A 51,608-nucleotide genomic window follows, 5' to 3' on the forward strand; every position below is an offset into this window, starting at 1 on the left:
TGGGTAATGCGGATCGAGCCACAGCGATGTCGGAGCGGTTGTTCGCCGAGGCCTGCGCGGTGATCCCCGGCGGCGTCAACTCACCGGTCCGGGCTTTCGCAGCGGTGGGGGGCACGCCCCGCTTCATCGCCGAAGGGCAGGGCTGCTGGCTGACCGACGCCGACGGCAACCGCTATGTGGACCTGGTCTGCTCCTGGGGGCCGATGATCCTGGGCCACGCGCACCCCGCGGTGGTCGACGCGGTTCGCGACGCCGTCGGGACCGGCCTGTCGTTCGGGGCACCTACTCGCGGCGAGACCGAGCTGGTGACCGAGATCATCGCCCGGGTACCGGCGGTGGACAAGCTCCGGCTGGTCAACTCCGGCACCGAAGCCACCATGAGCGCGCTGCGGCTGGCTCGCGGCTTCACCGGACGGTCCAAGGTCGTCAAGTTCTCCGGCTGCTATCACGGCCACGTCGACGCGCTGCTCGCCGACGCCGGCTCCGGGGTCGCCACCCTGGCGCTGCCGTCGTCGCCGGGGGTCACCGGCGCCACCGCCGCCGACACGATTGTTTTGCCCTACAACGACGTCGACGCCGTCCGGAAGGCCTTCGCCGAGTTCGGCGACCAGATCGCCGCCGTCATCACCGAGGCCAGCCCCGGCAACATGGGCGTGGTGCCACCGGCGCCCGGCTTCAACGCCGAGCTGCGGACGATCACGAGCGAGCACGGGGCGCTGCTGATCATCGATGAGGTGATGACGGGCTTTCGGGTGAGCAGAAGCGGTTGGTATGGCATTGATCCGGTGGACGCCGACCTGTTCACCTTCGGCAAGGTGATCAGCGGTGGGCTGCCGGCCGCGGCATTCGGTGGCCGCGCCGAGGTGATGGACCGGCTGGCGCCGCTGGGGCCGGTCTACCAGGCCGGCACGCTGTCGGGAAACCCGGTGGCCACCGCCGCCGGTCTGGCCACCCTGCGTGCCGCCGACGACGACGTCTACGCCGCGCTGGATAAGAACGCCGACCGACTGACCGCGATGCTGGCCGAGGCGTTGACCGACGCCGGTGTGCCGCACCAGATTCCGCGGGCCGGGAACATGTTCAGCGTGTTCTTCGCCGACGAGCCGGTCACCGACTTCGCCGCCGCCCGCGCGAGTGCGACCTGGCGCTTCCCGGCGTTTTTCCACACCCTGCTCGAGGCCGGTGTCTACCTGCCCTGCAGTGCCTTCGAGGCGTGGTTCGTCTCGGCCGCGCTGACCGACGAGGCCTTCGAACAGATCGCTGCTGCGCTACCCGCCGCGGCACGTGCCGCCGCCACCACCGGAGAGCCGAAACCCTGATGGCAGAAGAAACCCGCGTCCACCTGATCCGCCACGGCGAGGTCCACAATCCCGACGGGATTCTCTATGGCCGGCTGCCCGGTTTCCGGCTCTCCGACACCGGCCGCGCCCAGGCCGTGGCCGCCGCCGAATTGCTGGCCGGCCGCGACATCGTCGCGGTGATCGCCTCGCCGCTGCAGCGCGCCCAGGAGACCGCCGCCCCGATCGCCGCCCGGCACAACCTGCCGATCGACACCGACCATGACCTGATCGAGTCGACCAATATCTTTGAGGGCAAGCGGGTTTCACCTGGCGACGGCGCCTGGCGCAACCCGCGGTTCTGGTGGCATCTGCGGAACCCGTTCACCCCGTCGTGGGGCGAGCCCTACGACCAGATCGCGGCCCGGATGGCCGCCGCGGTGAGTAATGCCCGCGCTCGCGCCGCCGGCCACGAGGTGGTGTGCGTCAGCCATCAGCTGCCGGTCTGGACCGCGCGCCAGCACCTCACCGGCAACCGGCTCTGGCACGACCCGCGCCGGCGCGAATGCGGCGTGGGTTCGGTGACTACGTTGATCTACGACGGTGACCTTCTCGTCGACGTCGATTACCAGGTTCCGGCCGGCGGCTGACGATGCGGGCAGTGCTGATCGTCGGGGCAGTGCTGGCCGCCCTGATCTCGGGCTGCTCGGTCGGCGACGACGCCGTCACGCACGGCGGAACGTTCGAGTTCGTCTCCCCCGGCGGCAAGACCGACATCTTCTACGACCCACCGGACACCCGCGGCCGGCCCGGCCCGATCTCCGGGCCCGACCTGATGGACCCGTCACGCACCATCGGCGTCGACGACTTCGGTGGCAAGGTCGTCGTCGTCAATGTGTGGGGGCAGTGGTGCGGACCGTGTCGTACTGAAATCAGCCAATTGCAAAAGGTTTACGACGACACCCGCGCCCAGGGTGTCGCTTTCCTGGGCATCGATGTCCGCGACCCCGAGCCGCAGGCGTCCCGCGACTTCATCTCCGACCGCCGCATCACCTATCCGTCGATCTACGACCCGGCGATGCGCACCATGATCGCGTTCGGCGGTCGCTACCCCTCGTCGGTGATCCCGGCGACCATGGTGCTCGACCGCCAGCACCGGGTGGCGGCGGTGTTCCTCCGCGAAGTACTCGCCGAAGACCTGCAGCCCGTCGTGCAGCGGCTGGCTGCCGAGGCGGCGCCGTGAGCGGCTTCACCGCTACCGCCACCACCGGTCCGCTGCTGTTGGCCGTCGCCGTGTCGGCCCTGGCCGGGCTGGTGTCGTTCGCCTCGCCGTGCGTCGTCCCGTTGGTGCCGGGCTACCTGTCCTACCTGGCGGCCGTGGTGGGCGTCGACGAAACTCCAAGGGCCGGTGCGCTCGAGCCCCCGCCGGGCGCGAGGTGGCGCGTCGCGGGGTCGGCGGCGCTGTTCGTCGCCGGGTTCACCGCGGTGTTCCTGCTGGGCTCGGTGGCCGTGCTGGGCATGACCACCACGTTGATCACCAACCAGGTGCTGCTGCAGCGAGTCGGCGGCGCGGTGACGATCCTGATGGGCCTGGTGTTCGTCGGCTTCGTCCCGGCGCTGCAGCGGCAAGTCCGCTTCACCCCGCAGCAGCTGTCCACCGTGTTCGGGGCGCCGCTGCTGGGCGCGGTGTTCGCGCTCGGCTGGACCCCGTGCCTGGGGCCGACCCTGACCGGGGTGATCGCGGTCGCCTCGACCACCGACGGCGCCGGGGTCGCCCGGGGCGTGGTGCTGGTGATCGCCTACTGCCTGGGCCTGGGCATCCCGTTCGTGGCGCTGGCGTTCGGGTCGGCCAGCGCGGTGGCCGGGCTCGGTTGGTTGCGCCGGCACACCCGCGCGATCCAGGTCCTGGGCGGAGTGTTGCTGATCGCGGTCGGGCTCGCCCTGGTCACCGGGGTGTGGGACCACTTCGTGGCCGCGGTCCGCGACGGGCTGGTCTCCGACGTCAGGCTGCCGATCTGATGGCCGCCACCACTTCGCTGCTCGCGTGGATCCGCAACACCTGGCGGGCGCTGACCTCGATGGGCACCGCGCTGGTGCTGCTGGTGCTGCTGGCACTGGCCGCCATCCCCGGGGCACTGCTGCCGCAACGCAGCCTCAACGCCGCCAAGGTCGAGGAGTACCTGGCGCTGCACCCGGTGCTGGGCCCGCTATTGGAACGCGTGCAGGCGTTCGACGTCTTTTCCAGCTTCTGGTTCACCGCCATCTACGTGCTGCTGTGCGTGTCGCTGATCGGCTGCCTGACTCCGCGGACCCTGGAGCACCTGCGCAACCTGCGCGCCACCCCGGTCGCCGCACCGCGCAACCTGTCCCGGCTGCCCAAGCACGCCAGCGCGCAGCTGACCGGTGACGCCGGCGAGCTCGGCGCCCGGATGGCCGCAGAGTTGCGCGGCTGGCGGCGGATCACCCGCTCCTCGGACAGCGTCGCCGGCGGCATTGAGATCTCGGCGGAGAAGGGCTATCTGCGCGAATTCGGCAATCTGATCTTCCATTTCGCGCTACTGGGGCTGCTGGCCGCCGTCGCGCTCGGCCGCATGTTCGGCTACGAGGGCAACGTGATGGTGATCGCCGACGGCGGACCGGGATTCTGCTCGGCGTCGCCGGCCGCGTTCGACTCGTTCCGCGCCGGCGCCACCGTCGACGGGACCAAGCTGCACCCGCTGTGCGTGCGGGTCAACGACTTCACCGCCGACTATCTGGTCTCCGGGCTGGCCACCTCCTTCACCGCGCATATCGACTACCAGGCCGGCGAAGACCTGCGCACCGACCACTGGCGGCCCTACCTGCTGGAGGTCAACCATCCGCTGCGGGTCGGCGGCGTGCGGGCGTACCTGCAGGGCCACGGCTACGCACCCACGTTCACCGTGACTTTCCCGGACGGTCAGATCCGCACTCAGACGGTGCAGTTCCGCCCGGACAACCCGCTGACCCTGTTGTCGTCGGGTGCGGTCCGGATCGACCCCCCGGCCGGGGTCTACCCCGACGCCGCCGAGCGCCGCAAGCACCAGATCGGCATCCAGGGGTTGTTCGCGCCGACCGAACAGCTCGACAACCGGTTGCTGTCGTCGGCGTTCCCCGCGATGAACGACCCGGCGGTCGCGATCGACGTCTACCGCGGCGACACCGGGCTCGACACCGGCCGGCCGCAGAGCCTGTTCACGCTGGATTCCCGGTTGATCGACCAGGGCCGGCTGACCAAGGTGGCGCGGTCCAACCTGAAGGCCGGTGAACAGATCCGCCTCGATGACGGCACCAGGGTGCGCTTCGACGGTGCGGTGCCGTTCGTCAACATCCAGGTGTCGCACGACCCCGCTGAGATCTGGGTGCTGGTGTTCGCGATGACGATGATGGCGGGACTGGTGGTGTCGCTGGTGGTGCGCCGCCGCCGGATCTGGATCCGGATCACGCCCGCGGAACCCGTGCGGCAGGCCGGTACGGTGAACGTCGAGCTAGGCGGGCTGGCTCGCACCGACAACTCCGGCTGGGGTGACGAGTTCGAGCGTCTCAGCGCGCGGCTGTTCGGCAAGGAGATCTAGATGAATACCACGCACATCGACGTCGGGCTGGCGCGCTACTCCGACTGGGCGTTCACCTCGGCGATGGTCGTGCTGGTCATCGCAATGCTGCTACTGGCCGTCGAACTGGCCACCAGCCGGGCCCGCACACCCGCCGAGGCCGAGCTGGTTCCCGCCGGCGGTGTGCGCCCCGACAGCGCCACCCCGGGCGTGGTGCTCGCTGCGCAGCGACGGCCCCTGGGCGAGCGGGTGGGCCGCGCCGGACTGGCCCTGGTCTACCTGGGCATCGCCCTGTTGCTGGCCTGCATCGTGTTCCGCGGTGCCGCCACGCTGCGCCCGCCGTGGGGCAACATGTACGAATTCATCAACCTGACCTGCTTCTCCGGGCTGGTGGCGTCCGCGGTCGCGCTGCGCAGGCCGCAACACCGCAACCTGTGGGTGTTCGTGCTGCTGCCGGTGCTGATCCTGCTGACGGTCTCCGGGCGCTGGCTCTACGCCACGGCCGCGCCGGTCATGCCCGCACTGCAGTCCTACTGGCTGCCGATCCACGTGTCAGTGGTCAGCATCGGCTCCGGGGTGTTCTTGGTGGCCGGGGTGGCCAGCATCCTCTTTCTGATCCGCTCGTCGCGGCTCAGTGACCCCGACGCCCCGGGGGCGCTGGCCCGGATGGTGCGCCGGCTGCCCGATGCGCAAACCCTGGACCGCATCGCCTACCGGACCACGATCTTCGCTTTCCCGGTGTTCGGCTTCGGTGTGATCTTCGGCGCGATCTGGGCCGAGGGCGCCTGGGGCCGCTACTGGGGCTGGGATCCCAAGGAGACGGTGTCGTTCATCGCCTGGGTCGTCTACGCCGCCTACCTGCATGCCAGGTCGACGGCCGGATGGCGCGACTACAAGGCGGCGTGGATCAACGTCGTGGGCTTCGCGGCGATGATCTTCAACCTGTTTTTCGTCAATCTGGTGACCGTCGGCCTGCACTCGTATGCCGGAGTCGGCTAATCCAGCTGACAGATTCCTTTATGACAGCTGCGCTACCCTGCGGTTACCGACGTCCATTGACGTCCTAACCAGTGCGACAGGGGAGATACACGTGTCCGACCATGCACCCGGTGATGTCACTGCGGGCCACGACGTGACGGATCATCCGACCACCCAGTTCCGGCCGTTACAGCACGTCAGCGAGGCTGCTGACCGCCCAGCGGACGCATCGGAGTCCGGGGCCACCGGGTCGTTCAACCAGCGCCCCGAGGGAGGCGAGACCCGCTCCTTCGGTGGCTTCCGCACCGAGCGCCGGTTCTCCGAGCCGGTCGACCCGTGGCCGCCGGCGCCCGCGGACACCCCGCCCCAGCAACAGTCCTGGAACCCCAACCCATCGCCCACCTGGGTCCCCCAGCCCATGGAGAACCCCGCTCCGGTCTACTACAGCGGCAGCCCCGGCGGTGCCGGACAGGCCCCGTATCGTGCCTCCGAGCCCATCGCCCCGTTCTCGGATCTGTCCACCACCTCGCTGCTGCGGCAGGTCAAGCCGCCGCCGACGTCGGGTTGGCGCCGCCTGCTCTACGTGCTGTCCGGCCAGCTGATCAACGTCGGGGAGAGCCCGCGAACCACCCGTTTCAACGACTTGGTGGTGCAGGTGAACCGGCCGCTGCAGGGCTGCCACCGGATCGCGGTGCTGTCGCTGAAGGGCGGTGTCGGCAAGACCACCATCACCGCGACCCTGGGGGCCACGTTCGCCTCCATCCGCGGCGACCGGGTGGTCGCCGTGGACGCCAACCCCGACCGCGGCACGCTGAACCAGAAGGTGCCGATGGAGACGCCGGCCACGGTGCGGCACCTGCTGCGCGACGCCGAAGGCATCCAGCGCTACAGCGATGTCCGCAGCTACACCAACCAGGGCCCCAGCCGCCTGGAGGTGCTCGCCTCCGACAGCGACCCGGCGGTCTCGGAAGCGTTCAGCGCCGAGGACTACGCCAGCACCCTGCAGGTGCTGGAGCGGTTCTACAGCCTGGTCCTCACCGACTGCGGCACCGGTCTGATGCACTCGGCCATGTCAGCGGTGCTCGCGAAGGCCGACACCATGATCGTGGTCAGTTCCGGTTCGGTCGACGGCGCTCGCAGTGCCTCGGCGACGCTGGACTGGCTCGACGCGCACGGCCACGAGGACCTGGTGCGTAACTCGATCGCGGTGATCAACGCGGTGCGGCCACGCTCGGGCAAGGTCGACATGCAGAAGGTGGTCGACCACTTCTCGCGGCGCTGCCGCGCGGTGCGGTTGGTGCCCTTCGACCCGCACCTGGAAGAAGGCGCGGAGATCGATCTGATGCGGCTGAAGCGGGAGACCCGCGAGGCGCTCGTCGAGCTGGCTGCGGTGGTCGCCGAGGCGTTCCCGGGCGACGACCGGTTCAACCAGCACTTCGTGTAGGTCGGGGCCTGATTCAGGGGTGCGGCAGGCCTAGGGCTGGTTGTCGCCGTGGCTGATCCGCCAGAGAAATTCCGGGTCGTCGTCCGGACCGATCACGCGGGTCTTCGGCCGGGCACGGATGGCGCGCAGGCTGAGGTAGAGCAGCGTTCCCAGGGTCAGGACGAGGAGCAGGTAGAGCACTCGCGACACCTCCTGGCGCCGAATATACCGTTAGCGTCGTCCTGGCCGGTCCAGCCCGCCAGTAGGCTTGATCACCGTGGCGACAGGTCGGGCCCCGTTGGGCCGTGCGGTAGTCGATGTGGCGGTGTACACGGCGGCGCGGCTGGCGCTGGTGGTTGTGCTGACGGCGGTGATCTACGGGCTGGGCCGGCTGCTCGGGCTCAGCGATTTTCCGCCGATCATCGCTGCGATGCTGGCCCTGATCGTGGCGCTGCCGTTGGGGATGTGGATCTTCACGCCGCTGCGTAAGCGGGCGACCGAGAGCTTGACCGTGGCCGGCGAGCGACGCCGCCGGGCACGCGAGGAACTGCAGGCCCGACTGCGCGGGGAGTAACCGCCCCCGTTGATGCGATGAAGGGGCGGGGCCTCCGCTCCTCGTGACGTTCCCGGCGGATGCTGGGGGTGTCACTACCAATCACGTGTTGGGAGGCCCCTAATGAGCGAGTATGCCGGAAAACAGTTCGTCGGGATTGACCTGCATCGGCAGCGGTCGGTGATCGTCCGTCAGACCGATACCGGGGAGCAGCTTGCGGCGGTGCGCATCGTCAACGATCCAGTGGCGTTGGCGTTGGAGATCGAGCGGGCGGGGCCTGATCCGGAGGTGGTGCTCGAAGCCACTTACGGCTGGTATTGGGCGGTCGACGTTCTGCAAGCCGCAGGTGTCAGTGTTCATTTGGCGCACCCGCTGGGTGTCAAAGGGTTTCGGTATCGGCGGGTCAAAAACGATGTGCGTGACGCCGCCGATCTGGCGGATCTGCTGCGAATGAATCGGCTGCCGGAGGCTTGGATCGCGCCGCCGGCAACGCGGGAACTGCGTGAACTGGTCCGTTACCGCGCCAAATTGGTGGCCCTGCGCTCGGGGCTTAAAGCGCAGGTGCATGCGGTGTTGGCCAAGGCTGGGGTGTTGATCGTTGCGACGGATCTGTTCGGCGCCACTGCCCGCAAGCGCCTAGAACGCACCCCGCTAGCTGGGGTGTATGCCCAGCGGGTGGCCTCACTGCTGCATCTGATCGACATCCTCGATGCCGAGCAGAGCGCGTTGTCTGACCGAATCGCCACAGAGCTGCACCGCCACGCCGGTTACCGCGCGATCCAAGAGCTGCCGGGTGTGGGACCGATCTTGGCGGCCGTCTTCGTCGCCGAGATCGGCGACGTGCACCGCTTCACCCGCCCGCAGCAGTTGTGTTCCTGGGCAGGGCTGACACCGCGGCACTATGAGTCCGACACCGTGGTGCATCGCGGGCACATCACCAAGCAAGGCTCGAAACTGGTCCGCTGGGCAGCAATCGAGGCAGTGCAACGCCACCAGCCCACGGCCAAGATCGCCGCTGACAAAGAGCGGATCGCCGCCCGGCGAGGCACCAACATCGCCAAGGTCGCCGCGGGCCGCAAGCTACTCACCCTGATCTATTACGGCCTACGCGACGAACACATTCGTGCGCTGGCCAAGGACGCAGCGTGAGTAATCCGGGTGCGGTATACGCGTGGTCGCCGCAGAGTCTGGCCCCCCTCGGGCGTGGCCGTGTCGTTGATTGACCCCGTATACCCGCACGCCGCACCGCTCCATGCCCAGCCAGCCTTGGGCGAAGGGATGACCGGCAACCCGGAACAACCCCCGGGCCTGCCCAGCCTTGATCGGCATCACACTGGAGAGCCGCACCACCCACAACTGCACACCAGGTTTGCCGTTTCGGCTCTGGCCGATTCTGCGCTGAAACAGGTCGCCGTCAAGACCGTTCGTCCTCGCTACGCTGCGGGCGCTGCGTCTTGACCCCGCCCCTCATTCAGCGTTGCCGCCACATATCCCGAAACCCAACAAAACCGCAGCACACCAACACTTGACAGGGCCCCGCCCCTTCAGGGATGACTCTGCGTGTACGGCGGAAAAGTGCGAGTAACCCCCGCCCTCAGCGCAGAGTCAGCGCTAAGGCCTCGGCGATAGCCCACACCAGCATGGTCAGCCCGGTGTCGCGCAGCACCGGGATCAGTGCCGCGCCGCCGAGCCCGGAGCGCACCGGGGCCGCGGCCCGCAGCGCCAGCGGCGTCGCGATCAGCCCGGCCGCACACCACGGGGTGGCTCGCATCAGGGCCAGCGTCAGCACCCCGGCCAGCGCCAGCAGCAGCTGAAACAGCACCCGGGTGCGGGCATCGCCGAGGCGTACCGCCAGGGTCATCTTGCCGGCCGGCTTGTCGGTGGCGATGTCGCGCAGATTGTTGGCCACCAGCACCGCCGACGACAGTGCCCCGACGCCCACCGCCAGCGCGCCGCCGACCCAGTCCACCCGCAGGGCCTGGGTGTACTGGGTGCCCAGCACCGCGACCAGACCGAAGAACACGAACACCGCGATCTCGCCGAAGCCGGCGTAGCCGTACGGTCGCGACCCGCCGGTGTACAGCCAGGCGCCGGCGATGCAGGCCGCCCCCACGATCAGGAGCCATGGCGCGCTGACCAGGGCCAGCGCCAGACCGGCCAGCGCTCCGACCGACAGCGCGGCGATCGCTGCCGTGAGCACCGCGCGCGGGCTCGCCAGCCGGGCGCCCACCAGGCGCACCGGTCCGGTCCGGTCGTCGTCGGTGCCACGGATGCCGTCGGAGTAGTCGTTGGCGTAGTTCACGCCGATGATCAGCGCCACCGCGACGGTCAGCGCCAGCAACGCCTTCCACCACACCGCGGCGCCCAGCCAGGCTGCAGCGCCGGTTCCGGCGATCACCGGAGCGATCGCGTTGGGCAGGGTGCGGGGGCGCGCCCCCTCTATCCACTGTGCGAAGCTGGCCACCGCACGATCCTTGCATGCGGGAGGAGCACGACTTGCTCGGCGTGATCGGCGGTAGCGGTTTCTACTCGTTCTTCGGTGACGATGCGCGCCGCGTCAGCTGTGACACCCCCTACGGGACGCCCAGCGCGGACATCACCATCGGTGCCGTTGGCGGGCACGAAGTGGCGTTTCTGCCGCGCCACGGCGCCGCGCACGAGTATTCGGCCCACACCGTGCCCTATCGGGCCAACATGTGGGCGTTGCGGGCACTGGGGGTGCGACGGATCCTCGCGCCCTGTGCGGTCGGCAGCCTGACTCCGGAGCTGCCCCCCGGCTCGGTGGTGGTGCCCGATCAGCTGGTCGACCGCACCCGGGGGCGCGTCGACACCTACTTCGATGACGGCGGCGTGCACGTCGAGTTCGCCGACCCGTACTGCCCGACGCTGCGGACCGCGGTGACCGGCCTGCCCGACGTCGTCGACGGCGGGACCATGGTGGTGATCCAGGGGCCGCGGTTCTCCACCCGCGCCGAGAGCCAATGGTTCGCCGCGGCGGGATTCCGACTGATCAACATGACCGGATATCCCGAATCCGTGCTGGCCCGTGAACTGGAAATGTGTTATGCCGCAGTAGCTCTGGTCACCGATCTAGACGCCGGTGCCGACGTGGGCAGTGGTGTGAAGGTCGTCGATGTGTTCGCGGAGTTCCAGAAGAACATCGAGCCGTTCAAAAGCCTGGTGCACCAAGCGATCGAGCAGATCGATGAAGAGCGGGCCTGCACGCACTGCTTGCCGCACGCAGGCATTCAGTTGCCGTTCGAGCTGCCCTGACTCAACGGAGTGCGCTCAGAGGTGGGCGACCGCGTAGTCGGCGCCCTGCTCCGTCATTCCGTTGACGCCGTACGACGCGTGCGCGATGGGCGGTCCGCCGGCCGGGGCGCCGTTGCAGATGGTGTCGCCGTCGGCGCAGAGCTCCACGGCCTTGGACGCATACAGTGGGCCGATCCGCACCGGTGGCGCGCCGTTGGGTGCCAGGAACTCCGCCGAGGGCGTGCCGAACAAGACGACCGCGGCAACGTGGTCGGCCACCGACGGCGGCATCGGCTGGGGAAGGTAGGCACGGTACTCGGCGGGGACTTCCTTGGGGATCTCCGACGACGTGGTGTAGCCGGCCAGCGCCGCACCTTGCGAGAAGCCGCCGAGCACGATGCGGGTGTTGGGGCAGTTCGCGGCGGTGTTCTCGATATGGCTGCCGGCGTCTCGGATGCCGTCGACGACGGTGCGGGCGAAGTCGACTCCGCCGCCTAAGTCGCTGCTGGCGGCGTAGTTGACCGGATACACCTCGAAGGAGCGCTCACCCACCTTGGCGCGTAGCGCATCGACGAAAGATTGACCGATGCCACCGACGCCGGGCGGCTCGGCGGTGCCGCGCGCGAAAACCACCTGCACGTCGGGGCAGGGCTGCGCCGCGACGGACGGGGTGCCGGGAGCGACCAGCGCGGCACCGCCCATCACCAGGGCCGCACCCAGGTACCGGGTGATGCGCCGTGCCATCGTTGCGACCAGTGCAGTGCTGTACATGGTGACCTTCATTCGTATCGTCCACCCGACCGGGCTCACGAGCAGAAACGCAGTTTCGGCTACCCGCCGTCGGCGTCCGATAAACGCTCTACGGCGTCTTCGGCTGAATCGTCGGTTCCCCGATAGATCTTCGGTCCACCCGCGGGTGCGACGGCCGGGGAGTCGGCTGATCGGAAGATGCGGGGTGTGCCGGGCTCGCCGGGTATGGGGCGGTCGTCGGTGGGCACCGTCAAGCGTCCGACGACGATCGCCACCACCAGGCCGCACAACGCCAGGCCGCACAGCACTACGTCGAATGTGCTGGTGATCTGCTGCGCCAGTCCGTTGCCGTACACCGGGTTCGCCCAGGCGCTGGCACGCTGGGCTTCCGCGAGTCGCGGAGCCAGACCGACACCCACCACGACGCGGGCGATCGTGAAACCGAACAGGACGGCGCTCACCGACCAGACGGCCGCCGCCGGCAGGGAGCGAGTGCCCAGGTTGAGCCGCAGCCAGATCGCGATCACCGCGGTCACCACGTCGAAGGAGGCCATCGCCGCGCTGTCATACGGCGAATACGGCAGGTCCAGGCCGACCGCGACGCTGAGATCCACGATGCGCATGAGTGCCGACCCCAGACTCCAGATCGCGATGAGCAGCAACGTGTTCCGGGTGGCTCCCAGCCACGTCGCCGCCGATGCGCCGCGTGCCGCCGCCACCGCGAACAGCGCTGCGGCGGCCACCCACACCAGGTAGCCCTCGAAGCCGACCCCCGCGGTGGAGGTGTTCTGCGCGATCCCGTGAAAACCGTCGATGTCGCGGCCCACCGGCAGCACCCACACCAGGAGTCCGGCGAGCAGAGTGGCCCCACCGAGCAGGACAACGCCGAGCTGGGAAGCCTTGTCGCGCTGCAGAACCCACCTTGAGGCGACGAGCACCGTGGCCCACGCCACCGCTCCGTACACCAGGGCGGTCGCAATGATCGCGACCTGCTGCCGGCCGAAGCCGGTCGGGGAGTTCGCGTCCGGCAGGGCGTAGCGCACCCGCCAGTACAGGTTGAACAGCACACTCAACGTGGCACCGGCGATCGATGCGTAGCCGAGGATCTGGACCGTGCGTCGCCACAGTCGTACCGGCCCAGCGAGCACCGGCTGCGCGGCGAGCAGCGCGCCGGCGGCGCCCAGCAAGGCGCCAGGCCCGACGCCGCCGGGCGGTCGCGGGCTTCCGCCGTAGCGGACGGTCTGGACCACGTCGGCGGCCACCACGCCGAGTAGCAACACCAGATACGGCGCGCTGAGCAACAGCCGCAGCCTTCCCGCGACGGCGGGATTGTTGGGCACACGCAAGATCCCCCAGGGACCGACGTAGGTCGCGGCGATCGCTGCCAGCGCGAACACGGTGGCCACGGCCAGCGCGGCGAAGAGGCCGGGCTTGCTGGCCGGGATGCCGGCGCCGAAGTATAGGCTCCACGGCAGCGCCGGCGCCGCGAGCAGCAGTGCCGCGGCGGTCGCGTCGCGGCCGATATTCCAGCTCCTGGTCGACTCGGCGATCACCTGCTCACCATAACCGCGGGCGGGGCATACGCCATTGAACTGCGAAGATCGGTCCGCTCGCTGGTCGATCCGCGCGGCTAAACTGGCTAATCGAGTGGCCGCGGAAGGAGACGCGCAATGGATGTCGCGCTCGGAGTGTCGGTTACCGGTGCGCTCGCCCGCTTGGCGCTCGTCGAATCGGATGCCTACGGCGATGCCGTGCTCGACGAGTCCATGCTCGATCTGACCCGCAACCCAGTCGAAACGCTGACCGAGACGGTGACCGGAACCCACCGCATGTTGGCCGAAGAGGGCCACCGGCTGGCTGCGACGCGGCTGTGCTGGTCGGACTCGGAACTGATGGCGGAGCTGCGCCGGGCCCTTGAGGATGCCGGAGTCGAGAACGTCTCCGAGCAGCCCCAGGCGCGCTCGGCTGTGGCGTTGGCGCGCAACGCCTCGGGCGAGGACGGCGAGACGACGTGGCTGCCTGCGCCGGCCGGTGACGCGACGATGGCTGCGCCTGCGCTGACCAACGCCGGTTCCCCCGACGGAACGTCCACCATGCTCGCCCCGGCGGTTGAGGGCGGACAGGCTGAGGGCGAACAGCCGGAACAACAGCTGGCGTATTCGATGACCGACGATGACTCCGAACTGCTGCCGGTGGAGTACGCCGAAGGCGACTACGAAGGCTACGACGACTACGGCGCCGAGTACGGCGACGACGATGCGGCCGAGGTCGATGAGCGGGAGGCGCCACCGCCGGTGGGGCGTGCGCTTCTGGTCGGCAGCTCGGTCGGCGGGATTCTGGTGGCCGGGTGCGCGGCGTTGGCCGTGGCCGTGACCATCGGCATCCGCCCGACCGCCGCGTCCACACCGTCGCAGCCTCCGGTGGTGGCGCAGCCGCCGCAGGCCCAACCGGTGCCCGGCAACTTCATGCCGGTGCTGCCCGCCCCGAAGCCGGCGCCGTTGCCCGCGCTGCAGGCCCCGGCCCCTAATCCTGTTGTAGCCCCGGCAAACCCGGCTCCGGCCGTCGTTGCCCCTCCGGCGGCCGTTCCGGAACTTCCGGCTGCGCCCGCACCCGCGCCGCCCGCGGTGATTCCGATTCCGATCCCGATCCCGATCAACACCGGGCCCGTTGGTGGCGGCGGCGGTTGGCTGCCCGGGTCGGGTGGAAGTGGTAGCAGCGGTAGCGGTTCTGGACGTGATCACGGTGGCGGCAGTCATTCCGGCGGCGATGACGGTTCGGGTGGCACTGGAACGGGCAGCAATGGCTCCGGCGGTAATGGTTCCGGTGGCACTGGCTCGGGTGGCACTGGCTCCGGCGAGAACGGTTCCGGTGCTGGGCATTCCGGCGGCAGCGGTGCGGGCGAGGGCAGTGCAGGTGGTTCCGGCAACAATCCGGGCGGATCGGGTAGTGGTTCGGGCGGTTCCGGAGAGACCGGTTCGGGTGGTCATTCCGGCGGCACCTCTGGAGGATCCGACGACAGCGGCACGGGTGGCACCGGAGCGGGAAGTGACTCAGGCGGATCAACGTCAGGCGGATCCACGTCGGGCGGATCCGGCAGCGATGCAGGGGGATCCGGCGGTGCAGGCTCGGGTGGTTCCGGGTCGGGCAGCAGTAGTTCGGGCGGCTCGGGCAGCAGTGCGGGTAGTGATTCCGGCGGCTCCGGGAGCAGCGGCTCCGGCGGTGCTTCCTCCGGCTCCGGCGGCAGCTCCAGCGGTTCTGCCGGCAGTTCCGGTGGCGGGTCCAGCTCGTCGGGTTCGAGCGGTGGCTCCGGGGGTAGTTCCGGAAGCGGCTCGAGCGGCGGTTCTGGCGGCGGCTCAAGCGGCGGGTCCGGCGGCGGTTCGAGCGGCGGGTCCGGCGGCTCGGGTGGTGGCTCGGGCGGTGGGTCGAGCGGCGGTGGCTCCGGTGGGGGAGGCGACTGAGTCGCGGCCCCCACAGGTCAGGGCGTGATACGCGCGACCATCGCTTCCACCTGTCTGCGGTCGAGCACAACCGTTGACCCGTCGGGCAATCCGAGGATGCGGTCCGTCGCGATACCGTGCAGTTTGATCCGCTTCACACAGTCGTCGACGGCCTGACTGCGTGCCTTCGCGTCCGGCGCATCGAGTACCTGCATCAGGTTTCTGCGCAAGCTGGCCGCAAAAACCTGGATCATGTCGCCGACACCTTCGGGGTCGAAGGTGTCGAACACGCCTTCGTCGACCCCTTCGCTGATGAGTTTGGTCAGCACGGGTCGGAACAGGTCTTCCCAGGTGTCCACGATCTTGGTGAACAGCCCGCGGTTGTGCGGCGCGAACAGTGCCGTCATCGCCGCGATCTGCTCTGCAGCGCCCATCGCCATCTTGACGTCGTAGCTGGCCGCGAGCCCGCGGTTGAGGCGTTCCAGGGCGCTCGCACCCGGCTGGTCGAAGACCGGACGCAACGCCTCCAACGCCGCCTCAGCGCTGCGCTGCGCCAGCGCGGTGACGAGTGCGTCTTTGGACGGAAAGTAGTGGTAGAAAGCGCCTTTCGGAATGCCCGTCGCAGCGAGAAGCTCGTTGAGGCTGACGTTGTCATAGCCGCGTTCGAGAAAGAGTGCCAGCGCCTGGTCGAGCAGTTCGGCCCGCCGGACATCCCGGGGCTTCACGAGACGGCGCATGGCGGTATTGAATCAGTCGGACTTCTTCAGCCATCCCACGTAGGTCAGGTACGCCCCGCACAGTGCGAGTAGTCCGAAGCCGGCCCGCACCGCACCGAGGGCGCCACTCGATGTGTCGGTGGCAGATTCGGCTCCCCGCACGATCAGCTGCGGTGCAGCGAGCAAGACGAATCCCCGCAGCAGCAGGAACCACCCGAACAGCGAAATGATCACCGCGGCAACACCGCGCCAATATTGGTGAAACGCAATGATGAACAGGCCGCCGCCGAGCAGCAATGCGCCCAGCACCCACGGCCACATCGGGTCGGTCGAGAAACTCGACAGCTGATTGCCGATACTCCCGGCTCTGAACGCGACGATCGCAGTGATCACGGTGATGAACGGTCCCAGGACGCGTGCGAAAGAGCGCGTGCGTTCCGCGGAGGTGGTGGGTGTGTGCATGGTTGCGACCCCTTTCCAGAGCAGCGGTTGACCCCCTTGTAGACCACTGGTCTCCAAATTAGACCAGTGGTCTAATCGGGGGCAATACCGCCGGCAGAAAACCGTTGTGCCAGCGCTTTTCGGTCCAGCTTGCCGATCCCGCGCCGGGGGAGTGCAGGAACGACATGCAACTCGCGTGGCGCAGCCGTGGTGTCCAGCGATTCCGCGACGTGGGCGCGTAGCGCTTCCAGAGTCGGTGGCGTCGCACCGGCGACGACGACCGCGGCGACGACGCGCTGCCCCAGCCGGTCGTCGTCGATCCCGAACACCGCGCAGTCGGCCACCGCGGGATGGGTTGCCAACACCGCCTCCACCGGCCCGGGAAGCACCGTCAGGCCGCCGGTGCTGATCGCGTCGTCGGCGCGACCGAGCACGGTAAGGCTCCCCGAGGAGTCAAGGGCGCCAAGGTCATTGGTCGAAAACCAGCCCGGCTCGGCGAACGGGTCGGGCTCGACGGGATTGCGATAACCCTGCGCCACGGTCGGGCCACCGATCGCGATCCGTCCGTCGCCGCCGATGCGGAGCCGGACACCCGACAATGGCAGCCCGTCATAGACACAACCGCCGGCGGTCTCGCTCATGCCGTAGGTGCGCACCACCCGCACCCCCGCGCCCGTTGCAGCGTCCAGGACCGGTTGCGGCGCCGGTCCGCCGCCCAACAACACCGCGTCCAGCTCGGCCAATGCGGCCGCGGACGCGGGAACCGCCAGAGCCTTGGCCAGTTGGGTGGCGACCAGCGACGTATAGCGCCGGCCGGAACCGAGCGCCGCCACCGCAGCGGGCAACCGCGTGACATCGAAACCCGTTGCGACATCGAGTTGCACGGGGGCCGTGCCGGACAGCAGGCTGCGCACCAGCACTTGGATTCCGGCGATGTGGTGTGCCGGCAGCGCCAGTAGCCAGCTGCCTGGCCCGCCCAACCGGTCGTGCGTGGCGGAGGCACTGGCCGCCAGTGCCGCACCGGTCAGCAGCGCACCCTTGGGCACCCCGGTGGTTCCCGACGTAGTCACCACCAGCGCGATGTCGTCGCCGATGGTATCGCCCACCCGCAGCGCGGTCAGGGCCGCGGAATCGGTGTCGGGGCCTACGGGAGTGAACGCGGCATCATGACCGTCCAGGACGCCCTGTAAGGCGGGCAGGAGCGTGGAGACGGCATCACCGGGTGGGATGGCCAGCGCACGCAGGCGTGCTATGGGTTTCCTCCGTTGGTGGGGGCGTCGTCGAGCAGCCAGCCCTTGGCCGCCAACCGCTCTCGCACCCGTTCGACGTCCTCGGCGGCGGGCAGCTCGTTGGTCAGGCGGGCGATCAGCACCCCGATGTCGATGCGGTCGAATTCGCCGCGGCCGATCAATTCCCGGGCGACGTCTTTGACCTCGTCATTGGTCAGGCGCCGCGACAGCAGTGCCAACAGCGGAACGTAGTCGTTCTGTGGCACACCGTCGGGGTACCCGGCGCGCAGCCAGGCGACGATCGAGGTGAGAAATTTGTTCATACTGCGTCAACTTCCCCGCGCCGACACCGGAAGGAACATGTCAGCTGCAATATTACGTCTATTCAAGGCCGAACACCTCGTCCCAGTTGCCCCAGTCATCCCACTGCCAGCCGATGCGGTGCTCGATGAAGTCACGGGCGATGAACAACACGCCCACCAGTACCGCCGCGAGCAGCAGCCCGAAGACCATCCACCTCAACAGGGTCAATTCCCGGCGGTGTTCCGTCGGTCCCTCGGCTGCGTCGCCCAGGCGTACTCCGATCGCGAACAATGCCGGCAGCGCGGTGCCCACCAGCAGTCCGAAGATCAGGATCTTGGCGGTGGCCACATAGTCGAACCAGGCGTTCAAGGTGTTCACCCACCGACCCCCTCCGTGCCGATCTCGCCAGACGAACCGGGGGTACTGGGTTCCGGCGCAATGACTTCGAGGCCATCGGTCATATGCGCACCCCAATCGGCGGTGACATTGGTGTGGTCGACTGGGACTTTGCGGGACTGCAGCCAGATGAGCGCCGAGACTCCAATCAGCAACACCAGTCCGGTGATGGTGCCGGGGTAGCCGCCGATGCGGTGGATCAGGTGGTAGGTGACCGCGCCGATGGCACCGGCCAGCGGCAGGGTGATCACCCACGCGGTCGCCATCCGGCGGGCAACCCCCCAGCGCACGTTGGCGCCCGGCTTTCCCAGGCCCGAGCCCAACACCGACCCCGTCACCACCTGCGTGGTCGACAGCGAATACCCGAAGTGGCTGGACAGCAAAATGATGGCCGCCGAGGATGATTCGGCGGCCATGCCCTGCGGGGATTCGATCTCGACCAGGCCCTTGCCCAGCGTGCGGATGACCCGCCATCCGCCGAAATAGGTGCCGGCAGCCATCGCCACCGCACACGACACGATCACCCACAGCGGCGGTGTGATGTCGGTCTTGTGGGCAGCGCCGTAAGAGATCAGTGCGAGGAAGATCACGCCCATGGTCTTCTGGGCGTCGTTGGTGCCGTGCGCCAGCGACATCAGGGCGGCAGAGAAGACTTGACCGCGGCGGAAGTCCCGCAGGGTGCGCCCGTGGGAGACTCCCCGGGTCAGCCGGTAGACCAGCCAGGTTCCGACGGTCGCGACCAGCGTCGCGGCGAGCACAGCGATCACCGTCGGCACCAGCACCTTCGAGACCACCCCGGGCCAGCGCACCCCGGCCTTGCCGGCCGCGGCCAGCATGGCCCCCACCACGCCGCCGATCAGGGCGTGCGAGGAACTTGACGGGATACCGAACAGCCAGGTCGCGAGATTCCAGACGATGCCGCCGACCAGACCGGCGAACATGACTTCCAGCGTCACCAGGTTGGTGACCACCAGATCCTTCGCCACGGTGGCCGCCACCTGGGTGGACATGAACGCGCCGACCAGGTTGAGCGTGGCGCAGAGCGTCACCGCAGTCTTGGGCTTGAGCGCACCGCTGGCGATCCCGGTGGCGACAGCGTTGCCGGTGTCATGGAAGCCGTTGGTGAAGTCGAAAGCCAGGGCGGTGATCACGACCGTGATCAACAGGAACAGCTCCAAGGTCACCGTGCGGATTTTTGCAGCCGCACGCCTGCGTTGTCGAACCGGGTTAGGCGGGCTTGGCTCCGAGCAGGTACCAGCCCAGGTGGTGCCCCAGGAAGTCACGGGCGATGAAGAGCACCCCGATGACCGCCACGGCCAGCACTAGCAGGAAGATCGCCCAGCTGAGCGCGACCAGCAGTGGCCGGCGGGCGCCGGTCGCACCCGCAGTGGCGCCGGCGACGGCGGCAGCGCTGTTACCGGCCACGTTGACCCGCACCCCGACCGCGAACAGTGCCGGCAGCAACCCGCCGACCAGCAGTCCGAAAACCAGGATTTTCAGCGTGGCTGCGAGGTTGAACCACTGACTCATGACCGGATGACCTCACGTGGGTTGGGGTCGTCGGTGGAGACGACAGTCAACTTGGCTCCCTCATGGCCGGCGTCGAATGCCGACCTGAGGGCGTTCTCGACCTCGCGGCCCGCTTCTTCGGGCTGCACGCCGGGGGCGTCGAGACCGCCGGTGAGGGTGCCGTCCCATTCGGCGTTGACGTTGTTGTGGTCGATGCGGGCCCGGCGCGACCGCAGCCAGATCGCCAGGACCGCGGTGATCAGCAGGGCTACGCCGATGATGATCCCGGGGTAGCCGCCGATGCCGTGCACCAGGCCGTAGGCGCCCGAGCCGACCCCGCCGGCCATCGGCAGCGTCACCAGCCAGGCGGCCGCCATCCGCCCGGCGACACCCCAGCGCACCTGCGCACCCGGCTTGCCGACGCCGCTGCCCAGCACCGACCCGGTGGCGACCTGGGTGGTCGACAGCGAGTACCCGAAGTGGCTGGACAACAGGATGACTGAGGCAGCGGCTGACTCGGCGGCCATGCCCTGGGGGGATTTGATCTCGACGAGGCCCTTGCCCAGGGTGCGGATGACGCGCCAGCCGCCGGTGTAGGTGCCTGCCGACATGGCCAGCGCACAACTGACGATCACCCACAGCGGGGGCAGCGTCGCCGACGTGCTCACCGCGCCGTAGGACATCAGTGCCAGGAAGATCACGCCCATGGTCTTTTGCGCGTCGTTGGTGCCGTGCGCCAGCGACACCAGCGCCGCCGAGCCGATCTGGCCGTGCCGGAACACCTTCTCGGACTTCTTCTCGTCGACGCCGCGGGTGACCCGGTAGACCAGCCAGGTGCCGACGGAGGCGATCAGGGTGGCGACCACAGTGGCCACCACCGCCGGGACGAGCACCTTGGAGACCACCCCGCTCCAGTTCACCCCGTGCCCGCCGACTGCGGCGATCATCGCTCCCACGATGCCGCCGATCAGGGCGTGCGACGAGCTGGAGGGGATACCGAGCAGCCAGGTGAGCAGGTTCCACACGATGCCGCCGACCAGCCCGGCGAAGACGATCTCCAGGGTCACCAGGTGGGCGTCGACCAGACCTTTGGCGATGGTTGCGGCAACCGCAGTCGACAGGAAGGCCCCGACCAGGTTCAGGCAGGCGGACATGGTGACTGCTGCCTTGGGCTTCAGCGCACCGCTGGCGATCGAGGTCGCCATCGCGTTGCCGGTGTCATGGAATCCGTTGGTGAAGTCGAAGGCCAAAGCCGTGATCACCACAATGATCAGGAGGAGCAGTTCGAGGCTCACTGGAGCATCACGGCACTGATTCTGAGGCCTCGATGGGGCCGTTGTCTAACGATCACCCTCGCGAAACGCCGGTGTACGTCGAGACGTATTGAACTGTTTCCCCTTCGTTAACCTCAGGGCTTCCGGGGGCTGTCCTGGCGGGTATCGCGGCGCAGCGGATGGTCGTCTGGGACCTCTACGAAGATCAACGTCAGGCCGTCGGGATCGGTGACGTGCATCTCACGCAACCCCCACGGCTCGCGGCGCGCGGGCCGGGCGATGGGGACCCCGCGGGACTCCAGTTCGGCCTCGGTGGCGGCGACGTCGCGGACCTGCAGCCACAGCGCCCCGGGGAAGCTCGCGTCCGTGTGTTCGGGGTTGCCGTGCCCGGCGAGTTCGATCAGCGACTGCCCGGCGTAGAAGACCATTCCGGCGCCGTAGTCACGGGCGATCGCCAACCCGATCTCGTCGCGATAGAACCGCAGCGATCGTTGATAATCGGTGGGCCGGAGCAACACCCGGCTGGCCAGAATCTCCATCAGTCCTCGACCGGCTCGATCCGGTTCCGCTTGACGATGGCGGTGGCCCAACCGGCGTTGAGGTTGTCCAGCGCACGAAACGCCAGCGCCAGCCTCGGCGCGATGCGGATCGGGCGGTATCTGGCCGCGTCGATCATCCACGCGCCGGCCTCCTGCGCGGTGAGCCCCGGCTTGCCCTGGAACGCCGCGGTGGGCGCGATCATCGGGGTCTTCACCAGGGGGTAGTACAGCGTGGTGGACTGCACGCCGTAGCGGGCCCACTCACTGTCGATGACCCGGCTGACGGCGCTCAGCGCGGACTTGGAGCCGTTGTAGACACCGAACAGCGGCGAGGAGTCCGTGAACACGCCCCAGGTGGCGACGTTGATGATGTGGCCGTCGCCGCGCTCGCGCATCGCGGGGGCGAACCCGCGGATCAGCCGCAGCGGCGAGTAGTAGTTCAGCTGCATGGTCCGCTCGACGTCGTGCCAGCGATCCAGGGATTCGGCCAGCGGACGGCGGATGGAGCGCCCGGCATTGTTGACCAGGATGTCCACTCCGCCGAACCGCTCGTCGACGTCCTTGACCAGTGCGTCGATCGCCGCCAGGTCAGACAGGTCGCACGCGATGGCGTGCGCGGTGCCACCGGCGGCGGTGATCCGCTGGACCAGTGCGTCGAGGTTTTCCTGGCGGCGGGCCACCGCGATCACGGTGGCGCCCGCCGCCCCGAACTGTTCGGCGCCGGCTTCCCCGATGCCCGACGACGCACCGGTCACCAGCACCCGCTTGCCGGTCAGGTCGACGGTCTTGGCGCCGGGCCGGTGCATCAGCTGCGCGGCGACCGGGGGGCGCATGGTGGCGAGCGTGATCTGGTCGGACAACCGGCGTAGCGGGCTTCTGCTCATGGTTAGCCAGTCTATGCGGGACGCCGGACGCCCCGGGCCTCAGTAGTACCGGGGGAAGGGACTCCAGTCCGGCTCGCGCTTCTCCAGGAACGAGTCTCGGCCCTCGACGGCCTCATCGGTCATGTAAGCCAGCCGGGTCGCCTCGCCGGCGAACAGTTGCTGGCCCACCAGTCCGTCGTCGAGCAGGTTGAAGGCGAACTTCAACATCCGTTGCGCCTGAGGCGATTTGCCGTTGATCTCCTTGGCCCACTGCACGCCGGTGGCTTCCAGGTCGGCGTGGTCGACGACTTCGTTGACCGCACCCATGGCGTGCATCTGCTCGGCGCTGTAGGTCCGGCCCAGGAAGAAGATCTCGCGGGCGAACTTCTGGCCCACCTGCCGGGCCAGGTAGGCGCTGCCGTACCCGCCGTCGAAGCTGCCCACGTCGGCGTCGGTCTGCTTGAACCTGGCGTGCTCGCGGCTGGCCAGGGTCAGGTCGCACACTACGTGCAGACTGTGCCCGCCGCCGGCTGCCCAGCCGTTGACCAGGCAGATCACCGGTTTGGGCATGAACCGGATCAGTCGCTGCACTTCCAGGATGTGCAGCCGCCCGGCCCGGGCGGCGTCGACGGTGTCCGCAGTCTCCCCGGATGCGTACTGGTAGCCGCTGCGGCCGCGGATGCGCTGGTCTCCGCCCGAGCAGAACGCCCAGCCGCCGTCCTTGGGCGCCGGTCCGTTACCGGTGAGCAGCACCACGCCGACATCAGGAGACATCCGGGCATGGTCCAGTGCCTGGTAGAGCTCATCGACGGTGTGCGGTCGAAACGCGTTGCGCACCTCGGGACGGTTGAACGCCACCCGAACTGTCGCGTCGGTGACGTGGCGGTGATAGGTGATGTCGGTCAGGTCGGCGAAGCCGTCGACCGTGCGCCAGATGCTGGGGTTGAAGGGGTTGTCACTCAACGCGTCATTCTCCCTCGTTGTCGGACGTGTGGACGCGAGCCATGCCGTCGCGCTCATCGGAGCAGAACACGCACGGATCATTCCATTCACTGCCGTAGTTAACGTATTGCGCCACCGGTTTAACCACCCGGTGGGCGGTAGCCGGATCGAGTATCGGTTCGTCCATCGCAGGAGGGAAGGGGCTCAGCGAACCGACACTCGAGGCCAACGGAAGCGGATTGGTCGGATCGCCGGTGATATCCACGGCCGGAACGCTGTCGATGAACAGTGTGTACAAATCGTGTTCGGGAAACCCGACGTTCACCCGCAGTACCCACCACTGATCGGATTGCTGTGCGGCGTAAGGGAAGAACTTATACCCGGTTCGTGACCACTGGGGCCGTGCATTCGTGTCGATCGCGGAATCGAGGGAATCGCGCTGCATGTGTTCAGGACTCGGGCTGTTCCAGCTGGCGGGGGTCGTAGTAGCGGCGGGGTGGGGCCTGGACGTGCGATGGAGTGGAATTCCCCGGTGTCTGCGGATCTTTGGTGACAGGCGGAGTGTATCGATACTCGATGGGGATGTCGGAGACCCGCTGTGGAAGATCAACTTTGCCGGGTTTGCTGCTCCACAAGATCGTTGTCGGATCACCTGGGTGCCGAAATGAAGCGGACATGCGATCTTCGTAGAGGCCGAGTTCGTAGTAGTAGGTGACCGCCTCGTCCAACGACAGCCAGGGGCCAGGGTCGATGAGCGACTGTCTGGTGTCACGGCTTAGACCCCATGTGATGTCAGACGGTGGCGCCTTGTATGCCAAGTACATCGTGGGTCCCTCGGTCCAGGCATGGGAGACGCAGTAGGGTTCTGGTCCTCTCAGCTTCCCTGCGCGAATGTAGTGCAACAGACCCTGCAGCACTTCGGTTGCGAACCTGCGCTGCGCTTCGGTGACCTCCTGGATTGACATGTCACGCTCCATCCGGAAACGGGGTGTTCACCGATGCGCGAAGCCTAACTCCAACGCCTCATCGAGCGAGATCTCGCGGCCGATCTGCATTGCGCCGAAGCCGATGTGGACCACGGCTCGTGTGCCGATTCGGCCGAGGGCGCTGGGCTGGAGTTGATCTGTCAAGGGCCGTCTCAACTGATTGTCAGGGCATGGACCTCCCTGTGAGAGCGAGCAGCCGTGTCGGGGCGGGCGCCTCCGGACTCGAGGGTTCGACGTCCGCGAAGTATCCGTGTCCGCGCTGTGTCTGCAGAATCGAGGTTGCGCGATCGAGAATGTAGGTAGCAAGATCGTTGTCGATTGTCGATCTGGCGTCGAGAGTGCTTGCGATATCCCAGGCGTGGACCGCGAGTTCCACAACCCGCATCCGCAGCAGGACTGTGCCACTGACTGTCTGCATCGGGTGATGTGCGCGGATCGAACCAGTTTCGGGTTGCGCGAACAGAGTCCGCAGTTCGGCGGACAGGTTGTCGTGAGCGGCGCGCGGATCGTTACCGACGTTATCGGCTGTGCGGGTCCAGGCGATCTCGTCTGGCAGGCCGCCTCGCAAGTAGTGGGCGTAACGCAGTGCTCCACCGCAAACATGATTGGCGACGTCTTTGACGGTCCAGACTCCGCATCTGCTTGGACGGTCAAGGACGTTAGTGTCGAGTGACTCGAGAACCTGTGAGAACGACTGCGTCGCACGGTCGAGCATGTCGAGGTCGGTCGAGTCCAACATCACAGGAGCCAACACAACTGTCACGCTAGCCGATCCGCCCCGTGGCTTGGCGCGCCCGAATGGTCGAGTGCCTTGCCGGTCCGCTCAAGGTCCGCGATGAGCAGAGGTATTCCCTGGATGATGGCAAGCGTGGACACGTTGGCCGACCGGATCGACCGGCACGCAAAGGTTCTCGAACGGGGGAATCGCTCACCGCTATATGTAGCGTTGATGCATGGCGCTGCCGATGACGCCCGTGCCGGTGGGGTAGTCAACCACATCTTCCCCGTCGGACCGGGCCCATCGGGTTCGGTGTCGGAGCTGCGGCTCATCGCGGCGCTGCATCCAGCGGGGGATTGAGGAAATTGTCTCGGAGCAAGACGAAACGATCGTAATTGCTAACTTTGTACTGGATCGACCGCAGTAGTGGTAGTGCTTTCTCGTCGCGTACGTTGGTTGCGAAGTCGATGCCTGAGCCGACTAGGTCACTGGCCCAGGATATTTCGGTGAGAAACAAAGCGCGTGCCCAGTCCAGATCGGAGAGCGGGGCACCAGCTTCCAGGGCATCTATTAGTCGTTGGACAAGGGCGCGGAACTCGTCGATCGTTGACAAGCCCATTACCGGCGTGAGAAATGGCATGGCGCGCGTCGCAGATCCACGGTACTCATTGAGGCCGTGGACCATCAGTCGTCGCTCGTCGTCGGTCAGGTCGATCGCCACCGGTTCAGGGATGGTCATGATTTCAAGGTAGTGGATTTTCGGCTTGGTCCTCACCCAAGACCGGTGGGTGATCCGCGCGGTCCGGCAGATAGACGGGTCGGGGTCCTGCTGCCGGCGAATCCCACGGGAGTCCTCCGCCAGCGGGAGATCGAAGTGGGCCGAGTCCGCCTGCTTTGGTGCTAGGTGAGGGCGGTGCGGCGGCTGGCATCTAACACACCCGCGGCGGGCTAACCGCTCCCATGCGGGCTGCGGCCTCGGTCTCGTTCGCGGCGTATCCCCGTGCGGCGTCGGCGAGTTTGGCGGCGGTGGTATGCACTCTCGCCGTGTTGGTGCTGGCCGTTACCACCGCGGCGTTTACGGCGGCAACCGCTGCTGCGCTGGCCAGCGGCGAGGACGATGCCGCGCCCGTCGGAGCCATGTTGGCGGCCAGCCTGCCAGCAAGAGACTCACACCAACGAGCCTCGGTCTCTAATGCCGCATCGCTGACCTGCAGTGTCTTGGCGATCTGCGGCGGCTGCATGCCCGAAGCCTCATTCTCGACGCCTGCCTGGCGCACGTCACCGACTCGGCAGGTGACCGCATTCTCCCCATCAGGTGGTTGCGGCGCCCCGGAACGCTTCGCGCAGGCTCGCGGCATAGTCCGGGCCCTGCCCGGGGGCGGTGATCGCATCCAGCCGGGCGACGGCGTCGTCGCTTAGCACGATGTCGGCCACCTTCATGTTCTCCTCCAGGTGGGGAAGAGATCCGGTGCCGGGGATCAGCAAGGTGTTCGCCGAGGTGGTCAGCAGCCAAGCCAGCCCGATCTGGGCGGGGGTGGCGCCGACTTCGGCGGCGACCTCGCGGACGACGGCGTGGTCGGTGACTTTCGGGAAGCCGGGGAACGCCGAGCCGAGCGGGAAGTACGGCACCCAGGCGATGCCTTCGTCGGCGCAGAAGTCGAGCGCGTCCTCCTGGGTGCGATCGAGCAGGCTGTAGGCGTTCTGCACGCAGACGATGCCGGCCGGCAGGGCTCGCTGGAGCGCTTCCAGTCCCACGCTGCTGATGCCGATCGCGGCGATCTTGCCCTCGTCGCGCAACGCGATCATCTCGGCCAGCTGGTCGTCGAGGTCGACGTTCTGATCGCCTTCGGGCGCCGGGGCGGGACCGAGGTCGTAGCGCCGCAGGTTGACCACCGGAACGGTGTCGAGTCCCAGTTGGCGCAGGTCGTTCTCCACGGCGGCGCGGAGCTCGGCGGGCTTCTGGGCGGCGGTCAGCGGCAATGGGCCGACGCCGGTGTAGGCGGCGCCGACCTTGCTGACGATGACCAGCTCGTCGCGGTAGGGCGCCAGTGCTTTGCGGATGCGGTGGTTGACCTCGCCACCGGCGTAGAAGGACGCGGTGTCGATGTGGTTGACGCCCAACTCGACCGCGCGGCGCAGGACCGCGATGGCGTCGTCGGTAGAGATTCTCTCGTCGAGCTGCATGGCGCCGTAGCCGACACGGGCTACGGCCGGTGTGCCGATGCGGCCGAGGCCGCCGGGCTGGAGTTGGTCGGTCATGGTGCTCCTCGTGAGACACTGGTACAGATGCGGAGGACCCTCCGTTTAGGTAGCGTAACAGAAACGGAGGTTCCTCCGCTTTGGCTGGGAGATCCGATGCCCGCCGCAACCGAGAGCGGCTGTTGGCGGCCGCCGCCGCAGCGTTCGGCGGCTCCGACGGGAGTCCGGTTCCGCTGGAATCGATCGCGCGCGACGCCGGTGTCGGCATCGGCACGCTCTACCGGCACTTTCCCAGCCGCGAGGCACTGGTCGAGGCCGTCTATCGCGTTGAACTGGGCGACGTCGCGGCCGTCGCCGAACAGCTGGTCACCCGCCACCCGCCGAAGGTGGCGCTGCGGCGCTGGATGGACCGCTACGCCGGTTTCGTGGCGGCCAAGCGGGGGATGGCCGAGTCGTTGCGTGCCATGGTCGAGTCTGGCGCGATGGAGCCCAACGAGACGCGCGAGCGCATCGTCGGCGCGGTCGATCTGCTGCTGCGGGCCGGCGCGCAGGACGGCAGCTTGCGCGCTGATGTGCGCGCTGACGACGTCGTGTCGAGCCTGATCGGCATCTTCTTGACCAGCGGCTCACCCGAGCAGACCGGGCGGCTGTTGGATCTTTTGGTCGCCGGAGTGGCGGCCACCGGCTGACCCGGTGGTTCAGCGAGGCTCGACGAAGGAGAGGCGAAGCTGGGACCGCCGCTTGACCAAGCTGTCTACCGTGGAGTCGATGACCATCGACGTGTGGATGCAGCACCCGACCCGGCGGTTCCTCGACCACGACATGTTGGCGTCCCTGCGACGCTGGACGGGCGGGGCGATGCCCGACGAGGAGATCCCCATCGAGGCCACCGTGTCGGCGATGGACGCCGCGGGCGTGGATTTCGGACTGCTCAGTGCGTGGCGCGGCCCCAACGGCATGGAACTGGTCTCCAACGAGGAAGTTGCCGGCTGGGTCCGAGCGCATCCGAGCCGGTTCGCCGGTTTGGCCACCGTCGATCTCGATCGCCCGATGGAAGCGGTGCGTGAACTGCGGCGCCGGGTGCGCGACGACGGATTCGTCGGGCTGCGCGTGGTGCCCTGGTTGTGGAATGCACCTCCCACCGATCGTCGCTACTATCCGCTGTTCGCCGAGTGCGTGGAACTCGGCGTCCCGTTCTGCACCCAGGTGGGGCATACCGGCCCGCTGCGGCCGTCGGAAACCGGTCGCCCGATTCCCTACATCGACCAAGTGGCACTGGACTTTCCCGAACTGACGATCGTGTGCGGACACGTCGGCTATCCGTGGACCGAGGAGATGGTCGCGGTGGCCCGCAAGCATGAGAACGTCTACATCGACACCTCGGCCTACACCACCAAGCGGCTTCCCGATGAGCTGATCCGGTTCATGAGGACCCGAACCGGGCAGCGAAAAGTGTTGTTCGGCACCAACTATCCGATGATCATGCACGCCCACGCGCTCGACGGTCTGGACGATCTCGGGCTCGATGACGCGGCCCGCGCGGACTATTTGGGTGGGAATGCCGAGCGGGTGTTCAAGCTGGGTGGCGGTCAGGCGGGCGAGTAGCTCGCAGCCAGTCACCTGCACGGCAGTGCAGGTGACTGGCGGTAATTGCGGTTAACTTGCTAGCTTTTGCTCGGGGCTCCGACGGGAGGTGTGAGCATGGCTTCGGCGCCGACTGATCCCGCCATAATCTCAGTGCAACCAGCCCTGCTTGATACCCACGCCTCGCGGGTGGCCGACGCGACCGATGTGGCGAACACATTCTCGGCCCGGCACGCCGGCTACCTGGGCGAATGCGCCACGGCGTGGGCCGGAAGCTCGGCGGATGCCCTGGCTGAGTTGGTCGCGCACTGGGAGGCGGCCGATGCTGGGTTGCACGGGCGGGTGAGCGCGTTCTCCGAAGCCATGCGTGAGGGCGGTCGTCGCTATACGGCGATGGAGCAGGAGCACGCCAGGACGTTCACCGCGCTCGTTCCCAAAGGAACCGGCGCTTCGTAGCGCATGACGATCACCACCGACGGCATCGAGAAGTGGAATCTCGAAACCCTGGACACGGCATTCGAGATCGCCACGGAACGCTCCATGCGTAAGGCCGACTTCGGCGGGGCATTAGGCGACGCCGGCAACGGGCTCAAGGACTGGGAGGGCCACGGCGGCGATGCCTTCCGCCGCGAGTTGGGCAAACACCGCGCTGACATCACCGATCACCAGACAGAGGCAACCGCGATTGCCAACGCCTTCCATGCCGCACGAGGGGAGGTCGCTGCCTGCAAGGCGGAATGGGCATCCATCAAATCAACTGCGGCAAGCAATAACTGGTCCATCAGTTCCGATGGATGGTTGAGTGGCCAGGTCGCCGACAAGAAGCGTAACGACTTCGATGCCCTGCAAAGTCGGCTGACCAAGCTGATGGCCGACGCCAGCAGGACCGACCAGGATCTGGCCACAGCCATCCGGGCAGTGGTCGGCGACACCAAAGTCAACGCGGACGGTCGCGCGATATTCGGCCCGCCGATGCCGCAACGGGAGGCTGGCGCATCCGGTGGTGCGGCGGCCGGAAGCCTGCCGTGGCTGCTGAATCAGACGCGGCAGGGCGGGGGCTCGGTCCCTCAAGTGCCGTCGAATCTTAAGGACGCAGAGTCCTTCAAAGTCCTGGCCCGGCAGGTGCTGACGAATGACGGCGTACCACCGGATCAGATCGAGGCGCGGATCAACGCGGCCGTGGTCGCCGCCCAGCAGCCGCTGCCGCGCTATATCCCCCCGGAAACGCAGCGGGCCGCGGCACCCGGCTACGGCGACGGACTCGGTGACCGTTGGAGAGCCACCGAACAAGCCGTCAAGAATCTGCTGGGTCAGGGTGGGCCGGGCGCCCCGGGTGTTCGGCAATCCTGGGGCGGAATGGCCAAGGGCGTGGGTAGTGCCTTCATGAACCCCGTCGGTGTCGGCATGGAGGACATCAAACGGGCAATGAACGCGCCCAGTCTGCCCTACTTCCTGGGGGAGAAGACCTTCGATGTCGGCGCCACCGCAGTCGCCGCGCCGTTCGGCGGGGAAGGTGCGATGGTCCGGGCGGGGCTTAGCGAGGCGCTCGAAACCGGGCCGGCATTCTCGCGATATGCGGCCATCGGCCTCGATTCCGCTGCAACTTATGACGCGTGGGCAGAAGCCACGGCCATGGACCTCAACCAGGCTGCTGCGAACGGCGTACCTACAGCCGGGCTCAGTCAGCAAGTTGCCGCCATGTCCACCCACTATGTGGGCGAATTTCCAGACCGAGTGGTTCTGGGCAGGTTCGATGGCCAAGCCGGTGGTTACATCGGCGAGGCCAGAGCCAACGGCGGAATCTACTTCGACACTGGTGATCCAACCTGGACTGCTCTTACCAGTGGACTGGCTGAGGTGCCGGCAAAGCACCTGGCATGGCAGCCGAATGCGGCGTTCCTCCGCCAGCAAATGGAGGAGCGGGTACCACGTTTTGAATACCGCCTACCGGATGGCTTCAGCAGCGTTGACGAACTTGCGCACGTCCGTCGGGAAACCTTCTCGGCGTTCGAGATCAATTACATGGACCAGAACGCAGCGGCGTTCGGATATGAACGTGTCGGAAATTCCTGGATCTACGGAGGTGAATAAGCGACTATGAGCTCCGGCGAAGCGGAACGTCAGATGGCCCCGCTATTGGCGGCCCACGGCTTCCATCTTGACGCGGTTGAGTCTGATCTCGTATACGGTGAGCGCCCAGCATGGGCAGTGTTCTACCGCGCGCCAGATTGTAAACTTCAAGTTTGCTGGTCAGCTCGCGAGGGCGGGGCAGACTTCATGCTGGCACCGTTAGACGCACCGAATGAGTTCGGGCTGGTGAACCAGTCGAAGAAGTGGCGCTTTATGTTGGCCCTTAGTGATACTAACGACGAACTAGGGTTGCCGCCCCTGGCAGGAGGGGACGATGCGCTATGGGCTTGGAGGAAAGCGTTGTTTGACACTCATATCGAAGCAGCGCGTGCTGCGCTATTGTCCCGTGATCGCTAGTGGTTCATGAGTGTGGACGAGCCCTCGGGCGATAAGTCCAGGGAACTGCAGATTGAGATCGATCGGTTGTCGGCGGAGTTCGGCGTCCGCTCCATGCCGATCGGGATGCGGACCAACGACGGGCTCAATATCTTCGTGGATGACGACGGTGCCTATCGCTTTGCTTTCTACGAACGTGGAAAGCTCGGGTTTGACCGGGGGCGCTGGGCTAAGAGGCGAGTCCGGCAACTTGCCGAGATGTTTCGTAACTGGAAGAAGCCGGAGGATATCGTATTACTTCCTGACATCGGTGAACCGTTGTGACCGATTGGGAAGTTAAATCCAGAGAGCTTCAGCCGTACCGAAATCCGATCGGTCAACGAGGAGTTTCCCCTCGGGGTTGCCTTCACCATGGTGGCGGGCACCTCGATCCGCTGCGCAGCTGTGCATCCGACGGTGCTGAGGTGTTCGCCCGCCGACCTAGCGCGCTCTGTCACCGGAGCGGCACCATAGAACGATGCCGCCGCCTCTAGACGACATCCTTGACCGCCTACACGTGGTGGCGCTGCCGATGCGCGTCAAGTTCCGTGGCATCACCGTGCGCGAAGTGGCCCTGATCGACGGCCCGGAAGGCTGGGGAGAGTTCGGCGCGTTCGGCGAATACGCACCGCCCGAGGCGGCGCACTGGTTGGCCGCCGCGCTGGAGAGCGCCTATTGCGAACTGCCGCAACCCCTGCGCGACCGCATTCCGATCAACGCAACCGTGCCCGCCGTCGACGCCGAGCGGGTTCCCGAGGTGCTGGCGCGATTCCCGGGCGCGAAAACCGCCAAAGTCAAAGTCGCCGAGCCCGGCCAGACCCTGGCCGACGACGTCGCCCGCGTCGAAGCCGTCCGCGCGCTCATCCCGACGGTGCGAGTCGATGCCAATGGCGGTTGGACCCTCGATCAGGCCGTGGAGGCGGCAAAGGCGTTGGGCGCATTGGAATACCTGGAGCAACCCTGTGCCACCGTCGCCGAACTCGCGGAGCTGCGCCGCCGCATCGACACGCCGGTGGCCGCCGATGAGAGCATCCGCAAAGCCTCCGACCCCCTCGCTGTCACGAAAGCCGGCGCCGCCGATATCGCGGTGCTGAAAGTCGCACCCCTGGGCGGCATTTCAGCGCTGTTGAAGATCGCTGATCAGATCGGCATCCCGGTGGTGGTCTCCAGTGCGATCGACTCGGCGGTCGGTATCGCAACCGGCCTGCGTGCAGCGGCCGCGCTGCCGGAACTGCAGCACGCCTGCGGGCTGGGCACCGGATCGCTGTTCGTCGACGATATCGCCGAGACACCGGCGCAAAAGGACGGCTACCTGCCGGTACAGCCCGTCGCTCCGGACCCCGCCCGGCTGCAGGCCCTGGCCGCTTCGCCGCAGCGACGCCAGTGGTGGATCGACCGGATCAAAGCCTGCCATCGACTGTTGGGTGACCGCTGAATCGCGCTCGAACGTGCGGTTTAGTGGGCAAACGGCGCCGAATCGCCCGCTAAACCGCACACTCGGCGCGATTCACTGCACCGGCTTGCCGCCTAACCCTCACACGCTGGGCAGCTGCGCATCGATCCCGTTGGCGATCGTGACGGCTTCGTCGCTGACGTAGAGCTTGCACGCCAGCACGTCGATCGCAACGTTGTTGGTCACCCGCAGGGCCCGTTGACAAGACCAGCCTGCGCTGTCGTCCTGGTGCTGGGTCATCCACAGTGTGGAGTCGACGTCGGAGACCGTGTCGAACGTCCAGGACGTGTCGGGGTAGCCGTCCTTGGCGGTCGCGAATGTCCGCTCGCCGCAGGAGTTCCAACTGCGGGCGGTGGCGCCGAAGAAACTCTGTGCGGCATCTCGGGTGGCGAACACCGTTACGGCCTGAATCACGAAGTGGTCTTGTGCGCTCTGGGTGAGGGTTTGGGCGAGGGTCGCTGTCCAGTCCGCGTCGGTGTAGACCTGCTTCTCGACGGGCATCCACGCCGCCAGGCATCCGTGCTCGGGGAATTGGCGTCCGGAATCGAACATCCGCGTACGGGAGTCTTTGACCCGCATACCGTGGGCGCCCATGATGTCGCTGACGGTTGCCGCCTTCAACAGCAGCTCCGGCAGCATCGCGGCTGTCACCGGACGGGGCCCGTCCTGGTCGGCCGGCACCGCCACGCCGCCGGTCACCCGGGAACAGTCCGCCATGACGGTGCTGGCCAGCACCAGCGTACAAGCCAACCCGACGCTCCGTATCCGCATCACCGTCCCCCAGCTGCGCAGTTGCGATCCTGACACCATAAAGCGTCGAGGGGTCGCGTACCTTCACTCTGGTGACCAACCTCGCCTACGACGACCGTAATCAGGATGGGGAGCCGGTTCTGTTCATTGCCGGGCGTGGCGGCGCCGGTCGCGGCTGGCACCTGCACCAGGTGCGCGAATTCCAACTCGCCCGGTACCGCCCGATCACCTTCGACAACCGCGGCATCGGTGCTACCGAGAACGCCTCGGGGTTCACCACCGAAACCATGGTGGCCGACACCGCCCAGCTCATCGAGTCGCTGAACGTGGGCCCGGTCCGCATCGTCGCGGTGTCGATGGGCTCCTTCATCGCCCAGGAACTGATGCTGGCCCGGCCCGAATTGGTGAAATCCGCTGTCCTGATGGCCACTCGCGGCCGCCACGACCGCGCCCGGGACTTCTTCTATCAGGCCGAGGCGAGACTCGCCGAGTCCGGCGTCGAACTTCCTGCCGAATACGAAGCCAAAGTGCGCTTGCTGGAGAGCTTTTCGCCCAAAACGCTCAGCGACGACGTGGCCATCAAGGACTGGATCGCGATGTTCACCATGTGGCCGGTCAAAAACACCCCGGGGCTGCGCTGCCAGCTGGACGTGGCGCCGCTGACCAACCGGTTACCCGCCTACGCCAACATCACCCAGCCGGTGTTGGTGATCGGCTTCGGCGACGACGTCGTCACCCCGGCACACCTGAGCCGCGAGGTAGCCGACGCGATCCCGGGCGCGCGCTACCTGGAGATCCCCGACGCCGGGCACCTCGGTTTCATCGAGAAGCCGGACCAGGTCAACAAGGCGGCCCTGGAGTTCCTTGCCGATGTCGACGGCAAGCCGTTCCGGTGGGCGCCTATGCCCGCGGCGCACGACTAACCTGGTACCAATGACCAACCCCTCGACGGCACAGGCCCGCATCGTCGTCGACGAGCTGATCCGCGGCGGTGTCCGCGACGTGGTGCTGTGCCCGGGATCGCGCAACGCACCGCTGGCGTTCGCGCTGCACGACGCCGACCGGGCCGGCCGGCTGCGCCTGCACGTGCGTATCGACGAACGCACCGCCGGGTACCTGGCGATCGGGCTGGCGGTGGGGGCCGGCGCCCCGGTGTGTGTGGCGATGACGTCGGGCACCGCGGTGGCCAACCTGGGGCCCGCGGTGGTCGAGGCCAACTATGCGCGGGTGCCGCTGATCGTGCTGAGCGCCAACCGTCCTTACGAGCTGCTGGGTACCGGCGCCAACCAGACCATGGAGCAGCTCGGCTACTTCGGCACCCAGGTGCGCGCCGCCATCAGCCTGGGCCTGGCCGAGGACGCCCCCGAGCGGATGGACGCCCTCAACGCCACCTGGCGTTCGGCGGTGTGCCGAGTTTTGGTCGCCGCCACCGGATCTCGGACCGCGAACGCTGGTCCGGTGCAGTTCGACATCCCGCTGCGCGAACCACTGGTGCCCGACGCCGACGACACAGGGTCGCTGCCGCCAGGCCGGCCACACGGGCGTCCCTGGACTCTCACCCCGCCGGTCAGCTTCGACCAGCCCCTGGATATCGACCTGGCCCCGGACACCGTGGTGATCGCCGGGCACGGTGCGGGTCTGCACCCGAACTTGGCGGCACTGCCCACGGTCGCCGAACCCACCGCCCCGACACCGGAAAATCCGCTGCACCCGTTGGCGCTGCCACTGCTGCGCCCGCAGCAGGTGATCATGGCTGGCCGGCCCACCCTGCACCGTCCGGTGTCGAACCTGCTGGCCGACCCCACGGTGCCGGTCTACGCGCTGACCACCGGGCCACGCTGGCCGGACGTGTCGGGGAACTCGCAGGCCACCGGCACCCGAGCCGTCACCTCCGGGGAGCCGGATCCGGCCTGGCTGCGCCGCTGCGCGGAGCTGAACGCCCAGGCCAATGCCGCGGTGCGCGCGCAGCTGGCGGCGCATCCGCTCACCACCGGCCTGCACGTGGCCGCGGCCGTGGCCGACGCGCTGCGCCCCGGGGATCAGTTGGTGCTGGGCGCGTCGAACCCGGTGCGCGACGCCGCGCTGGTCGGGTTGGGCAACGCCAAGGACGCCCGAGGCGTCACCGTTCGATCCAACCGCGGAGTCGCCGGCATCGACGGCACGGTGTCCACCGCGATCGGTGCCGCGCTGGCTCACGAGCAGCAGAACCCCGACGCCCGCACCATTGCGCTGATCGGGGATCTGACGTTCGTCCACGACAGCTCCGGTCTGCTGATCGGGCCCACCGAACCGAGGCCGCAGCAGCTGACGATCGTGGTCTCCAACGACAACGGTGGCGGCATCTTCGAGCTGCTGGAGCAAGGAGACCCACGGTTCGCCGACGTCTCGTCGCGAATCTTCGGCACCCCGCATGACGTCGACATCGCCGCGTTGTGCCGCGCCTATCATGTCGAATTCTCCCAGGTCGAGGCCGACGCGCTGACCGCCGCGCTCGCCGAACCCGCCGGCGGTGTGCGGGTGCTGGAGGTCAAAGCCGACCGCTCCTCGTTGCGGACACTGCACGCCGCGATCAAGGCCGCGTTGTGAAACTGCCCGATTACCGGTCCAACCGGGCCTATCGAACGTTGAAACCGTTGCTGCGCAACTTGGTTCGCGGCAACGGCGCCCTTTCCGGCAATACCTGGCGTGGACGTGCATTGCGGTGGGCGCGCACCGGCGTGGTGATCCTGGTGGCGCTAGTCACCTTGCAGTCGGTGCTGTTGGTGGCGGGGGCGTGGCGGAACGACATCACCATCGAGCGCGACATGGGGGTGGCCGAGGCCGAGGTGCTCAACGCGGGCTTCCGGCGCTCCACCATCGAGTTCGTCACGCCGGAGCGGATCACCTACCGCCCGGAGCTCGGCGTGCTCTACCCCTCCGAATTAGCAACGGGGATGCGGATTTACGTCGAATACGACAAGTCCGATCCGGATCTGGTGCGGGTCCAGCACCGTACCGCGGTGTTGGCGGTCATCCCGGCCGGATCCGTTGCGGTGATCGCCTGGCTGATCGGGATCGCGGCGTTGGCGGGATGCAATGTCGCCGAACGACGGTGGGCTGCCGGCTAGGTCCTGACGCGGCAACCGCCGGCGCACAGCCGCTTGTTAGGCTGCTGCGGATTTCGCGCTGTTCGTTTCGTGCCAAACGACGGCCCTCAACGGTGAGGAGACGTTCAATGATCCGTCGCACGGTGGCCCTTGCAGGCATTTTCGCGTTCGGAGTTGGTATCGCAACCGCTCCCATTGCCGCTGCGGAGCCGTACTACAAGAACTGCTCTGAGGCCCGTGCGGCCGGAGCGGCGCCCATCCACGAGGGCGAGCCCGGTTACCGCAGGGCGCTCGACCGCGACGGCGACGGTATCGCCTGCGAATAAGCAGCGCTAGACAGCGCTGCCCGGCTACCGCTGCTGCACCAGCCGGTCGAGCCAGCCGGCGTCGTCGGTGTCCACCACCGTCTTGGTCGCCACGTCATACACCGTCGGGGTGCCGGGGCTCTCCGGGTTCGCCGACAGCAGCTGCACACGGTTGAAGGCGTTCATCGACGTGGCGTCCACGACCTGTTGCCCGGTGGCGATCCGCTCCACGACGTGGCCGGGCAGGCCGCTTTCACGCGCGGTGGTCGCGATGTCCTCGACGCTGGGAGTGCCGGCTTTGCCGTACAGGTTGTTCACGAACGCCTGGTAAGCCGCCGCTGAGGTGGCCGGATCGGCCGCTGCCATCAGGGCGTTGCCGACGCGCGCGGAGGTGTCGTTTTTGCGGCGGGCATCCAGAAACGTCATCCACCGGTAGGTCACCGCGACGTCGCCGGCGGCCAGGTGCCGGCTCAGGTCGTCGCTGGAGGCGACCTCGAACTTCGCGCACTCGGAGCACTGCGGGTCGCAGAAGATCTCCAGCTGCACCGGGGCGGAGGCCGTTCCGGCCAGCACGCCGAAGTGGTCGGGGCTTAGCGCGGCGCCCGGCACGCCGGGTTCGCCGAAAGCCGGACCCGCCAATGCTCCGCCGAATACCACCAGTGCTGCCAATGTGCCGAGCCAAGACCGCATTCCAGAACCCTATCGAAAGGCGGGTACCGTCGACCGGGTGAGCCGCGCGAGCCTGGACAAAGACCCCCACGCCGTGGCGTCGATGTTCGACGGCGTCGCCCGTCGCTACGACCTGACCAACACGGTGCTGTCGCTGGGGCGAGACCGGTCCTGGCGTAAGGCCACCCGCAAAGCACTCGAGTTGCAGCCGGGGGAGAAGGTGCTCGACCTGGCCGCCGGTACCGCGGTGTCGACGGTCGAACTCGCGAAATCCGGTGCCTGGTGCGTCGCGGCGGATTTCTCGGTGGGAATGCTGGCCGCCGGTGCCGGCCGACCCGTGCCCAAGGTCGCCGGGGACGCCACCAAGCTGCCCTTCCGCGACGAGGTTTTCGACGCGGTCACGATCAGTTTCGGGCTGCGCAATGTCGTCGACCACGCCGCGGGGCTGCGGGAGATGGCCCGGGTGACCCGGCCCGGAGGCCGGCTGGTGGTGTGCGAGTTCTCCACACCGACCGTGCCGGTGTTCGCCACCGCCTACAAGGAGTACCTGATGCGGGCGTTGCCGGCGGTGGCACGCACCGTGTCGTCGAACCCGGAGGCCTACGTCTACCTCGCCGAATCGATCCGCGCCTGGCCGGATCAGGCCGCGCTGGCCGAGCAGATCGGCGCGTCGGGCTGGTCGGATGTGAGCTGGCGCAACCTCACCGGTGGCATCGTCGCGCTGCACTCGGCCCGCAAGCCGCTGAACTGACGGTCAGCTCGGCGGGTCGAACCGGAACACCGCGATCCGGCCCGCGAGCGCCTCGACCTCGTCGGGCGTGCCCTTTTCCACCAGGCCGGCCTGCTTGAGGAAGCGGGCGCCGACGGGCACCTGCACCGGAAACGCCCGCAGCACCGGGCGGGCCGCCTCCGCCGACAGCTCGACGATGCGCACCGGCCGTTCGTGGCGGCCGTGGCGCAGCAGGCCCGCACCGGCGGCACGGGCATTGAGCGCCCAGTCGGCCTTGGGGAAGCCCGCCACCGTGTAGAGCTGCCCGTCGACGGTGAACGGCGTCATCGGGGTGCTGCGCGGCTGCCCGGACTTGCGGCCCGGCACCGTCAACACCATCGGTGGACCCATCGGGATGCCCAGCTTCTGCAGGCCGATCATGACTTTGTTGACTGGCTTCAGCCAGCGCGGCGGCTTCGGATCACTCACGGCGGGCCTCCTTTTCAGCCTAGATGCGCTGAGAGCAGCCAGCCCGCAGCCGACTTGCGGCCGCCCGGTTCGTCGCGCAGCGGCACGCCGCCGAACCCGGGGAAGTCGTCGGGGAAGACCGCGTGCAGCCGGGCCGGCTTGATCTCGTCGACCACCCAGTACTTCGACACCACCTCACGCAGTTCGTCGGCGGTCACCGCGAACGGCGGGCCCTCGGGGATGGCGGCCTTGTCGAAGACCAGCACGAAGTACGACGCCCCCGGGGCGGCGGCCCGCACGATGGAGCGCTGGTAGCCGTCGCGGGCCTCCACCGGGATCGAGTGGAACAGCGTGCTGTCGACGATGGTGCCGAAGCGGCCGTCATAGCCAGAGAAGTCGCTGATGTCGGCGACCTCGAAGGAGGCGTTGCTCAAACCGCGCTTGGCCGCCTCGCGGCGGGCCAGGTCGATGGCGGTGGGTGAACTGTCGAGGCCCACGGTGGTGTGCCCGCGCTCAGCCAGATACAGCGAGATGGCGGCCTCGCCGCAGCCGACATCAAGGACGTCACCGTGGAACTTGCCCTGCTCGATCAGGGCGGCCAACTCGGGCTGGGGCTCCCCGATGCTCCACGGGGGCTTGACGCCCGCTCCCATTCGGTCAGATTCGCCGCGGTAGACGGCGTCGAACTGGAATTCCATTGATTCACTCATCAATCCGGTATATCAATCAAGTTGATATGTGTCAATGGTCCTGATTGCTGTCGTCAGGCCAAAGCCGCCAGATCAGACGAACGGGCGGCGGCGGTCGATCAACCGGGACATCCGCCCCCCGCCGCGCCAGGCCCGCGCCACCAGATCCGCGTCGTCGTCGGTGACCAGGTTGGCCATCACCCGCACCGCCACCCGCATCAGCATCGTCGAGCGCATGGCCAGCGGGCCGGTGGCCGGCAGGAACCGGGGGAACGTCAGCAGCAGCGCCAGTCGCCGCGCCACCGAGAACCCGCGCGCGTAGTGGGCGGCCAGCAACTCCGGCCAGGCCTGCGTGAGGTCGGCGGCGCCCGCATTCCCCAGTAGTTCGACGGCCAGCCGTCCGGTCTCCAGGCCGTAGTCGATGCCCTCGCCGTTGAGCGGGTTGACGCAGGCCGCGGCGTCGCCGATCAGCATCCAGTTGGGTCCGGCGACACCCGAGACCGCGCCGCCCATCGGCAGCAGCGCGCTGGCCGGGGCGCGCACCGGCCCCTCGAAGCCCCACTCCTCGCGGCGCAGGTCGGCGTAGTAGGACATCAGCGGTCGCAACGCCACGTCGGCGGGCCGCTTCACGGTGGCCAGCGCGCCGACGCCGATGTTCACCTCGCCGTTGCCCAGCGGGAAGATCCAGCCGTAGCCCGGCAGCACCTCGCCCTCCGGGGAGCGCAGCTCCAGATGCGACGTCAGCCACGGTTCGTCGCTGCGCGGCGAGGCCAGGTAACCGCGGGCGGCCACCCCGTAGACCGTCTCCTGGTGCCACTGGCGGCCCAGCACCCGGCCGAGCGTGGAGCGGGCCCCGTCGGCAACGATCAGCGCCTTACAGCTGACCTCCGCGCCGTCGGCCAGCACCACCGAGCGCACCCGTCCGGACGAATCGTGATGGACCCCGACGGCCTTGACGCCCAACAGCATCCGGGCACCGGACTCCTCGGCGACCTTGCGGATGCGTTCGTCGAGTTCGGTGCGTGGCGCCGCGCTGCCGGTCGACGGGAACGACGGACCCGGCCAGGCCACTTCGACCTCACCGCCGAAGCCGGCCATCCGCAGGCCCCGGTGCCGGATGTGACTGTCCAGCCACTCACCGAGTCCCAGCAACTCCAGCTGCTCGACGGCTCGCGGGGTCAGGCCGTCACCGCACGGCTTGTCCCGCGGGAAGACGGCCGAATCGACCACCAGCACGTCGCGGCCCGCCCGAGCGGCCCAGGCGGCTGCCGCCGACCCCGCCGGTCCCGCACCGACTATCACCACCTCGGCCACCGTCTCAGCGCTGGAATTCACACTGACCAGTATGTTGGAGCCGTGAGGACACCGGCGAACGTGGTGGCGGGGTTGGATTTCGGCGGCTTGGGAGACCCGGGTTTCGCAGACCGGGTCCGCGACGGGGTTGCCCGCATCGAAGAGCTGATGGACACCGAGTTGCGCGGTGGAGACGGCCTGATGACCGAGGCTGTGACGCACTTGTTCGACGCCGGCGGAAAGCGGTTCCGTCCGCTGTTCACGGTGCTGTCGGCTCAGCTGGGGCCCGAAGCGGACGCCTGGCAGGTGACGGTGGCCGGTGCGGTGATCGAGCTGGTGCACCTGGCCACGCTGTACCACGACGATGTGATGGACGAGGCGCAGATCCGCCGCGGGGCGCCCAGCGCCAACGCACGGTGGGGCAACAACATCGCGATCCTGGCCGGTGACTACCTGTTCGCCACCGCGTCACGCCTGGTGTCGCGGCTGGGGCCGGATGCGGTGCGGATCATCGCCGAGACCTTTGCCCAGCTGGTGACCGGACAGATGCGCGAGACCCGCGGGGCAGCCGACGGCGTGGACGCGATAGAGCACTACCTCAAGGTTGTCTACGAGAAGACGGCGTGTCTGATCTCGGCGTCGGGCCGGTTCGGTGCGACGTTCTCCGGCGCCGACGACGAGCAGATCGAGCGACTGGCTCGGCTCGGCGGGATCGTGGGGACCGCCTTCCAGATCTCCGACGACATCATTGACATCGATTCCGACCCCGACGAGTCCGGCAAGCTGCCCGGCACCGATCTGCGCGAGGGTGTGCACACGCTGCCGGTGCTCTACGCGCTGCAGGAGACCGGTACCGACGCCGAGCGGCTGCGGGTGCTGCTGGCCGGCCCGGTCACCGAGGACGCGGTGGTCGAGGAGGCGCTGGGGCTGCTGCGGGCATCGGCCGGGATGGCCAAGGCCAAGCAGACGGTGGCCGACTATGCCGCGCAGGCCCGCGCGGAGCTGGCTGCACTACCCGACTGCGTCGGTCGAGCGGCGCTGGCCGGCCTGGTCGACTACACCGTAAACCGACACGGCTGACCACGGTTGCGGAACTCGTGCGGCGTCGGCGGCGTTTAATGAGCACGACGGTCGTTCTCCAAGGAGGAAGTCGATGACCTGGCACCCGCACCACAACACGGCAAAGACGTTCTTTCTGCTGTTCGTGATGTCGGCGTTGATCGTCTTGGTGGGCCGGGCGTTCGGGCCGCAGATGATGTGGGTGGCGGTGCTGTTCGCCGTGGGGATGAACGCCTACACCTACTTCAACAGCGACAAGCTGGCGCTGCGGGCGATGCGGGCCCAGCCGGTGACCGAGGTCCAGGCGCCGGAGATCTACCGGATCGTGCGGGAGCTGGCCACCACCGCCCACCAGCCGATGCCCCGGTTGTACGTCAGCGACACCAACGCGCCCAACGCCTTCGCCACCGGCCGCAACCCGCGCCACGCGGCGGTGTGCTGCACCAGCGGAATCCTGCGCCTGCTCAACGAGCGTGAGTTGCGCGCGGTGCTGGGGCACGAGCTGTCGCACGTCTACAACCGCGACATCCTGATCTCGTGTGTGGCCGGCGCGCTGGCCTCGGTGATCACCGGTTTGGCCAACATGGCGATGTTCATGGGCAACCGCCGCGACGGCAACCCGCTGGCGATGTTGCTGGTCGCGTTGGTGGGGCCGCTGGCGGCGTCGGTGGTGCGGCTGGCCGTGTCGCGGTCGCGGGAGTACCAGGCCGACGAGTCCGGCGCCGTGCTCTCGGGTGACCCGCTGGCGTTGGCGTCGGCACTGCGCAAGATCTCCGATGGTGTGGAACTCGCCCCGCTGCCGCCCGAGCCGGAGCTGGCCAGCCAGTCGCACCTGATGATCGCCAACCCGTTCCGCGCGGGGGAGAAGGTCGGTCAGCTGTTCGCCACGCACCCCCCGATGGCCGACCGGATTCGGCGGCTGGAGCAGATGGCCCGCGGGTAGGGTCCCTGCCCGAATCTCTTTCCCCGGCACGTCGCCGCGCTTCGGCGCCCCACCCATCCCTGCCGTCGCACCCGCCACTTCTACCCCTAGGCCTGGGGATATGTGGCTTGTCGAATCGGATAGCGCATGCGCTACTACCGGCCATGAACCGCTACACCTATCGCGCTGAATGGTCGCGTGAACACGACGAGTACGTCGGCCGCTGCCTCGAACTGCCGTTCCTCACACATTGGGCGCCGACCATGCGCGAGGCCATCGCCGGCGTCGAGCAGGCCGTCGACGAACACCTGGCGGAACGCCCCGGGGAAGACCTGCCCCCGCCGATCACCGACCGGGAGTTCAGCGGCACCTTCCTGGTTCGTACGTCACCGTCGCTGCACGCCCGGCTCGCTGTCGAGGCCGCCGATCAGCACGTGTCGATGAACCACTGGATCGTGCAGAAGCTGGCGGATCGACCGCCGAGCAGCCTGCTCGACTGGTGATATCGGCTGCGCTATCCGATTCGAACTCATCCCACCCCCGCCCCGCGGGTACGCAAGTGGCAGTTGGGGCCAAGGCGACGGTATCCGGCTCAGAACCCGGAGCCAGTCACCTCGTGCCCCGGCGTCTCGGCGATCAGCCCGCGGTAGGCCTGCTCCACCGTGGAGCCGTGGTTGATCACGCCGTCGACCTCACGCGCGATCGGCATGCTCAACCCGTACTGAGCGGCGAACTTCATGATCACGCTGGCGGCCCGCACACCCTCGGCCACCTGGTTCATCGACGCGATGATCTCGTCGATCGACTTGCCGGAGCCCAGCTGCTCGCCGACATAGCGGTTGCGGCTGCGCTGGCTGGTGCAGGTGACGATCAGGTCGCCCATCCCGGCCAGACCTGCGAAGGTGTCGCGGGCTCCGCCCATCGCCTCGCCGAGCTTGGACATCTCGCGCACCGAACGCGACATCACCATGGCTCGGGTGTTCTCCCCGATCCCCAGCGAGTAGCCCATCCCGACCGCGATCGCGTACACGTTCTTCAGCGCGCCGGCCATCTCGACCCCGACCACGTCGTCGGTGGTGTACACCCGGAATCGCTTGGTGCGGAACAGCGACGCCAGCTCGCAGGCCTGGCCCGGGTCGGGCATGGCCAGCACCGCTGCCGCCGCATAACCCTCGGCGACCTCCCGAGCGATGTTGGGGCCGGCCAGGATGCCGGCCGGATGCCCGGGCAGCACCTCGTCGACGATCTGCGACATCCGCATGTTGGTGCCCTGCTCGAGGCCCTTGACCAGCGACACCACCGGCACCCACGGGCGCAGCTCGGTGGCCAGCTCTTCCAGCACACCCCGGAAACCGTGCGACGGTACCGCCATCACGACGACGTCGGCGCAGTGCGCGGCTTCGGCGAAATCGGTGGTGGCGCGCAGCGTGTCGCTGAGTTCGACATCGTTGCCCAGGTAACGACTGTTGCGGTGGTTGTCGTTGATGTCGGCGGCGGTCGCTTCCGATCGCACCCACTGCAGCGTCGGCGCGCGGCGCGAGCAGATGGACGCCACCGTGGTGCCGAACGATCCGCCTCCGAGCACGACGACATTGGGTGTACGAGTAGCAGCAGGCATGAGCGACAGCGTATTGCCGTCGCCACCGCCGCACCCACGGTTTGTGAACATGTCGCCTAAACGGCGGACCAGCCACCGTCGATCGACAGCGTCGCGCCATGAATATTGGCGGCGTCGTCGCTGGCAAGAAACACCACGGCGGCCGCAACCTCGGCCACGGTGCTCATCCGCCGCGACGGAATCCGGGCCAGCACCGGCGCCACGTGCTGTTCGAACTCCGCGTTGCGTTCGGTCCGGATCGGTCCGGGGGCAACGGTATTGACGCGCACGCCGGAGGGGCCGTATTCGTCGGCCCACGACTTGGTCAGCGAGTGGACGGTCGACTTGGTCGCGCTGTACAGCGCCGAATTCGCCGAGCCGATCAGCCCGCTGATCGAACCGACGTTGACGATCACGCCGCTGCCGCGCTGTGCCATGGCGGGCGCGAGCGCGCCGGTCAGCAGGAACGGGGCGAACACGTTGATCGCGAACGCGTCGCGAATCTGGTCCTCGGGGACCTCCGCGGTGGGCGTCGGTATCAGGATCATGGCCGCGTTGTTGACCAGGATGTCGATCGGACCACCCGCGGCAGCGGTCGCCTCGGCGGCCAATCGGGTGACCTCGGCCCCGCCGGCGCCCAGATCGGCGCCGAGGAACAGCGCCCTACCGCCCGCTGACTCGATGCGTTTCACCACGTCGTCGCCGCGTTTGCGATCGCGCCCGCTGACCAGGACCGACGCGCCGGCCTCCGCCAGCGCGGTGGCGATGCCGGCCCCCAGCCCGGCGGTGGACCCGGTGATCAATGCTGTGCGGCCTGCCAGCCGCGTACTGTTTGGACTCATGAGTCCAGATAGTTCACCTATCAAATTGGACCCGCAAGTCCAAAAATTGACCAGCAAGGGCGCGGCCACTCGGTGGCGGATCATCGAGGGCGCCGCCGCGGAGATCCGTGCCAGCGGAGTGTCGGCCACCACGCTCGATGACATCCGGGCGCGCACCCAGACCTCCAAGAGTCAGCTCTTCCACTACTTTCCCGGTGGCAAGGACCAGCTGCTGCTCGCCGTCGCCGAACACGAGGCCGAGTTGGTGCTGGCCGATCAGCAGCCCTACCTGGGTGAACTCACGTCCTGGGCGGCCTGGCAGCGCTGGCGCGACGCCGTGGTGGAGCGTTACCGCCGACAGGGGCAGCACTGCCCGCTGGCGGTGCTGATGTCCGAACTCGGGCGGACCACGCCGGCGGCCCAAGCCGTCACTTCGTTGCTGATCCGGCAATGGCACGCCGAGATCGCGACCGGGATCCGCGCGATGCAGCAGGGCGGCAAAATGGCGGGGCGCATCGACGCCGATTCCGCGGCAGCCGCCCTGCTGGCGGGCATCCAGGGCGGCGTCGGCATCCTGCTCGCCACCGGCGATCTCGGCTTCTTGGAGGCCGCACTGGACCGCGGCATCGCCGCGCTACGGGGTGAGGATTGACCTAGCCGGCCAGCGGTACCGGCTCACCGGCCCGCCCGAACACCATCGATTCGGTGATCTGATCGAACTGGAAGTCCAGGGCGTCGGCAAAGTAGTTCTGCCGCACATTCCAGGGCCGCTTGGTGCCCGACCGCGGGAGCGCGTGCGGCGCGCGCAGCACATAGCCGGCCTGGATGTCCCACGCCGACTTCTCGTCCATCGGCTGGTCGCCGAGGTGTGGGTATGCGTGGGTGTAGCCGCGAGAAGCCATGTACGCCAGCAGTTTGGCGGTGGCGCGGGCGGTGATGTCGGCGCGCAGGGTCCAGGACGCGTTGGTATAGCCGACGCACCAGAACAGGTTCGGTACGTCTTCGAGCATGTGCGCCTTGTAGACGAATCGGTCGGTGGGCTTGATCTCGGTGCCGTCCAGGCTGATTCGCACTCCGCCGAGCGCCTGCAGCTGCAGTCCGGTGGCGGTCACGATGATGTCGGCGTCCAGATGGGCCCCGGACTGCAATGCGATGCCGGTGGCGTCGAAGTGGTCGATCCGGTCGGTGACCATCTCGACTCGCCCGGCGCTGATCTCGGTGTAGAGGTCGGCGTCGGGAATCAGGCACAGTCGCTGGTCCCACGGTTCATACGGCGGCTTGAAGTGGGTGTCCACGGCGTAGCCCGGCGGCAGGTTCTGCACGGCCGTGCGACGCAGGATCCACTTCAGCAGCGGGGGAGTCTTGCGGGCCAAGAACCAGACATAGCCCTCGAACAGGGCCATCACGAACCGGATGATCGGGTGAGCCAACTTGCGGGGCAACAGTTTTGCGACCACGTCAACGAAACGGCTGTACATGGTCGCCGAGATCAGATAGGTGGGGGTGCGCTGCAGCAGGGTCACGTGGCCGGAGCGCTTGGCCAGCGCCGGGACCAGTGACATCGCGGTGGCGCCGCTGCCGATCACCACCACCTTCTTGCCGGTGTAGTCCAATTCTTCGGGCCAGTGCTGGGGGTGCACCAGCGTCCCCGCGAACGTCTCGAACCCCGGGAAGTCCGGGGTATAGCCCTCGTCGTAGTTGTAGTAGCCGGAGCCGAAGAACACGAACCGGCCGCGGTAGGTCCGCTGGGTGCCGTTGTCGTCAGCCGTCACCGTCCAGGTGTCGGTTGCCGAGTCCCAGTCGGCCGCGGTGACGTGGTGGTTGAACCGGATGTGCTCGTCGATGCCGTGCTTGCGCGCGGTGTCGGTCAGGTAGTCGCGGATCTCGTCGCCGTTGGCGACTCGTTCGCGCCGGGTCCAGGGCTCATAGGGCAGGCACAGCGTGAAGATGCTGCTGTCCGAGCGCACCCCGGGGTAGCGGAACAGGTCCCACGTCCCACCGATGCGCTCACGCCGTTCCAGGATGACGTAGTTAGTGCCGGGGTTGCGTTCGGTGATGCGATAAGCCGCGCCGATACCGGAGATGCCCGCTCCGATGATGACGACGTCCACGACCTCTTCGGTAGTCACGATCCCCAGCCTAAGCACCGGGCGGTCGGTCGGACCAGCGGTACCGGTTACCGGTAATTCACGAACTGCAAGGCGACGTCCAGGTCGGCTCCCTTGAGCAGCGCGATCACGGCCTGCAGGTCGTCGCGCTTCTTCGAGGACACCCGGATCTCGTCGCCCTGGACCTGGGACTTGACGCCCTTGGGGCCGTCGTCGCGGATCAGCTTGTTGATCTTCTTGGCGTGCTCGGCGTCGATGCCCTGCTTGAGGCTGCCGCTGACCTTGTAGGTCTTGCCTGACGGCTGCGGGTCCCCGGCGTCGAACGCCTTCATGGAGATGTCGCGGCGGATCAGTTTCTCCTTGAACACGTCGACGGCAGCCTTGACCCGCTCCTCGGTGGAGCTGACCAGCTCGATGGTTTCCTCGCCCTTCCACGCGATGGTGGTGTCGGTGCCGCGGAAGTCGAACCGGGTGGCCAGCTCCTTGGCGGCCTGGTTCAAGGCGTTGTCGACCTCCTGCCGGTCGACCTTGCTGACGATGTCGAACGATGAGTCCGCCACGAGACCTGTCCTCTCTTTGAGTTGTGCTGGCCGTTTGCGTCTGAGGTACATCCTCGTTGTAGTCTGCTAGGCGCACTACGGCAGGTTGCCCGAGCGGCCAATGGGAGCGGACTGTAAATCCGTCGGCGGAAGCCTACACAGGTTCGAATCCTGTACCTGCCACCACAGGTCAGGGCCAATTTTCTAGCTGGCCCTGACTTTTTTTATGCCCGCCCCATACCGCAGCGGTACCGCAGTGCCCTTAATCGCCTTGCCTAGTTCGTCGGCGGCACGGGTCAGGTCAGCGTCATACAGGTGGCCGTAGCGGTCCAAGGTCATCGCGGCCGTGGCGTGGCCAAGCTGCCGCTGTACCACTTTGATGTTTGCGCCGGATGAAATGAGCAGGGGTGCGCAGGTGTGGCGTAGGTCGTGGGGGGTGATGCTGGGAAATTCGGGGGTGGTGGCTTTGCCGCGCTTGGCCCGTTCCAGGTTCCTGGCGGCGTTCGTTTCGGCCTGCATCGCCGCCACCGCCTTGTCCAACAGGTAGCGGTACTGATGGTTGGTTAGCTCCGTGCCTGCCGGGTTGGGGAACACCAGAGCAACAGGGTCGTCCGGTAGTTCCGGCTCCAGTACGTCCCATACAGGGCCGGGAACGGCTACGTCTCGGTTCTTGCCCGTCTTGGTTTTGGTGGTCACCATGCCGCGACCGGTAACCCTGGTGGCCGATTCCATGATGGACAACTTGCCGACGCTGACGTTGCGCCGCCGCAGCGCGGCCGCCTCACCCAATCGGATACCGGTGTACCCGAGAACAAGCGTCAGGGTGGCGTACTGCCCCATATGGCGGGCCAGCCCGATCAGCTGGGCATGGGTCAGTGCGTGCTGTACCCGTTCGTTCTCTGTGGGTAGGTCGTGTTTGCGCTCCACTTGGGCGGCAACATTTTTGGACACTAGTCCCGACCGCTGGGCGTACTTGAAAACCGCGTGAACAAGCTGGTGGGCCTGGCGTATTCGCGATGCTGACAACGGCTTGCCGTTCTGCGAACCGTCCACCCCTAGCTCCGATAACCACTGTGATAATTCACGGTAGTCAACATCTTTGAGGGGTACGGATTCCCAGCGCGGCAACACGAGGGTGTCGAGTAGTCCCCGATAACCCGCGAGAGTCTTTGGCTTGCGGTGAGATTTCGTTTTGTACCAGTCTTCTGCCACGGTCCCGAAGGTGACCCCAGCTTTGTCGGGACTCACGTAATCGCCGCGCACCACGTCAGCGGTCAGGGTGTTTAGGAATGCTTGGGCGTCGGGCTTGCGCTGGAATGACTTGGTTCGTTCCTTGCTGGTGTCGTCTACCCACCTCACTCGCCAGCGGGTTACCCGTTCGTAGAGGGGCGACCGTTCGGTGCGCATCGTGCCGTCGGGTTGCTTGACCCGCTTGTGCCACCTGTCGTCTATGCCAGCCCGTTGGTTCCGCTTGGTGTCGCTCATACCGCAGTAATCCGTCAGATGGTGTTGTGGACGGGATAATCCAGCTAGGAATGCGGTTGCGGGCGTCCGTCCGACCCTCCCCCTCTTGGGGTCTGTTTCAATCCAACTCGACGTGTGCCGGGATGATTTCCATGGTCCCTATGTCCACGACGTAGATTTCCCCGGTGTCGAGGTTAGTGATGTGCCAGGTTGTGGCGTTGGGGTCGTTGACGACACGCTGGTGTGCTTGTTTGGCGATTTTGATGGGGTCGGTTTCTTCGGTGTCGAGGAAGATGCCCCAGCGGGCCATGTGGGCCATGTTGTTCTCCTGTCTTCTCCCGCCTGTTTTATTGTGGAATAGTACGGGAAGAAAACTGTATGGATGTGCGGTCTTCGCTCACTCTTTCCCTGCGGGGCTGAAATGGCTATCCAGGGCAGTCTTGCCCCCATATGGGCTAGGGCGGGCACTTGGGTTACCACACTTGCGAACGCTCCGGCTCTAGCTTGGACGTTCCGGTAAATCACCAATCGGATCGGATATGCGCGGCTGAGAGAATCTGGCGTGTACGTCGGGCCATCTCAGAGCGCGAAAACCTATCCCCGTCTGACGGTTGTCTCATCCCCGGGCGTTAGCCGTGGGCTATTCGATTTTGTCTCTATTTGAACCGTAACACGAAAAACAAGCGGGACCGAGGTTGCTCCAAAATTGGTGTTATTCTAAATGTAGATAAAACATTTTGATAAGCGAATTGGAAAACCAATGGACACTTGTCCCGTCTGCGGCCGAACCGGCACGCTATCCGGCGGCGTGCTGGCGTTCGTTAAACAGAGGGCGGCGCAGTAGGCGTCCGCGATGTTGCGCAGCACTTCGGAATGTCGGGGCTTCGGGCCAGCCGCACCCTGTGCCTGTGCCACCTTGCCGACAGCGGGCACATTGTCCGGGTTAGCCGGGGTGTCTACTCCGCCGACCCGGAACTCCAGCGCCGTGCACTACTAGAACAACTTGAGCGGCTGACCCCGGCGTGATTGCGCCGCCCGCCGCTGAACAGACCGGGGATGACTGCCCCCGGTGCCGTCCCTGGGGCCGGTGCCGCCGTTGCCGCGAAGCCGTTGAGCTGGAAGCCCCGCAAAATCTGGATCGAAGACAACAATTGACCGCCTTGTTACAGCCCGACCCCAACAGTTTGGCCGTTTCACTGAATCCCCGGTATTGGGACGCCGACGTGGTTTCGGTTCAGTTCACCGATCCTGCTCACGGCGTGATACTGGTCGCGTTGAGTGCCGAGTTGGCCGAGCACTTGGCGGCCCTGCTAGCGACGGCGCTCCATTCCCCGCGTATCCATGCCGCCGCGGGTCAAGTGCGGGCGGTCCAGCGGGACCGACGTCAGATTTCGCGCCGCCACACTGACTAAATGCACATTTGTCCACTTCGCAGGCACTTAAGTGGCTAAGGTGCGGCCCATGAGCGAGCCAGTCGACGCCACCGCCCCCGCTGGAGACATGGAAACCAACTACATACCACCCAAACCAGAATCCGAATCGCTAGCCGCATGGGAACTAGCCGATCAACCCGACTACACCCCACCCAATAGGCTCAAAGAAATCCTCATCCCAGCGATTGTTGCCACCGCCGTAGGCGCCGGAGCCATGTACGCGGCCCTCCAAGTCACCACCGGCCCGCCGACCACACAAACCATCACCGTCGAAAAACTCGTCACCGCCCCCGCACCGGAATCCGAAGACGACCTCTACTCAAGCCGACTAGCCGAAAAAGGCATAGGCGACCGCGGCGTCGAAGCCACAATGCACATCTTCCGCGGATACGGCCACCAAATCTGCTACGCCCTCGCACCGCCGGCGCCGCAGCAATATGATGCAGTCGTCAACGCCACCCTCGCCGCGCAGGTCGAACTGCGGAAGGTCGCCGGCTACGACATCCCCACCTTCACCCACGAAGACGCCAGCAACATGGTGAACGTGGCTTTGGATACTTACTGCCCAAACCTACGGCCAATACCGTAAGTCGGCACATGACGGCAGGAATCCCGAGGCCGTGCATTGGCTGCGGCACCCCGAAAGTTCGGACCAGGGGCCGTCGCCGCTTATCAGTGCCTGGTGCCACCCCCGAACACTCGACAACCTGCCGCTCAAGGGTGCATCAGCCCGTCTATCGGGTCAACAACCCGCCCCGAGTCGGCGTCGACCGGCTTCGCCGCCCCTCCCTACGCCC

Annotated in this window: 59 protein-coding genes and 1 tRNA gene (1 of these 60 cut by a window edge); 28 read left to right on the plus strand and 32 right to left on the minus strand. The window is 67.2% G+C overall.

The genetic code is table 11. The features are described 5' to 3' along the window. The 7 genes from hemL to ABW16_RS13475 form a co-directional block, all read left to right on the plus strand. Window positions 1-1,319: the 3' portion of a glutamate-1-semialdehyde 2,1-aminomutase gene (gene hemL / locus ABW16_RS13445; protein ID WP_047319674.1), read on the plus strand. 1 nt of this gene lie to the left of the window's left edge; only the last 1,319 of its 1,320 coding nucleotides appear in the window; the start codon is cut by the window's left edge — 2 of its three bases fall inside, at window positions 1-2; it ends in the stop codon at window positions 1,317-1,319. Further along, window positions 1,319-1,927: a histidine phosphatase family protein gene (locus ABW16_RS13450; RefSeq protein WP_047319675.1), complete on the plus strand. Its 609-nt coding sequence runs from the start codon at window positions 1,319-1,321 to the stop codon at window positions 1,925-1,927. Before hemL ends, ABW16_RS13450 begins: the two co-directional genes overlap by 1 nt. A 2-nt stretch (window positions 1,928-1,929) precedes the next feature. Then, the gene (locus ABW16_RS13455) at window positions 1,930-2,520 is read left to right on the plus strand and encodes a TlpA disulfide reductase family protein (protein WP_047319676.1); all 591 of its coding nucleotides are present in this window, start codon (window positions 1,930-1,932) and stop codon (window positions 2,518-2,520) included. Then, complete coding sequence (locus ABW16_RS13460; RefSeq protein WP_047319677.1) at window positions 2,517-3,296, plus strand: cytochrome c biogenesis CcdA family protein; 780 nt, start codon at window positions 2,517-2,519, stop codon at window positions 3,294-3,296. The genes ABW16_RS13455 and ABW16_RS13460 overlap by 4 nt, the downstream gene beginning before the upstream one ends. Then, entirely contained in the window at window positions 3,296-4,870 is a 1,575-nt protein-coding gene (gene resB / locus ABW16_RS13465; protein WP_047319678.1) for a cytochrome c biogenesis protein ResB, read from the plus strand. Before ABW16_RS13460 ends, resB begins: the two co-directional genes overlap by 1 nt. Beyond that, window positions 4,871-5,848, plus strand: a complete 978-nt coding sequence (ccsB, locus tag ABW16_RS13470) for a c-type cytochrome biogenesis protein CcsB (RefSeq protein WP_047319679.1) — start codon at window positions 4,871-4,873, stop codon at window positions 5,846-5,848. A gap of 85 nt (window positions 5,849-5,933) precedes the next feature. Continuing rightward, window positions 5,934-7,271 carry a MinD/ParA family ATP-binding protein gene (locus ABW16_RS13475; RefSeq protein WP_047319736.1) on the plus strand — a complete coding sequence of 446 codons (1,338 nt, stop codon included), beginning with the start codon at window positions 5,934-5,936 and terminating at the stop codon, window positions 7,269-7,271. Between the two features lie 30 nt (window positions 7,272-7,301). On the opposite strand, the gene ABW16_RS25395 is transcribed toward ABW16_RS13475, so the two are convergent. Then, window positions 7,302-7,451, minus strand: coding sequence for a hypothetical protein (locus ABW16_RS25395; RefSeq protein WP_105294679.1), 150 nt, complete (start codon window positions 7,449-7,451; stop codon window positions 7,302-7,304). A 76-nt stretch (window positions 7,452-7,527) separates the two neighbouring features. Here ABW16_RS25395 and ABW16_RS13480 point away from each other — a divergent pair, with 76 nt between their 5' ends. Continuing rightward, window positions 7,528-7,824, plus strand: coding sequence for a DUF4229 domain-containing protein (locus ABW16_RS13480; RefSeq protein WP_052956908.1), 297 nt, complete (start codon window positions 7,528-7,530; stop codon window positions 7,822-7,824). Between the two features lie 102 nt (window positions 7,825-7,926). Continuing rightward, complete coding sequence (locus ABW16_RS13485) at window positions 7,927-8,952, plus strand: IS110 family RNA-guided transposase (protein ID WP_047319681.1); 1,026 nt, start codon at window positions 7,927-7,929, stop codon at window positions 8,950-8,952. 445 nt (window positions 8,953-9,397) lie between these two features. Here ABW16_RS13485 and ABW16_RS13490 read toward each other — a convergent pair whose 3' ends face one another. Then, complete coding sequence (locus ABW16_RS13490) at window positions 9,398-10,267, minus strand: 1,4-dihydroxy-2-naphthoate polyprenyltransferase (protein ID WP_047319682.1); 870 nt, start codon at window positions 10,265-10,267, stop codon at window positions 9,398-9,400. Between the two features lie 14 nt (window positions 10,268-10,281). Between ABW16_RS13490 and ABW16_RS13495 the strand changes: the two genes are divergently transcribed. Continuing rightward, window positions 10,282-11,076: an S-methyl-5'-thioadenosine phosphorylase gene (locus ABW16_RS13495; protein ID WP_109519587.1), complete on the plus strand. Its 795-nt coding sequence runs from the start codon at window positions 10,282-10,284 to the stop codon at window positions 11,074-11,076. Window positions 11,077-11,091: 15 nt separating this feature from the next. On the opposite strand, the gene ABW16_RS13500 is transcribed toward ABW16_RS13495, so the two are convergent. Both ABW16_RS13500 and ABW16_RS13505 read right to left on the minus strand, forming a co-directional pair. After that, on the minus strand, window positions 11,092-11,838 hold the full coding sequence (locus ABW16_RS13500) for a cutinase family protein (protein WP_412178207.1): 747 nt from the start codon (window positions 11,836-11,838) through the stop codon (window positions 11,092-11,094). A gap of 47 nt (window positions 11,839-11,885) precedes the next feature. Next, a complete protein-coding gene (locus ABW16_RS13505; protein ID WP_047319683.1) occupies window positions 11,886-13,358 on the minus strand; it encodes a DUF7937 domain-containing protein in 1,473 nt (490 codons plus the stop codon). Between the two features lie 117 nt (window positions 13,359-13,475). Between ABW16_RS13505 and ABW16_RS23900 the strand changes: the two genes are divergently transcribed. Then, window positions 13,476-15,263, plus strand: a complete 1,788-nt coding sequence (locus ABW16_RS23900; RefSeq protein WP_052956902.1) for a hypothetical protein — start codon at window positions 13,476-13,478, stop codon at window positions 15,261-15,263. A 17-nt stretch (window positions 15,264-15,280) separates the two neighbouring features. Here the strand turns inward: ABW16_RS23900 and ABW16_RS13515 are convergent, their stop codons facing one another. The 17 genes from ABW16_RS13515 to ABW16_RS13595 form a co-directional block, all read right to left on the minus strand. Beyond that, on the minus strand, window positions 15,281-15,979 hold the full coding sequence (locus ABW16_RS13515; RefSeq protein WP_047319684.1) for a TetR/AcrR family transcriptional regulator: 699 nt from the start codon (window positions 15,977-15,979) through the stop codon (window positions 15,281-15,283). Between the two features lie 12 nt (window positions 15,980-15,991). Next, window positions 15,992-16,420: a hypothetical protein gene (locus ABW16_RS13520; RefSeq protein WP_047319685.1), complete on the minus strand. Its 429-nt coding sequence runs from the start codon at window positions 16,418-16,420 to the stop codon at window positions 15,992-15,994. A gap of 71 nt (window positions 16,421-16,491) precedes the next feature. Then, complete coding sequence (gene menE / locus ABW16_RS13525) at window positions 16,492-17,598, minus strand: o-succinylbenzoate--CoA ligase (RefSeq protein ID WP_268768037.1); 1,107 nt, start codon at window positions 17,596-17,598, stop codon at window positions 16,492-16,494. A gap of 50 nt (window positions 17,599-17,648) precedes the next feature. Then, a complete protein-coding gene (locus ABW16_RS13530) occupies window positions 17,649-17,951 on the minus strand; it encodes a DUF3349 domain-containing protein (RefSeq protein WP_047319687.1) in 303 nt (100 codons plus the stop codon). A 58-nt stretch (window positions 17,952-18,009) separates the two neighbouring features. Then, entirely contained in the window at window positions 18,010-18,300 is a 291-nt protein-coding gene (locus ABW16_RS13535; protein WP_047319740.1) for a hypothetical protein, read from the minus strand. Window positions 18,301-18,305: 5 nt separating this feature from the next. After that, window positions 18,306-19,511, minus strand: coding sequence for an inorganic phosphate transporter (locus ABW16_RS13540; RefSeq protein ID WP_047319688.1), 1,206 nt, complete (start codon window positions 19,509-19,511; stop codon window positions 18,306-18,308). A 43-nt stretch (window positions 19,512-19,554) separates the two neighbouring features. Further along, window positions 19,555-19,857 (minus strand): hypothetical protein, encoded by a 303-nt coding sequence (locus ABW16_RS13545; protein ID WP_047319689.1) that lies wholly within the window; start codon window positions 19,855-19,857, stop codon window positions 19,555-19,557. Beyond that, a complete protein-coding gene (locus tag ABW16_RS13550) occupies window positions 19,854-21,131 on the minus strand; it encodes an inorganic phosphate transporter (RefSeq protein ID WP_047319690.1) in 1,278 nt (425 codons plus the stop codon). The genes ABW16_RS13545 and ABW16_RS13550 overlap by 4 nt, the downstream gene beginning before the upstream one ends. A 113-nt stretch (window positions 21,132-21,244) precedes the next feature. Continuing rightward, window positions 21,245-21,649, minus strand: a complete 405-nt coding sequence (locus ABW16_RS13555) for a VOC family protein (protein WP_047319691.1) — start codon at window positions 21,647-21,649, stop codon at window positions 21,245-21,247. Beyond that, a complete protein-coding gene (locus ABW16_RS13560; RefSeq protein WP_047319692.1) occupies window positions 21,649-22,533 on the minus strand; it encodes an SDR family oxidoreductase in 885 nt (294 codons plus the stop codon). Before ABW16_RS13560 ends, ABW16_RS13555 begins: the two co-directional genes overlap by 1 nt. Window positions 22,534-22,572: 39 nt before the next feature. Next, window positions 22,573-23,475 carry a 1,4-dihydroxy-2-naphthoyl-CoA synthase gene (locus ABW16_RS13565; RefSeq protein ID WP_047319693.1) on the minus strand — a complete coding sequence of 301 codons (903 nt, stop codon included), beginning with the start codon at window positions 23,473-23,475 and terminating at the stop codon, window positions 22,573-22,575. Window positions 23,476-23,479: 4 nt separating this feature from the next. Then, window positions 23,480-23,899, minus strand: a complete 420-nt coding sequence (locus ABW16_RS13570) for a hypothetical protein (protein WP_047319694.1) — start codon at window positions 23,897-23,899, stop codon at window positions 23,480-23,482. A 4-nt stretch (window positions 23,900-23,903) separates the two neighbouring features. After that, entirely contained in the window at window positions 23,904-24,419 is a 516-nt protein-coding gene (locus ABW16_RS13575) for a hypothetical protein (RefSeq protein ID WP_047319741.1), read from the minus strand. A gap of 184 nt (window positions 24,420-24,603) precedes the next feature. Next, window positions 24,604-25,194, minus strand: coding sequence for a TIGR03086 family metal-binding protein (locus tag ABW16_RS13580; RefSeq protein WP_157864244.1), 591 nt, complete (start codon window positions 25,192-25,194; stop codon window positions 24,604-24,606). A 292-nt stretch (window positions 25,195-25,486) separates the two neighbouring features. Further along, window positions 25,487-25,897: a hypothetical protein gene (locus ABW16_RS13585; protein WP_131721497.1), complete on the minus strand. Its 411-nt coding sequence runs from the start codon at window positions 25,895-25,897 to the stop codon at window positions 25,487-25,489. 190 nt (window positions 25,898-26,087) lie between these two features. After that, complete coding sequence (locus ABW16_RS13590) at window positions 26,088-26,399, minus strand: hypothetical protein (RefSeq protein ID WP_047319743.1); 312 nt, start codon at window positions 26,397-26,399, stop codon at window positions 26,088-26,090. Window positions 26,400-26,469: 70 nt separating this feature from the next. After that, window positions 26,470-27,417, minus strand: coding sequence for an aldo/keto reductase (locus tag ABW16_RS13595; RefSeq protein ID WP_047319696.1), 948 nt, complete (start codon window positions 27,415-27,417; stop codon window positions 26,470-26,472). An 80-nt stretch (window positions 27,418-27,497) separates the two neighbouring features. Here ABW16_RS13595 and ABW16_RS13600 point away from each other — a divergent pair, with 80 nt between their 5' ends. The 6 genes from ABW16_RS13600 to ABW16_RS13625 all read left to right on the plus strand — a co-directional run bounded on the left by ABW16_RS13600 (window position 27,498) and on the right by ABW16_RS13625 (window position 32,881). Next, window positions 27,498-28,046, plus strand: a complete 549-nt coding sequence (locus ABW16_RS13600; protein ID WP_047319697.1) for a TetR/AcrR family transcriptional regulator — start codon at window positions 27,498-27,500, stop codon at window positions 28,044-28,046. 79 nt (window positions 28,047-28,125) lie between these two features. After that, a complete protein-coding gene (locus ABW16_RS13605) occupies window positions 28,126-28,962 on the plus strand; it encodes an amidohydrolase family protein (RefSeq protein ID WP_047319744.1) in 837 nt (278 codons plus the stop codon). Between the two features lie 132 nt (window positions 28,963-29,094). Beyond that, window positions 29,095-29,397 carry a WXG100 family type VII secretion target gene (locus ABW16_RS13610; RefSeq protein WP_131721498.1) on the plus strand — a complete coding sequence of 101 codons (303 nt, stop codon included), beginning with the start codon at window positions 29,095-29,097 and terminating at the stop codon, window positions 29,395-29,397. A 3-nt stretch (window positions 29,398-29,400) separates the two neighbouring features. Continuing rightward, a complete protein-coding gene (locus ABW16_RS25400) occupies window positions 29,401-31,032 on the plus strand; it encodes a hypothetical protein (protein WP_052956905.1) in 1,632 nt (543 codons plus the stop codon). A 402-nt stretch (window positions 31,033-31,434) separates the two neighbouring features. Then, window positions 31,435-31,731, plus strand: a complete 297-nt coding sequence (locus tag ABW16_RS13620) for a hypothetical protein (RefSeq protein WP_047319699.1) — start codon at window positions 31,435-31,437, stop codon at window positions 31,729-31,731. Between the two features lie 193 nt (window positions 31,732-31,924). Next, window positions 31,925-32,881 (plus strand): o-succinylbenzoate synthase, encoded by a 957-nt coding sequence (locus ABW16_RS13625; protein WP_047319700.1) that lies wholly within the window; start codon window positions 31,925-31,927, stop codon window positions 32,879-32,881. 99 nt (window positions 32,882-32,980) lie between these two features. On the opposite strand, the gene ABW16_RS13630 is transcribed toward ABW16_RS13625, so the two are convergent. Then, window positions 32,981-33,670, minus strand: a complete 690-nt coding sequence (locus tag ABW16_RS13630) for a sensor domain-containing protein (RefSeq protein ID WP_233424769.1) — start codon at window positions 33,668-33,670, stop codon at window positions 32,981-32,983. A gap of 71 nt (window positions 33,671-33,741) precedes the next feature. Here ABW16_RS13630 and ABW16_RS13635 point away from each other — a divergent pair, with 71 nt between their 5' ends. From ABW16_RS13635 to ABW16_RS13650, 4 genes are all read left to right on the plus strand, one after another. Beyond that, window positions 33,742-34,572 carry an alpha/beta fold hydrolase gene (locus ABW16_RS13635; protein ID WP_047319702.1) on the plus strand — a complete coding sequence of 277 codons (831 nt, stop codon included), beginning with the start codon at window positions 33,742-33,744 and terminating at the stop codon, window positions 34,570-34,572. Window positions 34,573-34,582: 10 nt separating this feature from the next. Beyond that, window positions 34,583-36,235 carry a 2-succinyl-5-enolpyruvyl-6-hydroxy-3-cyclohexene-1-carboxylic-acid synthase gene (gene menD / locus ABW16_RS13640; protein WP_047319703.1) on the plus strand — a complete coding sequence of 551 codons (1,653 nt, stop codon included), beginning with the start codon at window positions 34,583-34,585 and terminating at the stop codon, window positions 36,233-36,235. Window positions 36,236-36,237: 2 nt separating this feature from the next. Beyond that, window positions 36,238-36,756 carry a DUF3592 domain-containing protein gene (locus ABW16_RS13645; RefSeq protein ID WP_412178208.1) on the plus strand — a complete coding sequence of 173 codons (519 nt, stop codon included), beginning with the start codon at window positions 36,238-36,240 and terminating at the stop codon, window positions 36,754-36,756. Window positions 36,757-36,863: 107 nt separating this feature from the next. Continuing rightward, complete coding sequence (locus ABW16_RS13650; protein WP_047319704.1) at window positions 36,864-37,061, plus strand: excalibur calcium-binding domain-containing protein; 198 nt, start codon at window positions 36,864-36,866, stop codon at window positions 37,059-37,061. Between the two features lie 24 nt (window positions 37,062-37,085). Here ABW16_RS13650 and ABW16_RS13655 read toward each other — a convergent pair whose 3' ends face one another. Continuing rightward, window positions 37,086-37,730 carry a DsbA family protein gene (locus ABW16_RS13655; protein WP_082134105.1) on the minus strand — a complete coding sequence of 215 codons (645 nt, stop codon included), beginning with the start codon at window positions 37,728-37,730 and terminating at the stop codon, window positions 37,086-37,088. Window positions 37,731-37,767: 37 nt separating this feature from the next. On the opposite strand from ABW16_RS13655, the gene ABW16_RS13660 reads away from it, so the two are divergent. Then, on the plus strand, window positions 37,768-38,460 hold the full coding sequence (locus ABW16_RS13660) for a demethylmenaquinone methyltransferase (RefSeq protein ID WP_047319705.1): 693 nt from the start codon (window positions 37,768-37,770) through the stop codon (window positions 38,458-38,460). A gap of 3 nt (window positions 38,461-38,463) precedes the next feature. Here the strand turns inward: ABW16_RS13660 and ABW16_RS13665 are convergent, their stop codons facing one another. The 3 genes from ABW16_RS13665 to menJ form a co-directional block, all read right to left on the minus strand. Beyond that, a complete protein-coding gene (locus ABW16_RS13665; RefSeq protein WP_047319706.1) occupies window positions 38,464-38,907 on the minus strand; it encodes a nitroreductase family deazaflavin-dependent oxidoreductase in 444 nt (147 codons plus the stop codon). 14 nt (window positions 38,908-38,921) lie between these two features. Next, window positions 38,922-39,596 (minus strand): class I SAM-dependent methyltransferase, encoded by a 675-nt coding sequence (locus ABW16_RS13670; protein WP_047319707.1) that lies wholly within the window; start codon window positions 39,594-39,596, stop codon window positions 38,922-38,924. A gap of 72 nt (window positions 39,597-39,668) precedes the next feature. After that, on the minus strand, window positions 39,669-40,910 hold the full coding sequence (menJ, locus tag ABW16_RS13675) for a menaquinone reductase (protein WP_327083215.1): 1,242 nt from the start codon (window positions 40,908-40,910) through the stop codon (window positions 39,669-39,671). Between the two features lie 21 nt (window positions 40,911-40,931). Between menJ and grcC1 the strand changes: the two genes are divergently transcribed. The 3 genes from grcC1 (at window position 40,932) to ABW16_RS13690 (ending at window position 43,352) form a co-directional block, all read left to right on the plus strand. Then, window positions 40,932-41,948, plus strand: coding sequence for a nonaprenyl/(2E,6E)-farnesyl/geranylgeranyl diphosphat synthase (grcC1, locus tag ABW16_RS13680; protein WP_167344284.1), 1,017 nt, complete (start codon window positions 40,932-40,934; stop codon window positions 41,946-41,948). 73 nt (window positions 41,949-42,021) lie between these two features. Then, window positions 42,022-42,870, plus strand: a complete 849-nt coding sequence (gene htpX, locus ABW16_RS13685; protein WP_047319708.1) for a zinc metalloprotease HtpX — start codon at window positions 42,022-42,024, stop codon at window positions 42,868-42,870. 143 nt (window positions 42,871-43,013) lie between these two features. Continuing rightward, entirely contained in the window at window positions 43,014-43,352 is a 339-nt protein-coding gene (locus ABW16_RS13690) for a type II toxin-antitoxin system HicB family antitoxin (protein WP_047319709.1), read from the plus strand. Window positions 43,353-43,441: 89 nt separating this feature from the next. Here the strand turns inward: ABW16_RS13690 and ABW16_RS13695 are convergent, their stop codons facing one another. Both ABW16_RS13695 and ABW16_RS13700 read right to left on the minus strand, forming a co-directional pair. Further along, entirely contained in the window at window positions 43,442-44,467 is a 1,026-nt protein-coding gene (locus ABW16_RS13695; RefSeq protein WP_047319750.1) for an NAD(P)H-dependent glycerol-3-phosphate dehydrogenase, read from the minus strand. Between the two features lie 56 nt (window positions 44,468-44,523). Further along, the gene (locus ABW16_RS13700) at window positions 44,524-45,288 is read right to left on the minus strand and encodes an SDR family NAD(P)-dependent oxidoreductase (RefSeq protein WP_047319710.1); all 765 of its coding nucleotides are present in this window, start codon (window positions 45,286-45,288) and stop codon (window positions 44,524-44,526) included. Between the two features lie 25 nt (window positions 45,289-45,313). On the opposite strand from ABW16_RS13700, the gene ABW16_RS13705 reads away from it, so the two are divergent. Continuing rightward, complete coding sequence (locus tag ABW16_RS13705) at window positions 45,314-45,919, plus strand: TetR/AcrR family transcriptional regulator (RefSeq protein WP_047319711.1); 606 nt, start codon at window positions 45,314-45,316, stop codon at window positions 45,917-45,919. A 1-nt stretch (window position 45,920) separates the two neighbouring features. Here the strand turns inward: ABW16_RS13705 and ABW16_RS13710 are convergent, their stop codons facing one another. After that, window positions 45,921-47,396: a flavin-containing monooxygenase gene (locus ABW16_RS13710; protein ID WP_109519591.1), complete on the minus strand. Its 1,476-nt coding sequence runs from the start codon at window positions 47,394-47,396 to the stop codon at window positions 45,921-45,923. A gap of 47 nt (window positions 47,397-47,443) precedes the next feature. Continuing rightward, entirely contained in the window at window positions 47,444-47,935 is a 492-nt protein-coding gene (locus tag ABW16_RS13715) for a YajQ family cyclic di-GMP-binding protein (protein WP_047319712.1), read from the minus strand. A gap of 79 nt (window positions 47,936-48,014) precedes the next feature. On the opposite strand from ABW16_RS13715, the gene ABW16_RS13720 reads away from it, so the two are divergent. After that, window positions 48,015-48,100: transfer RNA gene (locus ABW16_RS13720), tRNA-Tyr, on the plus strand. 18 nt (window positions 48,101-48,118) lie between these two features. Here ABW16_RS13720 and ABW16_RS13725 read toward each other — a convergent pair. Both ABW16_RS13725 and ABW16_RS13730 read right to left on the minus strand, forming a co-directional pair. After that, a complete protein-coding gene (locus ABW16_RS13725) occupies window positions 48,119-49,399 on the minus strand; it encodes a tyrosine-type recombinase/integrase (protein ID WP_052956907.1) in 1,281 nt (426 codons plus the stop codon). Between the two features lie 97 nt (window positions 49,400-49,496). Further along, entirely contained in the window at window positions 49,497-49,697 is a 201-nt protein-coding gene (locus ABW16_RS13730) for a hypothetical protein (RefSeq protein WP_047319713.1), read from the minus strand. A 1,142-nt stretch (window positions 49,698-50,839) separates the two neighbouring features. On the opposite strand from ABW16_RS13730, the gene ABW16_RS13740 reads away from it, so the two are divergent. After that, window positions 50,840-51,400, plus strand: coding sequence for a DUF732 domain-containing protein (locus ABW16_RS13740; RefSeq protein ID WP_109519592.1), 561 nt, complete (start codon window positions 50,840-50,842; stop codon window positions 51,398-51,400). The last annotated feature ends 208 nt before the right edge of the window (window positions 51,401-51,608 follow it).

This window comes from Mycolicibacter heraklionensis (assembly GCF_001021505.1).
GTDB classification, from domain to species: Bacteria; Actinomycetota; Actinomycetes; order Mycobacteriales; family Mycobacteriaceae; genus Mycobacterium; species Mycobacterium heraklionense.

What these genes read in the sequence shown, in the direction of transcription:
- ABW16_RS13450 (WP_047319675.1), top strand. Translation starts at nt 1,319, where the DNA reads ATGGCAGAAGAAACCCGCGTCCACCTGATCCGCCACGGCGAGGTCCAC.
- ABW16_RS13455 (WP_047319676.1), top strand. Translation starts at nt 1,930, where the DNA reads ATGCGGGCAGTGCTGATCGTCGGGGCAGTGCTGGCCGCCCTGATCTCG.
- resB (WP_047319678.1), top strand. Translation starts at nt 3,296, where the DNA reads ATGGCCGCCACCACTTCGCTGCTCGCGTGGATCCGCAACACCTGGCGG.
- ccsB (WP_047319679.1), top strand. Translation starts at nt 4,871, where the DNA reads ATGAATACCACGCACATCGACGTCGGGCTGGCGCGCTACTCCGACTGG.
- ABW16_RS13485 (WP_047319681.1), top strand. Translation starts at nt 7,927, where the DNA reads ATGAGCGAGTATGCCGGAAAACAGTTCGTCGGGATTGACCTGCATCGG.
- ABW16_RS13495 (WP_109519587.1), top strand. Translation starts at nt 10,282, where the DNA reads ATGCGGGAGGAGCACGACTTGCTCGGCGTGATCGGCGGTAGCGGTTTC.
- ABW16_RS13500 (WP_412178207.1), bottom strand. Translation starts at nt 11,838, where the DNA reads ATGAAGGTCACCATGTACAGCACTGCACTGGTCGCAACGATGGCACGG.
- ABW16_RS23900 (WP_052956902.1), top strand. Translation starts at nt 13,476, where the DNA reads ATGGATGTCGCGCTCGGAGTGTCGGTTACCGGTGCGCTCGCCCGCTTG.
- ABW16_RS13515 (WP_047319684.1), bottom strand. Translation starts at nt 15,979, where the DNA reads ATGCGCCGTCTCGTGAAGCCCCGGGATGTCCGGCGGGCCGAACTGCTC.
- ABW16_RS13520 (WP_047319685.1), bottom strand. Translation starts at nt 16,420, where the DNA reads ATGCACACACCCACCACCTCCGCGGAACGCACGCGCTCTTTCGCACGC.
- ABW16_RS13530 (WP_047319687.1), bottom strand. Translation starts at nt 17,951, where the DNA reads ATGAACAAATTTCTCACCTCGATCGTCGCCTGGCTGCGCGCCGGGTAC.
- ABW16_RS13545 (WP_047319689.1), bottom strand. Translation starts at nt 19,857, where the DNA reads ATGAGTCAGTGGTTCAACCTCGCAGCCACGCTGAAAATCCTGGTTTTC.
- ABW16_RS13555 (WP_047319691.1), bottom strand. Translation starts at nt 21,649, where the DNA reads ATGGAGATTCTGGCCAGCCGGGTGTTGCTCCGGCCCACCGATTATCAA.
- ABW16_RS13560 (WP_047319692.1), bottom strand. Translation starts at nt 22,533, where the DNA reads ATGAGCAGAAGCCCGCTACGCCGGTTGTCCGACCAGATCACGCTCGCC.
- ABW16_RS13570 (WP_047319694.1), bottom strand. Translation starts at nt 23,899, where the DNA reads ATGCAGCGCGATTCCCTCGATTCCGCGATCGACACGAATGCACGGCCC.
- ABW16_RS13575 (WP_047319741.1), bottom strand. Translation starts at nt 24,419, where the DNA reads ATGTCAATCCAGGAGGTCACCGAAGCGCAGCGCAGGTTCGCAACCGAA.
- ABW16_RS13585 (WP_131721497.1), bottom strand. Translation starts at nt 25,897, where the DNA reads ATGACCATCCCTGAACCGGTGGCGATCGACCTGACCGACGACGAGCGA.
- ABW16_RS13590 (WP_047319743.1), bottom strand. Translation starts at nt 26,399, where the DNA reads ATGCAGCCGCCGCAGATCGCCAAGACACTGCAGGTCAGCGATGCGGCA.
- ABW16_RS13595 (WP_047319696.1), bottom strand. Translation starts at nt 27,417, where the DNA reads ATGACCGACCAACTCCAGCCCGGCGGCCTCGGCCGCATCGGCACACCG.
- ABW16_RS13605 (WP_047319744.1), top strand. Translation starts at nt 28,126, where the DNA reads ATGACCATCGACGTGTGGATGCAGCACCCGACCCGGCGGTTCCTCGAC.
- ABW16_RS25400 (WP_052956905.1), top strand. Translation starts at nt 29,401, where the DNA reads ATGACGATCACCACCGACGGCATCGAGAAGTGGAATCTCGAAACCCTG.
- ABW16_RS13620 (WP_047319699.1), top strand. Translation starts at nt 31,435, where the DNA reads ATGAGTGTGGACGAGCCCTCGGGCGATAAGTCCAGGGAACTGCAGATT.
- ABW16_RS13625 (WP_047319700.1), top strand. Translation starts at nt 31,925, where the DNA reads ATGCCGCCGCCTCTAGACGACATCCTTGACCGCCTACACGTGGTGGCG.
- ABW16_RS13630 (WP_233424769.1), bottom strand. Translation starts at nt 33,670, where the DNA reads ATGCGGATACGGAGCGTCGGGTTGGCTTGTACGCTGGTGCTGGCCAGC.
- menD (WP_047319703.1), top strand. Translation starts at nt 34,583, where the DNA reads ATGACCAACCCCTCGACGGCACAGGCCCGCATCGTCGTCGACGAGCTG.
- ABW16_RS13650 (WP_047319704.1), top strand. Translation starts at nt 36,864, where the DNA reads ATGATCCGTCGCACGGTGGCCCTTGCAGGCATTTTCGCGTTCGGAGTT.
- ABW16_RS13655 (WP_082134105.1), bottom strand. Translation starts at nt 37,730, where the DNA reads ATGCGGTCTTGGCTCGGCACATTGGCAGCACTGGTGGTATTCGGCGGA.
- ABW16_RS13670 (WP_047319707.1), bottom strand. Translation starts at nt 39,596, where the DNA reads ATGAGTGAATCAATGGAATTCCAGTTCGACGCCGTCTACCGCGGCGAA.
- htpX (WP_047319708.1), top strand. Translation starts at nt 42,022, where the DNA reads ATGACCTGGCACCCGCACCACAACACGGCAAAGACGTTCTTTCTGCTG.
- ABW16_RS13690 (WP_047319709.1), top strand. Translation starts at nt 43,014, where the DNA reads ATGAACCGCTACACCTATCGCGCTGAATGGTCGCGTGAACACGACGAG.
- ABW16_RS13695 (WP_047319750.1), bottom strand. Translation starts at nt 44,467, where the DNA reads ATGCCTGCTGCTACTCGTACACCCAATGTCGTCGTGCTCGGAGGCGGA.
- ABW16_RS13700 (WP_047319710.1), bottom strand. Translation starts at nt 45,288, where the DNA reads ATGAGTCCAAACAGTACGCGGCTGGCAGGCCGCACAGCATTGATCACC.
- ABW16_RS13725 (WP_052956907.1), bottom strand. Translation starts at nt 49,399, where the DNA reads ATGAGCGACACCAAGCGGAACCAACGGGCTGGCATAGACGACAGGTGG.
- ABW16_RS13730 (WP_047319713.1), bottom strand. Translation starts at nt 49,697, where the DNA reads ATGGCCCACATGGCCCGCTGGGGCATCTTCCTCGACACCGAAGAAACC.
- ABW16_RS13740 (WP_109519592.1), top strand. Translation starts at nt 50,840, where the DNA reads ATGAGCGAGCCAGTCGACGCCACCGCCCCCGCTGGAGACATGGAAACC.